Annotated in this window: 54 protein-coding genes, 1 tRNA gene, 2 other RNA genes and 1 pseudogene (1 of these 58 only partly in view); 32 read left to right on the top strand and 26 right to left on the bottom strand. The window is 71.7% G+C overall.

From position 1 onward, the window contains the following. The 8 genes from ftsL to HEQ75_RS19640 form a co-directional block, all read right to left on the bottom strand. Positions 1–383 carry part of the coding region annotated (gene ftsL, locus HEQ75_RS19675) for a cell division protein FtsL (protein WP_168033822.1) on the bottom strand (this coding region is incomplete at its 3' end). 214 nt of the annotated region lie to the left of the window's left edge, so 383 of the 597 annotated nt are shown. Next, a complete protein-coding gene (gene rsmH / locus HEQ75_RS19670; RefSeq protein ID WP_168033821.1) occupies positions 380–1,369 on the bottom strand; it encodes a 16S rRNA (cytosine(1402)-N(4))-methyltransferase RsmH in 990 nt (329 codons plus the stop codon). The genes rsmH and ftsL, both read right to left, overlap by 4 nt. After that, positions 1,366–1,902: a division/cell wall cluster transcriptional repressor MraZ gene (locus HEQ75_RS19665; protein WP_168033820.1), complete on the bottom strand. Its 537-nt coding sequence runs from the start codon at positions 1,900–1,902 to the stop codon at positions 1,366–1,368. Before HEQ75_RS19665 ends, rsmH begins: the two co-directional genes overlap by 4 nt. Positions 1,903–2,229: 327 nt before the next feature. After that, positions 2,230–2,646, bottom strand: an RNA gene (gene rnpB, locus HEQ75_RS19660) — RNase P RNA component class A. Positions 2,647–2,797: 151 nt separating this feature from the next. Beyond that, positions 2,798–3,325, bottom strand: coding sequence for a nucleotidyltransferase family protein (locus HEQ75_RS19655; protein WP_168033819.1), 528 nt, complete (start codon positions 3,323–3,325; stop codon positions 2,798–2,800). Then, positions 3,318–3,998 (bottom strand): N-acetylmuramoyl-L-alanine amidase, encoded by a 681-nt coding sequence (locus HEQ75_RS19650; protein WP_209318658.1) that lies wholly within the window; start codon positions 3,996–3,998, stop codon positions 3,318–3,320. The genes HEQ75_RS19655 and HEQ75_RS19650 overlap by 8 nt, the downstream gene beginning before the upstream one ends. Next, positions 3,998–4,768 (bottom strand): TerB family tellurite resistance protein, encoded by a 771-nt coding sequence (locus HEQ75_RS19645; RefSeq protein WP_168033818.1) that lies wholly within the window; start codon positions 4,766–4,768, stop codon positions 3,998–4,000. The genes HEQ75_RS19650 and HEQ75_RS19645 overlap by 1 nt, the downstream gene beginning before the upstream one ends. A gap of 55 nt (positions 4,769–4,823) precedes the next feature. Continuing rightward, on the bottom strand, positions 4,824–5,342 hold the full coding sequence (locus HEQ75_RS19640) for a winged helix DNA-binding protein (RefSeq protein WP_209318657.1): 519 nt from the start codon (positions 5,340–5,342) through the stop codon (positions 4,824–4,826). Between the two features lie 124 nt (positions 5,343–5,466). Here HEQ75_RS19640 and HEQ75_RS19635 point away from each other — a divergent pair, with 124 nt between their 5' ends. From HEQ75_RS19635 to HEQ75_RS19625, 3 genes are all read left to right on the top strand, one after another. Beyond that, positions 5,467–9,138 carry a hydantoinase B/oxoprolinase family protein gene (locus HEQ75_RS19635; RefSeq protein ID WP_456237393.1) on the top strand — a complete coding sequence of 1,224 codons (3,672 nt, stop codon included), beginning with the start codon at positions 5,467–5,469 and terminating at the stop codon, positions 9,136–9,138. Then, the gene (locus HEQ75_RS19630) at positions 9,135–11,978 is read left to right on the top strand and encodes an AsmA family protein (protein WP_168033816.1); all 2,844 of its coding nucleotides are present in this window, start codon (positions 9,135–9,137) and stop codon (positions 11,976–11,978) included. The genes HEQ75_RS19635 and HEQ75_RS19630 overlap by 4 nt, the downstream gene beginning before the upstream one ends. Positions 11,979–12,089: 111 nt before the next feature. Further along, positions 12,090–12,365, top strand: a complete 276-nt coding sequence (locus HEQ75_RS19625; protein ID WP_235961977.1) for a hypothetical protein — start codon at positions 12,090–12,092, stop codon at positions 12,363–12,365. A 116-nt stretch (positions 12,366–12,481) separates the two neighbouring features. On the opposite strand, the gene HEQ75_RS19620 is transcribed toward HEQ75_RS19625, so the two are convergent. The 4 genes from HEQ75_RS19620 to HEQ75_RS19605 are packed head-to-tail and all read right to left on the bottom strand — an operon-like array spanning position 12,482 to position 15,008. Further along, positions 12,482–12,706 carry a ribbon-helix-helix domain-containing protein gene (locus HEQ75_RS19620; protein ID WP_168033814.1) on the bottom strand — a complete coding sequence of 75 codons (225 nt, stop codon included), beginning with the start codon at positions 12,704–12,706 and terminating at the stop codon, positions 12,482–12,484. A gap of 13 nt (positions 12,707–12,719) precedes the next feature. Further along, entirely contained in the window at positions 12,720–14,132 is a 1,413-nt protein-coding gene (locus HEQ75_RS19615) for a class II fumarate hydratase (RefSeq protein WP_209318656.1), read from the bottom strand. Positions 14,133–14,191: 59 nt separating this feature from the next. Next, positions 14,192–14,605, bottom strand: coding sequence for a VOC family protein (locus HEQ75_RS19610; RefSeq protein ID WP_168033813.1), 414 nt, complete (start codon positions 14,603–14,605; stop codon positions 14,192–14,194). Positions 14,606–14,609: 4 nt separating this feature from the next. Beyond that, positions 14,610–15,008, bottom strand: a complete 399-nt coding sequence (locus tag HEQ75_RS19605) for a RidA family protein (RefSeq protein WP_168033812.1) — start codon at positions 15,006–15,008, stop codon at positions 14,610–14,612. A 186-nt stretch (positions 15,009–15,194) separates the two neighbouring features. On the opposite strand from HEQ75_RS19605, the gene HEQ75_RS19600 reads away from it, so the two are divergent. Continuing rightward, on the top strand, positions 15,195–16,748 hold the full coding sequence (locus tag HEQ75_RS19600) for an ABC transporter substrate-binding protein (RefSeq protein WP_168033811.1): 1,554 nt from the start codon (positions 15,195–15,197) through the stop codon (positions 16,746–16,748). A 67-nt stretch (positions 16,749–16,815) separates the two neighbouring features. Here the strand turns inward: HEQ75_RS19600 and HEQ75_RS19595 are convergent, their stop codons facing one another. The 4 genes from HEQ75_RS19595 to ssrA all read right to left on the bottom strand — a co-directional run bounded on the left by HEQ75_RS19595 (position 16,816) and on the right by ssrA (position 19,714). After that, complete coding sequence (locus HEQ75_RS19595) at positions 16,816–17,061, bottom strand: DUF1272 domain-containing protein (RefSeq protein ID WP_168033810.1); 246 nt, start codon at positions 17,059–17,061, stop codon at positions 16,816–16,818. After that, positions 17,061–18,734, bottom strand: a complete 1,674-nt coding sequence (locus HEQ75_RS19590; protein ID WP_168033809.1) for a fumarate hydratase — start codon at positions 18,732–18,734, stop codon at positions 17,061–17,063. Before HEQ75_RS19590 ends, HEQ75_RS19595 begins: the two co-directional genes overlap by 1 nt. 94 nt (positions 18,735–18,828) lie before the next feature. Next, positions 18,829–19,332, bottom strand: coding sequence for an SspB family protein (locus HEQ75_RS19585; RefSeq protein WP_168033808.1), 504 nt, complete (start codon positions 19,330–19,332; stop codon positions 18,829–18,831). A gap of 71 nt (positions 19,333–19,403) precedes the next feature. Next, positions 19,404–19,714, bottom strand: a transfer-messenger RNA (tmRNA) gene (gene ssrA, locus HEQ75_RS19580). Between the two features lie 118 nt (positions 19,715–19,832). On the opposite strand from ssrA, the gene HEQ75_RS19575 reads away from it, so the two are divergent. From HEQ75_RS19575 to HEQ75_RS19560, 4 genes are read left to right on the top strand one after another with little or no spacing between them, the layout of a single operon-like run. Beyond that, a complete protein-coding gene (locus tag HEQ75_RS19575) occupies positions 19,833–20,891 on the top strand; it encodes a hypothetical protein (RefSeq protein ID WP_168033807.1) in 1,059 nt (352 codons plus the stop codon). Beyond that, a complete protein-coding gene (gene thyX, locus HEQ75_RS19570; RefSeq protein WP_168033806.1) occupies positions 20,888–21,832 on the top strand; it encodes an FAD-dependent thymidylate synthase in 945 nt (314 codons plus the stop codon). The genes HEQ75_RS19575 and thyX overlap by 4 nt, the downstream gene beginning before the upstream one ends. Positions 21,833–21,869: 37 nt before the next feature. Further along, positions 21,870–22,064 (top strand): hypothetical protein, encoded by a 195-nt coding sequence (locus tag HEQ75_RS19565; RefSeq protein ID WP_168033805.1) that lies wholly within the window; start codon positions 21,870–21,872, stop codon positions 22,062–22,064. After that, the gene (locus HEQ75_RS19560) at positions 22,061–22,951 is read left to right on the top strand and encodes a PfkB family carbohydrate kinase (RefSeq protein WP_168033804.1); all 891 of its coding nucleotides are present in this window, start codon (positions 22,061–22,063) and stop codon (positions 22,949–22,951) included. Before HEQ75_RS19565 ends, HEQ75_RS19560 begins: the two co-directional genes overlap by 4 nt. Here HEQ75_RS19560 and HEQ75_RS19555 read toward each other — a convergent pair. Continuing rightward, complete coding sequence (locus HEQ75_RS19555; RefSeq protein WP_168033803.1) at positions 22,941–24,071, bottom strand: Mrp/NBP35 family ATP-binding protein; 1,131 nt, start codon at positions 24,069–24,071, stop codon at positions 22,941–22,943. The genes HEQ75_RS19560 and HEQ75_RS19555 overlap by 11 nt on opposite strands. 392 nt (positions 24,072–24,463) lie before the next feature. On the opposite strand from HEQ75_RS19555, the gene hflK reads away from it, so the two are divergent. From hflK to HEQ75_RS19535, 4 genes are all read left to right on the top strand, one after another. Further along, a complete protein-coding gene (gene hflK / locus HEQ75_RS19550) occupies positions 24,464–25,492 on the top strand; it encodes an FtsH protease activity modulator HflK (protein ID WP_328734461.1) in 1,029 nt (342 codons plus the stop codon). After that, positions 25,489–26,529 carry a protease modulator HflC gene (hflC, locus tag HEQ75_RS19545; RefSeq protein WP_168033801.1) on the top strand — a complete coding sequence of 347 codons (1,041 nt, stop codon included), beginning with the start codon at positions 25,489–25,491 and terminating at the stop codon, positions 26,527–26,529. Before hflK ends, hflC begins: the two co-directional genes overlap by 4 nt. Positions 26,530–26,543: 14 nt before the next feature. Further along, positions 26,544–26,747, top strand: coding sequence for a DUF2065 domain-containing protein (locus HEQ75_RS19540; RefSeq protein ID WP_168033800.1), 204 nt, complete (start codon positions 26,544–26,546; stop codon positions 26,745–26,747). Between the two features lie 138 nt (positions 26,748–26,885). After that, positions 26,886–28,406, top strand: coding sequence for a DegQ family serine endoprotease (locus HEQ75_RS19535; RefSeq protein WP_235961975.1), 1,521 nt, complete (start codon positions 26,886–26,888; stop codon positions 28,404–28,406). Between the two features lie 42 nt (positions 28,407–28,448). Here the strand turns inward: HEQ75_RS19535 and serB are convergent, their stop codons facing one another. Further along, positions 28,449–29,339 carry a phosphoserine phosphatase SerB gene (gene serB, locus HEQ75_RS19530; RefSeq protein WP_168033799.1) on the bottom strand — a complete coding sequence of 297 codons (891 nt, stop codon included), beginning with the start codon at positions 29,337–29,339 and terminating at the stop codon, positions 28,449–28,451. Between the two features lie 23 nt (positions 29,340–29,362). Here serB and miaA point away from each other — a divergent pair, with 23 nt between their 5' ends. The 10 genes from miaA to HEQ75_RS19480 all read left to right on the top strand — a co-directional run bounded on the left by miaA (position 29,363) and on the right by HEQ75_RS19480 (position 37,989). After that, a complete protein-coding gene (gene miaA / locus HEQ75_RS19525; protein ID WP_168033798.1) occupies positions 29,363–30,361 on the top strand; it encodes a tRNA (adenosine(37)-N6)-dimethylallyltransferase MiaA in 999 nt (332 codons plus the stop codon). 64 nt (positions 30,362–30,425) lie between these two features. After that, the gene (locus HEQ75_RS19520; protein WP_168033797.1) at positions 30,426–32,228 is read left to right on the top strand and encodes an acetolactate synthase 3 large subunit; all 1,803 of its coding nucleotides are present in this window, start codon (positions 30,426–30,428) and stop codon (positions 32,226–32,228) included. A 51-nt stretch (positions 32,229–32,279) separates the two neighbouring features. Then, positions 32,280–32,801: an acetolactate synthase small subunit gene (gene ilvN, locus HEQ75_RS19515; RefSeq protein ID WP_168033796.1), complete on the top strand. Its 522-nt coding sequence runs from the start codon at positions 32,280–32,282 to the stop codon at positions 32,799–32,801. Positions 32,802–32,856: 55 nt separating this feature from the next. Beyond that, positions 32,857–33,888, top strand: a complete 1,032-nt coding sequence (locus tag HEQ75_RS19510; RefSeq protein ID WP_168033795.1) for a zinc-binding metallopeptidase family protein — start codon at positions 32,857–32,859, stop codon at positions 33,886–33,888. A 36-nt stretch (positions 33,889–33,924) separates the two neighbouring features. Then, a complete protein-coding gene (ilvC, locus tag HEQ75_RS19505; RefSeq protein ID WP_168033794.1) occupies positions 33,925–34,941 on the top strand; it encodes a ketol-acid reductoisomerase in 1,017 nt (338 codons plus the stop codon). After that, positions 34,941–35,435 carry a GNAT family N-acetyltransferase gene (locus tag HEQ75_RS19500; protein ID WP_168033793.1) on the top strand — a complete coding sequence of 165 codons (495 nt, stop codon included), beginning with the start codon at positions 34,941–34,943 and terminating at the stop codon, positions 35,433–35,435. Before ilvC ends, HEQ75_RS19500 begins: the two co-directional genes overlap by 1 nt. Further along, on the top strand, positions 35,432–36,028 hold the full coding sequence (locus HEQ75_RS19495; RefSeq protein WP_168033792.1) for an Asp/Glu racemase: 597 nt from the start codon (positions 35,432–35,434) through the stop codon (positions 36,026–36,028). Before HEQ75_RS19500 ends, HEQ75_RS19495 begins: the two co-directional genes overlap by 4 nt. 43 nt (positions 36,029–36,071) lie before the next feature. Then, positions 36,072–36,704, top strand: coding sequence for an SOUL family heme-binding protein (locus tag HEQ75_RS19490; RefSeq protein WP_168033791.1), 633 nt, complete (start codon positions 36,072–36,074; stop codon positions 36,702–36,704). A gap of 32 nt (positions 36,705–36,736) precedes the next feature. After that, positions 36,737–37,666, top strand: coding sequence for an allantoinase PuuE (gene puuE / locus HEQ75_RS19485; RefSeq protein WP_168033790.1), 930 nt, complete (start codon positions 36,737–36,739; stop codon positions 37,664–37,666). After that, positions 37,663–37,989 (top strand): hypothetical protein, encoded by a 327-nt coding sequence (locus tag HEQ75_RS19480; protein ID WP_168033789.1) that lies wholly within the window; start codon positions 37,663–37,665, stop codon positions 37,987–37,989. The genes puuE and HEQ75_RS19480 overlap by 4 nt, the downstream gene beginning before the upstream one ends. A gap of 3 nt (positions 37,990–37,992) precedes the next feature. Here HEQ75_RS19480 and HEQ75_RS19475 read toward each other — a convergent pair whose 3' ends face one another. Further along, positions 37,993–38,967, bottom strand: a complete 975-nt coding sequence (locus HEQ75_RS19475; RefSeq protein WP_168033788.1) for an NAD(P)-dependent oxidoreductase — start codon at positions 38,965–38,967, stop codon at positions 37,993–37,995. A gap of 298 nt (positions 38,968–39,265) precedes the next feature. Between HEQ75_RS19475 and HEQ75_RS19470 the strand changes: the two genes are divergently transcribed. After that, positions 39,266–40,870 (top strand): 2-isopropylmalate synthase, encoded by a 1,605-nt coding sequence (locus HEQ75_RS19470; protein ID WP_168033787.1) that lies wholly within the window; start codon positions 39,266–39,268, stop codon positions 40,868–40,870. Here the strand turns inward: HEQ75_RS19470 and HEQ75_RS19465 are convergent. From HEQ75_RS19465 to HEQ75_RS19450, 4 genes are all read right to left on the bottom strand, one after another. After that, positions 40,803–42,461, bottom strand: a complete 1,659-nt coding sequence (locus tag HEQ75_RS19465; RefSeq protein WP_168033786.1) for a sensor histidine kinase — start codon at positions 42,459–42,461, stop codon at positions 40,803–40,805. The two genes, HEQ75_RS19470 and HEQ75_RS19465, sit on opposite strands and share 68 nt — an antisense overlap. Positions 42,462–42,503: 42 nt before the next feature. Then, the gene (locus HEQ75_RS19460) at positions 42,504–42,701 is read right to left on the bottom strand and encodes a hypothetical protein (protein ID WP_168033824.1); all 198 of its coding nucleotides are present in this window, start codon (positions 42,699–42,701) and stop codon (positions 42,504–42,506) included. A gap of 63 nt (positions 42,702–42,764) precedes the next feature. After that, positions 42,765–43,406 (bottom strand): sigma-70 family RNA polymerase sigma factor, encoded by a 642-nt coding sequence (locus HEQ75_RS19455; RefSeq protein ID WP_168033785.1) that lies wholly within the window; start codon positions 43,404–43,406, stop codon positions 42,765–42,767. Between the two features lie 66 nt (positions 43,407–43,472). After that, positions 43,473–44,003: an RNA polymerase sigma factor gene (locus HEQ75_RS19450; RefSeq protein ID WP_328734451.1), complete on the bottom strand. Its 531-nt coding sequence runs from the start codon at positions 44,001–44,003 to the stop codon at positions 43,473–43,475. Between the two features lie 68 nt (positions 44,004–44,071). Here HEQ75_RS19450 and HEQ75_RS19445 point away from each other — a divergent pair, with 68 nt between their 5' ends. From HEQ75_RS19445 to HEQ75_RS19435, 3 genes are all read left to right on the top strand, one after another. Next, on the top strand, positions 44,072–44,830 hold the full coding sequence (locus tag HEQ75_RS19445) for a PhyR family response regulator anti-anti-sigma factor (protein ID WP_168033784.1): 759 nt from the start codon (positions 44,072–44,074) through the stop codon (positions 44,828–44,830). A gap of 82 nt (positions 44,831–44,912) precedes the next feature. Continuing rightward, complete coding sequence (locus HEQ75_RS19440; RefSeq protein WP_168033783.1) at positions 44,913–45,077, top strand: DUF1328 domain-containing protein; 165 nt, start codon at positions 44,913–44,915, stop codon at positions 45,075–45,077. Positions 45,078–45,279: 202 nt separating this feature from the next. Then, positions 45,280–47,121: an ABC transporter ATP-binding protein/permease gene (locus HEQ75_RS19435; protein ID WP_168033782.1), complete on the top strand. Its 1,842-nt coding sequence runs from the start codon at positions 45,280–45,282 to the stop codon at positions 47,119–47,121. 7 nt (positions 47,122–47,128) lie between these two features. On the opposite strand, the gene HEQ75_RS19430 is transcribed toward HEQ75_RS19435, so the two are convergent. Both HEQ75_RS19430 and HEQ75_RS19425 read right to left on the bottom strand, forming a co-directional pair. Next, positions 47,129–47,806, bottom strand: coding sequence for a hypothetical protein (locus HEQ75_RS19430; RefSeq protein WP_168033781.1), 678 nt, complete (start codon positions 47,804–47,806; stop codon positions 47,129–47,131). A 113-nt stretch (positions 47,807–47,919) separates the two neighbouring features. Next, positions 47,920–48,153: a YMGG-like glycine zipper-containing protein gene (locus HEQ75_RS19425; protein WP_168033780.1), complete on the bottom strand. Its 234-nt coding sequence runs from the start codon at positions 48,151–48,153 to the stop codon at positions 47,920–47,922. 289 nt (positions 48,154–48,442) lie between these two features. Between HEQ75_RS19425 and HEQ75_RS19420 the strand changes: the two genes are divergently transcribed. The 6 genes from HEQ75_RS19420 (at position 48,443) to HEQ75_RS19395 (ending at position 54,556) form a co-directional block, all read left to right on the top strand. Then, a complete protein-coding gene (locus HEQ75_RS19420; protein WP_168033779.1) occupies positions 48,443–49,486 on the top strand; it encodes a rod shape-determining protein in 1,044 nt (347 codons plus the stop codon). A gap of 136 nt (positions 49,487–49,622) precedes the next feature. Further along, entirely contained in the window at positions 49,623–50,486 is an 864-nt protein-coding gene (gene mreC / locus HEQ75_RS19415) for a rod shape-determining protein MreC (RefSeq protein ID WP_168033778.1), read from the top strand. Positions 50,487–50,503: 17 nt separating this feature from the next. Then, entirely contained in the window at positions 50,504–51,037 is a 534-nt protein-coding gene (locus tag HEQ75_RS19410; RefSeq protein ID WP_168033777.1) for a rod shape-determining protein MreD, read from the top strand. A gap of 295 nt (positions 51,038–51,332) precedes the next feature. After that, positions 51,333–53,222 carry a penicillin-binding protein 2 gene (gene mrdA, locus HEQ75_RS19405; protein WP_168033776.1) on the top strand — a complete coding sequence of 630 codons (1,890 nt, stop codon included), beginning with the start codon at positions 51,333–51,335 and terminating at the stop codon, positions 53,220–53,222. Beyond that, entirely contained in the window at positions 53,219–54,370 is a 1,152-nt protein-coding gene (gene rodA, locus HEQ75_RS19400) for a rod shape-determining protein RodA (protein WP_168033775.1), read from the top strand. The genes mrdA and rodA overlap by 4 nt, the downstream gene beginning before the upstream one ends. Positions 54,371–54,480: 110 nt before the next feature. Further along, positions 54,481–54,556, top strand: a tRNA-Lys gene (locus HEQ75_RS19395). 215 nt (positions 54,557–54,771) lie between these two features. Here HEQ75_RS19395 and HEQ75_RS19390 read toward each other — a convergent pair. Beyond that, positions 54,772–55,047 (bottom strand): annotated as a pseudogene (locus tag HEQ75_RS19390) (transposase); the annotation flags it as partial. Between the last annotated feature and the right edge of the window lie 102 nt (positions 55,048–55,149).

Raw genomic sequence — 55,149 nt, 5'->3', positions numbered from 1 at the left:
ACGGGGGCCGTCACCTGGGCGGCGGCCAGCATCACCTGGGCGGTGCCGGCACGGCCCTGGTCGGGCACGAACAGGTTGGGCGGGCCGGCGAAGGCGATGGCCTGCGGCAGGCGGCGCTCCATCTCCGGCAGGCGGGTGAATTGCTGCGGCTGCATCGGCGTCAGTGCCAGATGCCGCTGCGCCGCCTGGCGCAGCCGCTCCGGCTCGTTCAGCAGGGCCCATTCGGCGCGCAGGATGGCGGTGCGGTCGCGCGCCTGTTCGGTCTGCCGCCACAGGCTGCGCAGTTCGCGGTCCTGCGTCGCGACCTGGTGCTTCACCTGGTAGAGCCAGGCACCGGCGCCGGCGAAGGCGCAGAAGCAGAGGATCGTGAAGGGGCGGATCATGTCGGCAATCCCTGGCTCTGCGTCGTCGGGGTCTGCGTCGTCGGGGTCGCTTGCAACGTGCCGGGCCGGCGTTCCAGGGCGCGCAGCCGCGCCGAGCGCGCCCGCGGGTTGGCCGTCGTCTCGGCCGGCCCGGGGCGCTGGGCGCGCTGGGTCAGCAGGTCGAAATCCGGCGCCGCGGCCGGGCGGAGCGCCGCCGGATCGTGGCGGGAGGCCGTGCCGGCGCGGCCGGCGGCGGCCACCATGGCGCGCTTCACCAGCCGGTCCTCCAGCGAGTGGAAGGACACCACCACCAGCCGCCCGCCCGGCGCCAGCAGCGCCTGCGCCGCTTCCAGCCCGCGGCTGATCTCGCCGAGTTCGTCGTTGACCGCGATGCGCAGCGCCTGGAAGGAGCGCGTGGCGCCGTCGATGCCGGAGGGATCGCGCGGCACCGCGCCGCGGACGATCTCGGCCAGGCGCGCCGTGGTGGCGATCGGTGCCACCGCCCTTTCGCGCAGGATGGCGCGGGCGACGCGGCGGGCGTGCCGCTCCTCGCCGAATTCGGCGATGATGTCGGCCAGTTCGCGTTCCGGCAGCGTGTTGACGAGGTCTGCCGCCGTCGGCCCGTCGCGGTCCATGCGCATGTCGAGCGGCCCGTCGGCGCGGAAGGAGAAGCCGCGCTCCGCCTGGTCCAGCTGGAAGGAGGAGACGCCGAGGTCCATCACCACGCCATCCAGCCGTGCGATGCCCTGGGCGGCCAGGCTGTCAAGCATGTCGCCGAAGCGGGTCTGCAGCAGATGCAACCGCCCCGGATACCGCGCCGCCAGCGCGGCGCCGCGCGCGATCGCATCCGGGTCGCGGTCCAGCGCCCAGAGGGTGCAATCGGCCGCTGCCAGGATCGCGGCGGCATAGCCGCCACCGCCGAAGGTGGCGTCGAGATAGATGGCGCCGTCGCGCGGCCGCATAACCGCCAGGACTTCCTCCAGCATCACGGGGACATGGCCGCTCATGGCACGCTCCGCGGAGTCGTGTTGAGGGGCGATGCGCCGGCGCCTGATGCCGACACGGTCAGACGCAATTCGCGCACGCGCTTCTTGCTGTCCGCGATATGCGCGCGGGCGGCGGCTTCGTTCCAGATCTCGAACCTGTCGCCCTTGCCGAGGAAGGCGACCTGGTCGCCCAGCTCGCATTCGGCGATCATCTCCTCGGGCAACACCAGCCGACCTTCGCTGTCGAGCTTCAGCATCTCGCTGCCGGAGATCAGGGTCGCCTCCAGCAATTCGCGCTCCTCGGAAAAATGCGGCAGGTCCTGGATGCCATCGACGATCTTCTGGAAAACCGGGCGCGAACGTGCCTCGATGCAGGGATGCGTGTGGGAGGTACGGAAGACGAGCTGGTTCGTGGCGGCAGCCTCCAGCTCTGCGCGGAAGGGCGCGGGCACGGAAATGCGGCCCTTGCGGTCCAGCTTTCCAGTATGCGTGCCCACGAATTGGGTCATCGCGCGATGCTGCTGCCCCCCAAAGGGCGGCCGGGTGGCCGCCATCCCCTGATGCCACCCCGGTCAGCGGCCGGCGGGGGCCCCCCGACCCCCACCGGCTCGCCCGACCATCCTGTTCGAAGCCCTCAAATGCCCCCCCGAGCCGGGCCCCGATCGGGATAACCAGGGAATACCCGGGATTATCCGGGCCAGCAAGCGAAAAACAGGGTGCGGAGCTGGGATGCGAAAGCCAAAAACGCGCCTTAACAGTCTATTAGCGGCCGCTTCTGCTTGCGATCCACAGAAAACAGCGCGTGAGCGCGTGCCTTTCACTGTATTCGCTTTTTGTTCCTTGAGTGGGGCGGGATGAGGCCCGCAGACCCCCGGAAAGCTGGCGCCGGGTGGCCTGTAAGCCGGGTTCTGTCCCCATCCGAAGATGGTGGGCGACCATTCCTCTGGAGCCTGCGTCGCCGCAGGCTTCTCGCGGCCAACCCGGGCGATGGGGCGGGAATGCCCCTGCATCCGCCTGGCTTGCGCCAGGTTCTGCCGATCGCCCCTATTCGGCCTTGCTCCCGGTGGGGTTTGCCCTGCCGCCGCCGTTGCCGGAAGCGCGGTGCGCTCTTACCGCACCCTTTCACCCTTACCGCGAGGCCGGCCCTTGCGGGTCGGCGTCGTGGCGGTTTGCTCTCTGTGGCACTTTCCCTGGGGTTTGACCCCCGCCGGCCGTTGGCCGGCACCGTATCCCCGTGGAGCCCGGACTTTCCTCCAGCAGCGTGTCGCCACGCCGCCAGCGGTCGCCCAGCCACCCGGCGCCGTGCCTGACATCGCCCCTGGCGTCGCCGCGGTCAATCCGCGGCGCCGGGAATTGCCGCGGTCAATCCGCGGCGCCGGGAATTGCCGCGGTCAATCCGCGGCGCCGGGAATTGCCGCGGTCAATCCGCGGTGCCAGGATTTGCCGCGGTCAATCCGGGATGACGCGGATCCCGGGCCAGCGCCGCAGCCAGCCTTTTGTCGCGGCGCGCGCCCGCAGCGCCGCCGGGTCGCCGCCCGGCGGGCAGCGCAGCACGAAGCCCAGCAGATCCGCCACGCCGAAGGGGGCCAGGATCGCGACGCGCCCCGCGGCCAGCCGCGCGCCGATGGCGGTCGCGGTTTCCGGCCAGCGGCGCAGGGCGGATGCCAGATCGGGGTAGGGTGCGTGGCCATGCCGGGCCGCCATCCGGCCCTGATGCGACACCTGCCAGGGCAGCCCCCGCGCCGCGCGCAGCGCCGCCTGCCAAGCCGCATCCGGCGCGGCCCCGTCCAGGTGCACCACGTCCAGATCCGCCAGCCCCGCCACATCCGGCACGCGGCCGGCCAGTGCGTCCCACACCGCGTTGCGCACGAAGCCCGCCGCCAGCAGGCCGCCGCGCGGGCCGGCCAGGGCCAGGGCCTGCAGAGCGTCCCGGTGGCCGGGGCTGGCCGCCAGGATGGCGGCAACGCGCTCAGCCACAGGCGGCCGCCACCTCCGCCAGCCGCGCCAGCGTGGCGGCATCCGCCACGCCATCGATGCGCCGCGGCCACCAATGAAGCTGGAAGGCGCGCAGCAGCACCGGCAGGGGCAGGTCGGTGCGGTAGCCGATGCGGGCCAGCAGCGCCGGCGCCCCCGCCTGATCCGGCGCCGGCACTGGCGTCCCGGCGGGCCACAGGCCGACGCCGTTCGCCGCCAGCCCTTCCCAGTCGAACAACTCCCCAGGATCCTGCTTGCGGTCCGGCGCCACGTCCGAATGCGCCACCACATCCCGCGGCGCGATCCCGTGCCGGGCGATGATGCCCAGGCACAGCTCGCAGACGGCGGCCATCTGCAGCGCCGGGAAGGGGCGGTAGCCGAATTCATGCCCCGGATTGACGATCTCGATGCCCACCGACCGCCCGTTCAGCAACTCATGCCCCCGCCAGTGGGAAAGGCCGGCATGCCAGGCGCGGCGGTCCTCCGGCACCAGCCGGAACACCGCGCCATCCTCCTCCACGACATAATGGCTGGAGACGCGGGCGGCGGGGTCGCGCAGCCGGGCGATCGCTTCCGCCCCGCTGCGCATGCCGGTGTAGTGCAGCACCAGCATGTCCACCGGCAGCGGCCGGTCGTCCTGGTTCGGGCTGGGCAGGTCGCGGATGCGCAGGCCCATCACAGCCCGCGCTGGCGCTTGATCCGGTCCCAGGCGGCGTTGATCTCGGCCACCTTGCGGGTGGCGCGGTCGACGAACTCCGCCGGCACGCCGCGCGCGGCCAGCCCGTCCGGATGGTTTTCCCGCATCAGCTTGCGCCAGGCCAGCCGCACCTCCTCATCGGTCGCGGTGGTCGGCAGGCCGAGCACGGCATAGGCGTCGATTTCCTCCACGCGGCGTTGCGCCGCCCCCCCCTGGCCGGCCTGGCCGCCCTTGGCGCGATCCCAGGCGGGGGCATCCAGGCCGAAGCGCTGGTGCACGCCCTGCAGCAGCCGCAGCTCCCCCATCGTCAGCGGGCCATCGGCGCGGGCGATGTAGAACAGCGCCGCCAGCACATCCTCCAGCATGGCGCGGTTGTCGGCGAAGGCCTCCCCCAGCCGGTCGGCGAAGGGCTCCCACCCGCCGGTGTCGCGCCGCGCCTCGTCGAACATCTGCCCGACCTCGCGCAGATTCTGCGGCGGGATGCGGAACATCGCCTTGAAGGCGTCGATCTCCGCCCGCTGCACCGGCCCATCCGCCTTGGCCAGCTTGGCCGAGAGCACGATGACGGAGATCGCGAACAGGGTTTCCTTGTTGCCCAGCAGCGCGGCGAGGTCCGCCGCCCCCGGCCCGATGCGCGTGGCCGGCCCCTGGTCCGCCGCATGGCCCAGCGCGGCGCCCATCACCGCGCCCAGCGGCCCGCCGGTGACGAAGCCGGCGACGCCGCCCAGCAATTTGCCCCAAATGCTCAACTGCTGCCCCAGCCCGTCTTCCGGTCCCCCCTGGTAGCATGAAGCGGCACCCCGGCTACAGGGTCGCCGCCGCCCGTGCCGCCTGGTCGTAGAAGCCGGACAGGCCGCGCAGCAGCTCCGCCACCGCGGACAGCTGTGCCTCCCCGGGCCCGGCGGCGCGCAGCGGCCGGGCCAGCAGGCGCTCCCGCACCTCGGCATAGGCGGCGCAGAGCGCCGCGCCGGCCTCCGTCGCCGCCACCAGCTTCTCCTTCCCCGCGCGGCCGGTGACGACCAGCCCGGCCTCCTCCAGCTTGCGGATGGCATAGCTGGCGATGTGCGCATCCTCGATGTCCAGCACCAGAAGGATGTCCGCCAGCCGCTTCGGCCGGTCGCGGTGGCGGACGGTGTGCAGGATCAGGATCTCGGTCACCGACATGCCGGGCCGCCCTGCGGCGGCCATGCAGCGCACCATCCAGCGGTGGAAGCCGTGGCCGGCCAGGATCAGTCCGAACTCCACCTCCGACAGCGCGGGGGAGGCACCGGCCGCGAGATGGGCGGAGGAAACGACGGGTCCGGCGACGGTGCGGCCTGGCATGCGGCGATCCTTGGGCTGGTGCGGCATCATTGACGATTTGTCGATAAATCGTCAATGTTACGCTGTCATCCCGTCCGGCCTTGCGGCCCGGACGCGTGGATGGGATGGGCAGGATGGCAGGAGGATGGCGGGCATGGGCGGCTGGCAGTTCTGGATCGACCGCGGCGGCACCTTCACCGACATCGTCGCGCGCGACCCCGCGGGGCGGCTGACAACGCACAAGCTGCTGTCCGAGAATCCCGGCCGCTACCGCGATGCGGCGGTCGCCGGCATCCGCGCCTGCCTCGGCCTGGCTCCCGACGCACCGATCCCGCCCGGGACCATCGAGGCGGTGAAGATGGGCACCACGGTCGCCACCAACGCCCTGCTGGAACGCAAGGGGGAGCGGGTGCTGCTGCTGGTCAACCGCGGTTTCGCGGATATGACCCGCATCGGCAACCAGGCGCGGCCCCGCCTGTTCGACCTGCAGGTGAAGCTGCCCGAACTGCTGCAGGACCGGGTCGCCGAGATCGGCGGCCGCATGGCCGTGGACGGCACCGAGATCGAGCCCCTGGACGAAGCCGCCGCGCGCGTCGCGCTGGCCTCGGCGCATCAGGCCGGCATCCGCGCCGTCGCCATCGCCCTCATGCATGCCTGGGCCCATCCGGCGCATGAGATCCGCCTGGGCGACCTGGCGCGGCAGGCTGGCTTCACCCAGATCAGCCTGAGCCATGAGGCCAGCCCGCTGCCGCGCATCGTGCCGCGCGCGGATACCACCGTGGTGGACGCCTATCTCTCGCCGATCCTGCGCCGCTATGTGGAGCAGGTGGCCGGCGAGCTGCGTGCCGACCGGCCGGAGGCGGGCGAAGGCGACGTCCGTGAACCGGCCGGCCAGCCGCCCGTGAAACTCTACTTCATGCAATCCTCCGGCGGCCTGGCGGAAGCGCGCAGCTTCCAGGGCAAGGATGCCATCCTCTCCGGCCCTGCCGGCGGCATCGTCGGCGCCGCGCGCACCGCCGCCATGGCCGGCTTCGCGAAGATCATCGGCTTCGACATGGGCGGCACCAGCACCGATGTCGCGCTCTATGCCGGGGAATTCGAGCGTGCCTTCGAGACGCAGGTGGCCGGCGTGCGGATGCGCGCGCCGATGATGGCGATCAACACGGTGGCGGCCGGCGGTGGCTCCATCCTGAAATTCGATGGCGCGCGGTTCCGCGTCGGCCCGGAGAGCGCCGGCGCCGTGCCGGGCCCGGCCTGCTACCGCCGGGGCGGGCCGCTGACCGTGACCGATGCGAATGTCATGGTCGGCAAGATCCAGCCCGGCCAGTTCCCGGCCATCTTCGGCCCGGATGGAGATGCGCCGCTGGATGCCGACATCGTCCGGCACAAGTTCGCCGCGCTGGCAGCGGAGATCGAGGCCGCCACCGGCCAGCCCCAGGACCCGCAGGCGGTGGCGGAGGGTTTTCTCCGCGTTGCCGTTGCCAACATGGCCAATGCCATCAAGCAGGTCTCGATCCAGAAGGGCCACGACGTCACCCGCTACGCGCTGCAATGCTTCGGCGGCGCCGGCGGGCAGCATGCCTGCCTGGTGGCGGATGAGCTCGGCATGGAGACGGTCTTCCTGCACCCCTTCGCCGGCGTGCTCTCCGCCTATGGCATGGGGCTGGCCGACCAGAGCGCGATCCGCGAGGCAGCGGTGGAGGCGCCACTGACGGCGGAGGGCATGGACGACCTCGCCCGGCGCCTGGACGCCCTGGACCAGGCGGGGCGGGAGGAGCTGGTGCGCCAGGGCGCCGCCGCCACCGCGCTGCGCGCCGCGCACCGCCTGCATCTGCGCTACGCCGGCACCGACAGCTTCCTGCCCGTGCCCTTCGGCAGCCATGCCGCGGTGCTGGAAGCCTTCACCAATGCGCACCGCCAACGCTTCGGCTTCGCCACGCCGGAACGCCCGGTGGTGGTGGAGGCCTGCGTGGTGGAGGTGACGGCGCCGGGCGAGCAGGTGCAGGAGGCCGTGCTGCCCGCGCGCGCCGCCGGCGAAGCGCCCGAACCCCTCGCCACCGTCGAGATCTTTGCCGCCGGCGCGCGGCGCAAGGCGCCGGTGCTGGACCGCGAGGCCCTTCGCGCCGGCGACCGCATCGCCGGCCCCGCCCTGATCCGGGAGGCCATCGCCACCATCGTCATCGAGCCCGGCTGGACCGCGGAGCTGACCGCGCGCAACCACATGATCCTGCGCCGCACCGAACAGCGGGAAGCCGCGCGCGTCGCGGACGCCCATCGGGTCGATCCTGTGATGCTGGAGCTGTTCAACAACCTGTTCATGTCCATCGCCGAACAGACCGGTGCCGTGCTGCAGAACACCAGCCTGTCCGTGAACATCAAGGAAAGGCTCGATTTCTCCTGCGCCATCTTCGATGCGCAGGGACGGCTGGTGGCCAATGCGCCGCATGTGCCGGTGCATCTGGGCGCCATGGGCGAAAGCGTGCGCACCGTCATCCGCTCCCGCGCCGCCACGCTGCGGCCGGGCGACGTCGTGGCCCTGAACAACCCGTTCAACGGCGGCACCCACCTGCCGGACGTCACCGTCATCACCCCGGTCTTCGATGAAGCGGGGACGGAGATCCTGTTCTTCGTCGGCTCCCGCGGCCATCACGCCGATATCGGCGGCCTGACCCCCGGCTCCACCCCCCCCGGCTCCGCGACGCTGGAGGAGGAGGGTGTCGTCATCGACGATTTCCTGCTGGTCTCCGAAGGCCGGATGCGCGAAGCGGCATTCCGCGCCCTGCTGACCGGCGCCCGCTATCCGGCGCGCAGCCCGGACGTGAACGTCGCCGACATCACCGCCCAGGTCGCCGCCAATGAGAAGGGCGTGCAGGAGTTGCGCCGCGCCGTGGCGGAGTTCGGGCTGGAGACGGTGCGCGCCTATATGCGCCACGTGATGGACAACGCCGAGGCCGCGGTGCGCGGCGTGCTGGAGCGCCTGCAGGACGGCGCCTTCGAAACCGCCATCGATGACGGCACGCCGCTGAAGGTCGCGGTGCGGGTGAACCGGGAAACCCGCAGCGCCGTCATCGACTTTACCGGGACCGGGCCGCAGCGGCCGGACAATTTCAACGCCCCCGCCGCGGTCTGCCGCGCCGTGGTGCTGTACTGCTTCCGCTGCCTGGTGGGGGAGGAGATCCCGCTGAACGATGGCTGCCTGGTGCCGCTGGAGATCATCGTGCCGGAGGGCACCTTCCTCTCCCCCCGTCCCGGCGCGGCGGTGGTGGCCGGCAATACCGAGGTCAGCCAGATGACCTGCAACGCGCTGCTCGCGGCGCTGGGGGCCTGCGCCTCGGCCCAGGCCACCATGAACAACCTGCTTTTCGGGGACGCGCTTTACCAATACTACGAGACCGTCTGCGGCGGCACCGGCGCCGGGCCCGGCTTTGCGGGCACGGCCGCCGTGCAGACGCACATGACCAACACGCGCATGACGGACCCGGAAGTGCTGGAACTGCGCTACCCCGTGAGGCTCGAGGAATTCGCCATCCGCCGCGGCTCCGGCGGCGCCGGGCAATGGCCGGGCGGCGATGGCAGCCGCCGCCGCATCCGCTTCCTGCGGCCGATGGAGGCCGTCATCGTCGCCTCCCGCCGCCAGGTGCCGCCGCACGGCCTGCATGGCGGGGCCGCCGGCGCGCCGGGCCGGCAATGGGTGGAGCGCGCCGATGGCCGCGTCGAGCCCATGGCCGGCTGCGACCGTGCCATGCTTCAGCCGGGTGACGTGCTGGCGCTGGAGACCCCCGGCGGCGGCGGCTGGGGAAGTCCCCCCGCTTCATGAAGCGCCTGCTCACCGCGCTCCTGCTGCTGCTCGTCGTGATCGGCGCCGGCCTCTGGTTCGGCCCGCGCTTCGTTGATTGGGAACCCTGGCGCGGCCGGCTGGCGGAGCTGGCGAGCCTGCAGCTCGGCCGCCGGGTGACGCTGGACGGGCCGGTAGAGCTCGCCCTGCTGCCGCAGCCGGTGGTGCGCGCCGGCGGCGTGGCGGTGGGCGAGCCGGGTGAGGAATACAGCTTCACCGCCCGGCTGCTGCGCGTGCGGCTCGACCTGCCGGCGCTGCTCGGCGGCCGGCTCTCGCCGCGCGAGATCGCGCTGGTCGGCGCCGATCTGCGCCTGCCCTGGCCGCCCGGCGGGCTGCTGGCGCTGCGCCCGCCGGCCTGGATCACCCGGCTCGACGCCAATCTGGAAGACGGCACGGTGCGGATCGGGGAGGCGGCGCTGGAAGGCGTCTCCGCCCGGCTGTCCTCCGGCGGCCCGGCGCAATCGCTGGAAGTCGCCGGCAGCTTCACCTGGGCCGGCCGCGCCACGCAGTTCACCGCCTCGCTCGGCCGCCCGGGCTGGGACGGCATCGCCACCTTCGAGATGGCGGTGGTGCTGCCGGAGGTGCTGGGCAATGTCCGCGGCGTGCTGATCCCCGGCACCGGCTTCGAAGGCCAGATGGAGGCCAGCGGACCCGACCTCTCCGCCATGCTGCCCAGCCCGGCCGGCGCCTTTCGCGCCGCCGGCCGGCTTTCCGCCTCGGCCGAGCTGATCGCGGCGGATGAGCTGGCGATCGAGATCGCCGGCAGCCCGGCCCGCGGGGCCGTGGCGCTGCGCCTGGCGCCGGCGCCGCGGCTGGATATCGCGCTGGTGGCCAGCCGGCTGGACCTGGATGGCTGGGTGGCGGCGCTGCGCGGCGCCGGGCCGCGGCCCTGGCCGGTGTCCATCGACCTGTCGGCGGAAGCCGGCAGCTTCCGCGGCGTCACGCTCCGCCGTCTGCGCGGCGCCGCCTTCCTGGAGGAAGGCCGGCTGACGCTGTCCGATGTCTCCCTGCTGCTGCCGGGGGAGACGGAGCTGGAACTGGCCGGGGCGACGGCAGGCGCCCGGCTTGAGCTCGGCGCCCGCTTTGCCGGCCCCGACCTGCGCACCACCTTCGCCGCGCTCGGCCTGCCGGTGGCAGAGCTGGACCCCACGCTGCTGCGCCAGGGCGAGGGCCGGATGCGCCTGGTGCTGGAGGACGCCCAGGCGGCGATGCCGGAATTCGCCGCCAGCTTCGGCGCCCTGCAGATCTCCGGCGCCGGGGTGCTGCGGCATGGCCCGCGCCCGGCGCTGGGCCTGGGGTTGTCGGTGAACGAGCTGGACCTGGCGCGCTGGCTGCCGCAGGGCTTCGACCCGGTGCGCGCCGGCCGCGCCCTGGGCATCGTGGACCTCAACCTTCGGCTGGCGGCGGAACGCGTGCGGCTGGGGGAGGCGGTGCTGGAACGCGCCGCGCTGGATGGCGCGCTGGAAGCCGGACGGCTGACTCTGCGCCGTCTGTCCGGCCGGCTGGCCGGCATCGACCTCGCCGTCTCCGGCGTGCTGGGCGTGGCGCCGCAGCTGCGGCTGCAGGATCTGAACCTGGAGGCCACCGGATCCTCCGCCCGCGGCCTCGCGGCGCTGTTCCCCGGAATCTGGCCCGGCGGCACGGCGCTGGCGGACCAGGCGGTGGCGCTGCGCCTGGCCGGCGGCGGGATGATGGAGGCGCTGGCGTTGCGCGGCAGCGCCGAGCTGGGCGAGTTGCGGCTGGAAGCCAATGGCACGCTGGATGCGCCCCGCCGCACAGGCACGCTGGGGCTGACCCTGCGCCACCCTGGCGCCCCGCGCCTGATCTCCGAGGCCCTGCAGACGGAGGTCGGCACCTGGCTCGGGGAGGGCTCCTTGTCCCTGATCGCGACGCTGGCCCTGAGCCCCCGGCGCATCGCGGCGGAAAGCTTCGAGCTGGTGGCCGCCGCGCTGAGGGCGCGGGGTGCGCTGGCATTGAACCTGGAAGGCCGGCCGCGCCTGTCCGGACGCATCGCGGCGGAACACCTGCCGCTGCCCTTCCCCGGCTGGCGCAGCAGGGAACCGCTCGGGCTGCGGGCGCTGGCGGGGCTGGATGCGGAACTGGCGCTGGAAGCCGCCCGCGTGACCATCGGCGAGGTGACGCTGGAAGAAGCCGCCACCACGCTGCGGCTGAACGAGGCGCGGCTGCGGCTGGAGGCGCTGCACGCCCGGCTGGCCGGCGGCCAGTTGCAGGCGACCCTGACGGCCGAGGCCGATCCGGGCCTGCCGCCGCGCCTGGCCCTGGCCGGCAGGCTGACCGGCGCGACGCTGGGGGAGCCCGCCTTCGACCTGCCGGTGGACATCGCCGCCGCCCGCGGCGACCTGGCCTTCGCGCTGGAGGCAACGGGCTTTTCCCCCGCCGCCCTGCTGGCCTCGTTGGCCGGCCGGTTGCAGCTGGACCTGCGGGATGGCGTGCTGGCCGGCTTCGACCTGGCCGGCGCCGCCAGCGCCAGCACCGGGGCGGATGCGGTGGCCGCCGAGGCCGCAATCCGCGCCGCCCTGCTGTCCGGCGCCACGGCCTTCGAGCGGCTGGAGGTGGAGGCCGCCCTGCAATCTGGCCGGCTGCTTCTGGAGACGGCGCGCATGGCGGCGGAGGGCGACACCACCGCGACCCTGTCCGGCAGCATCGACCTGCCGCGCGCGACGCTGGACCTGCAGGTGCTGGCGCGGCCGGCGGTGCCGGATTCGCCCGATCTCGGCCTGCGCCTGACCGGCCCGGCGGAGGAACCGCGCCGCCTGCCGCAGACATCGCCCTGGGCGCGCTGGCGCGCCCGGCGTGGATAGCCTGCGCGCTGGCGCGCCCGGAAACGAGGAGCGATTCACGCGCCTGTGATGCATCCGATCCCGCCGCCTCCCCCGAACGCCAGGCGTGGCAATCGGAGCATGAGGGACAGGATGGATTTCAGCATCGAGACCGCGTCGGGGCCGAGGCCCACGCGCCGCCTGACCGACAAGATCCTGCTGGCCTTCCACCAGGCCTGCGACCAGGGGGAGCTGGAGGTGGCGCGGGCCCTGCTGGCCGCCTGCGAATTGGCGATCGCCCATTCCGCCGCCCAGATCCGCGACCGCCGCCGCCATGCGGAGACACTCTGCGCCGCGCATGAACGCCTGTGGTTCCTGCGCAACCCGCAGGCCGTGCTGGCGGAACGGCTGGGCCTGCCGGTGGTGTAGAGCATGTTCAAGCCTTGCGGCTTCGCAAGGCGATTCGGAAAATGCGTCGAAACAAGAAGCTGGAGCCGCTTCACCGTCTGCGCTCGCGGTGAGACGGCTCCAGCGCCGCGGTCCGCTCAGCCCGCCGCCCCACCCCGCGCCAGCAGCGCATGCACCCGCAGCGCGCTGGCCAGCGGCAGGGAAGGGTCGGTGCGCGCCGCGTCCAGCCGGGCGACCAGCGCCGCCAGGCTGCACGCCTCCTGCCGCGCCAGCGCCTCCAGCGCCGCCCAGAAGGCCGGTTCCAGCGCCACGGAGGTGCGGTGCCCGGCCAGGCGGAAGGAGCGCTTGTGCAGGTGCTTCATGCGGCCAGGCCGGTCAGCCGCCGCCTTCCAGCGTGCCGCCCGGCGCCAGCATGTCCTCCGGCCGCACCCAGCGGTCGAAATCCGCCTCGCTGACATGGCCGAGGCGCGTGGCCGCGGCCTTCAGGGTGATGTCCTCGGCAAGGGCCAGCTTGGCGATGGCCACGGCCTTGTCGTAGCCGATGCGCGGGTTCAGCGCGGTGACCAGCATCAGCGACTTGCCCAGGTTGTCCGCCAGCTTCGCCCGGTTCGGCTCCAGCTTGTCCACCATGTTGGCGGCGAAGCTTGCCGCCGCATCGGCCAGCAGCCCGGCGGATTGCAGGACGTTGTGGATGATCACGGGCTTGAACACGTTGAGTTCGAGATGCCCCTGCGCGCCGCCGATGGTCACCGTGACGTGGTTGCCCATCACCTGGGCGGCCACCATGGTCAGCGCCTCGGACTGCGTCGGGTTGGTCTTGCCGGGCATGATGCTGCTGGACAGGCCATCGGCCGGGATCACCAGTTCGGACAGGCCGGCGCGCGGCCCGCTGCCCAGCAGCCGCACGTCATTGCCGATCTTGTTCAGCGACACGGCGATGGTGTTCAGCACGCCCGAAAGCTCCACCAGCGCGTCATGCGCGCCCATGCCCTCGAAGGGATTCGGGTGGGCGGTGAAGGGCAGGCCGGTGAGGTCGGCCATGATGCCGGCGAAGGTTTCGGCGAAGCGGGGGTGGGTGTTCAGCCCGGTGCCGGCGGCCGTGCCGCCCTGGGCCAGCGGCATCAGCCGCGGCAGCGTATCCCGCAGCCGGGCGATGCCGAGTTCCACCTGGCGGGCCCAGGCGGCGGCTTCCTGCCCCAGCGTCACCGGCACCGCATCCATCATGTGGGTGCGGCCGATCTTGACCAGCCCGGCCCATTCGGCGGCGCGCCGCGCCAGGCTGGCGTGCAGCGTCTCCAGCGCCGGCACCAGCCGCCCGACCACCGCCTCCGCCGCCGCCACATGCATCACGGTGGGGAAGCTGTCGTTGGAGGACTGGCCGCGATTCACATGGTCGTTCGGATGGACCGGGCGGCGGGCGCCCAGCGGCTGGCCGAGCGCCCGGTTGGCGAGGTTGGCGATCACCTCGTTGGCGTTCATGTTGGTCTGGGTGCCGGAGCCGGTCTGCCAGACCGGCAGTGGGAATTCGGCGTCGTGCCGGCCGGCCGCGACCTCGGCCGCCGCCGCCGCGATGGGTTGCGCGATGGCGGTGGGCAATTCGCCCAGGCGCTCATTCGCCTGTGCCGCCGCCTGCTTCTGCAGGCCCACGGCGCGGATCAGCCCGGGCGGGAAGCGCTCCGCCCCGATGCGGAACAACTGCCGGGCGCGTTCCGTCTGCGGCCCCCACAGGCGGTCGGCGGGGATCTCGATGGTGCCGAGGCTGTCGGTCTCGGTGCGGGTCTGGGTCATGCATCTCTCCTCGGAGGGCGAGATGGGGTGGGCGGCGCCGCGCCGCCCATCACGGGTGCTTATTCGGGAAATCGGTCGCCATAGGTGGCGATCTCGATCAGATTGCCGTCGGGGTCGCGGCAATAGACCGAGGTGATCGGCCCCAGCGCGCCGGCCTTGGCCACCGGCCCCAGCTCCACCGTCACGCCGCAGCCGCGCAGATGCTCGGCGATATCCTCCGCCGCCACGGTGACGACGAAGCACAGATCCTGCGTCCCGGGCTCCGCCACCACGGAGGAGAACCATTCCGCCTGGGTCGCGCCGCGTGGCCGCAGGTTGATCTTCTGGCCGCCGAACTTCACCGCGGTGCGGCGCTGCTGGTCCCCGAAGGTCTCGCGTTCCATGCCGAGCACGCGCTGGTACCAGTTGGCGCTGGTCTCCACATCGGTGCAGGTGATGACCAGGTGGTCCAGGCGGTCGACGGCGAAGCGCATCTGGCTACTTGTCCCCTTCGCGGCGGCGAAGCCGCGCCGTGACCTCGATCTCGATCCGCATCTCCGGCGTCTGCAGGCCGGCGATGAACATCGTCGACGCCGGCCGCCCGCGGCCCAGCCACTTCTTCACCACCGGCCAGCAGGGCGGCCAATCGGCGCGGTCCGGCAGGATGAAGGTGGCCCGCACCACATCCTCCAGCCGCGCCCCGGCTTGGCGCAGCGCCGTGTCGATGTTGCGGAAGGCCTGGTCGCATTGCTCGACCACGCCAGGCTGGATCTGCATGGTCGCGTAGTCGTAGCCGGTGGTGCCGGAGACGAAGATCCAGTCGCCATCGACCACGGCGCGGGAATAGCCGATCTCGTCTTCGAAGCGGCTGCCGGAGGATATGCGGCTTCGGGCCATGCAGGTCTCGCGTCCCGTCAGGTGGCTGGAGATGGGGAAGCCATATCCCAGCAGGCGCGCGGCAGGAAGGGCCGCGCGCCGCCCCCGCCCGCCGCGCCGGCGAAAACCCCGGTGCGCGGCGGGGCGGAGGGTGTCACTCTGCCGGCATCGCCCCCGCCGGGGGGCCGGCCGGAAGGATCGCACCGCATGGGTTTCGTCACGCGTCTTGCCCTGGGTCTCTCGCTGCTCGCCGCGCCGGCGGGGCTTGCCGCCGGCCAGGCGGAGGCCCAGACGCTCCGCATCGGCATCCAGTCCCCGCCCAGCACGCTGGACCCGCACTGGCTGCTGAACCTGGCGAATACCGGCGCGCTGCGGAACATCTTCGACACGCTGGTGACGCGCGACGCCGCCATGGCGCTGCGGCCGGGCCTGGCGGAATCCTGGCGCGTGGTTGACGACACCACCTGGGAATTCAAGCTGCGCCCCGGCGTGCGCTTCCATGACGGCACGCCCCTGACCTCGGCCGATGTCGCGGCTTCCTTCGCCCGGGTGCCGAACGTGCCGGGCAACCCCAACCCCTACACCATCTACCTGGCCGGGGTGACGGGGGTGGAGGTCGTGGACGACCTCACCTTCCGCATCCGCACCAGCGGGCCGACGCCGATCCTGCCGACCAATCTGACGCAGATCTTCATCGTGCCGCGTTCGGTGGCCTCCCTCGGCAACCCGCCCTTCAATGCCGGCCAGGCGGTGATCGGCACCGGTCCCTTCAAGCTGGAAAGCTGGCGCGCCAACGACCCGCTGGTGCTGCGCCGCAACGCGGATTGGTGGGGCGGCGCCGTGCCGTGGGACACGGTCAGCTTCACCCCCATCCCCAATGATGCCGCCCGCGTCGGCGCCCTGCTGGCGGGCGATGTGGATTTCATCAACAACGTGCCGCTGCAGGATGCCGGGCGGATCGCCGGCGATTCCCGCGTCGCGCTGTTCGCCGGCCCCTCGATCTATGCGGTGAACATCTATCCGGATGTGGAGCGCGACGACGCGCCGGGCATCGAGGCCGGCGGCCGCAACCCGATGAAGGATGTGCGGGTGCGCCGCGCCATGTCGCTCGCCCTGAACCGGGAAGGCATTTCCCGAACGATCCTGGAGGGATTCGCCGATCCGACGGACCAGCCGGTGCCGCCCTTCATCTTCGGCGCCATCGCCGACCGTCCCGTGCCGGCGGCGGACCTGGCCGCGGCCCGTGCCCTGCTGGCGGAAGCCGGCTGGGGCCAGGGATTCGGGCTGAACCTGTTCTGCTCGCCGAACCGGACACCGCGCATCTGCCAGGCGATCGCGGCCGCCTGGACGCGGATCGGCATCCGCACCACGGTGGAGGTGGTGCCGCAGGCCACCTTCCTGCCGCGCCGCAACCGGCGCGACTACGGTGTCTTCGTGACGGTCTTCGGGTCCCTGACCGGCGAGACCTCCTACCTCATCGGCTCCCAGCTGCATCGCCGCGGGGTGGTGACGGGGCTCGGCGCGCTGAACTTCACCGGCGCCGGGACGGCGGCGATGGATGGGCTGATCCAGCGCGCGCGGGCGACGCTGGACGATGCCGACCGCGCCCGGCAATTGGCAGCCCTGGTGCGCCAGGCCTCGGACGAGGCGCTGATCATCGGCGTCGGCGTGCTGCGCTCGGTCAATGCCGGCAAGGCCGGGCTGCACTTCCAGGCGCGGGCGGATGAGGAGGTGCGGGCGGTGGAAATCCGGCCGCGCTGACCTTGAATCCTCTCCCCCCGACGGGGGGAGAGGGCAGGGTGAGGGGGCGCTGACGCCGTGCCCCGTCTCAGCTGCAGGCGGGCAGGGCGCTGCGCTTGCGGGTGGTCGAGGCGGGAAAGCGCTCCAGCTTGCCCGCCGGGCGGATCGGACGTGGCACCAGGTTCCCGCCGCAATTCGGGCAGAGGCCGCCGGGCAGGCGGTTGGCCGCACAGTCGCGGCACCAGGTGCATTCGAAGGAGCAGATCAGCGCCTCGGCCGAATCCGGCGGCAGGTCGCGTCCGCAGCATTCGCAATTCGGCCGAAGCTCCAGCATCACTCCAGCCCTTCGTAGAAGTCGTTCCCCTTGTCATCGACGACGATGAACGCCGGAAAATCCTCCACTTCGATCCGCCAGACGGCCTCCATGCCGAGCTCCGGGTATTCCAGCACCTCGACCTTGCGGATGCAGTCCTGCGCCAGCCGCGCGGCGGGGCCTCCGACGGAACCCAGGTAGAAGCCGCCATGGGACTGGCAGGCCTTCAGCACCGCCTTGCTGCGGTTGCCCTTGGCCAGCATCACCAGGCTGCCGCCCGCCTTCTGGAAGGCCTCCACATAGCTGTCCATGCGCCCGGCGGTGGTCGGGCCGAAGCTGCCGGTGGCGTAGCCCTCTGGCGTCTTGGCCGGGCCGGCGTAGTAGACCGGGTGGTTCTTCAGGTAGTCGGGCAGGCCCTCGCCGCGATCCAGCCGTTCCTGCAGCTTTGCGTGGGCGATGTCGCGGGCGACGACCACGGTGCCGGTGAGGGACACGCGCGTCTTCACCGGGTGCTTCGACAGCTCGGCCCGGATCGCGTCCATCGGCTGGTTCAGGTCGATCTTCACCACCTCGCCGCCGAGGATCTCGTCCGTCGCTTCCGGCAGGTATCGGGCGGGTTCATGCTCCAGCTGTTCCAGGAACACGCCCTCCGGCGTGATCTTCGCCTTGATCTGCCGGTCCGCGGAGCAGGACACGCCGATGCCGATCGGCAGCGAGGCCCCATGCCGTGGCAGGCGAACCACCCGCACGTCATGACAAAAATACTTGCCGCCGAACTGCGCGCCGATGCCGAGGTTCTGCGTCAGCTTGTGCACCTCCGCCTCGAAGGCCAGGTCGCGGAAGGCGTGGCCAGCCCTGCTGCCCTCGGTCGGCAGGGTGTCGAGCCATTTGGTGGAGGCGAGCTTCACCGTCTTGAGGTTGGCCTCCGCGCTGGTGCCGCCGATGACGATGGCCAGATGGTAGGGCGGGCAGGCGCTGGTCCCCAGCGTCTTGATCTTGTCTTCCAGGAAGGCCAGCAGCTTGGGCTTGTTCAGCACCGCGCGGGTCTGCTGGTAGAGAAAGGTCTTGTTCGCCGATCCGCCGCCCTTGAGCACGAACATCAGGTGCATCTCGTCGGCATGGTGCTCGCCGGGCTGCGCCAGGATGGTGAATTCCACCGGCAGGTTGTTGCCGGTGTTCACTTCGTCCCACATGGTCAGCGGCGCCATCTGCGAATAGCGCAGGTTGGTCTCGGTATAGGTGCGGTGGACGCCGTAGCTCAGCGCCTCCTCCTCATCGCCCTCGACCCAGACGCGCTGGCCCTTCTTGCCGAAGACGATGGCGGTGCCGGTGTCCTGGCACATGGGCAGCACGCCGCCGGCGGCGATATTGGCGTTCTTCAGCAGGTCCAGCGCCACGAAGCGGTCGTTCGGGCTGGCCTCCGGGTCCTGCAGGATCTTTGCCAGCTGGGCCAGGTGCGCGGGGCGCAGCAGGTGGGAGACGTCCTTGCAGGCGGCGAAGGCGAGTTCCTCCAGCGCCTGCGGCCGGACCTTGAGCACGGTGCGCCCGTCGCAGGTCGCGGTGCTGACGCCGGCAATGTCCAGCTTGCGGTAGGGCGTCGGGTCCGGCCCCAGCGGATACATCGGGCTGTAGCGGAAACTCTCCGGCCGCTGTGGCGCGATGACGGGCGAATCGATGTCGAGCGGTGCGGTCATTGCCATTCTCCGCGGCGGCCGGGGCGTTGGTCGGTGCGCCCCGGGTGGTAGCGCAGCCGGCGCCCCGCGCCAACGGCGGGCCGGTCCCGCGCCGTCAGTCCCTTGCCGGGCGGCGCCGGAAGGCGTCCAGGCTGACGACCTGGGCCGGGGCCTCCGGCGGCGCGACCTCGGCGGCGGGCGGCGGGGCTTCTTCCGCCACCGGCGGCGCCACCGCCTCCATCAGCGGCTGGAAGCGCAGGCCGTAGCGCACGGCGGGATCGGCGAAGCCGGTCAGCGCGGCGAAGGGCACCACGAGCGTGGAGGGCACGCCGCCGAAATGCAGGCGGACCGAAAAGCAGCCCGCCGAGCGGTCCACCACCAGCGCCTCGTACTGGTGCTGCAGCACCACCGTCATCTCCTGCGGGTAGCGGGCCTTCAGGTGGCCCGGCACGCGGGTGGCGGGGTGGTCGGTGCGGAAGGTGATGTAGAAATGATGTTCGCCCGGCAGGCCGGTGGTCGCCGCCAGTTCCAGCGACCGGGCGACAACCTCGCGCAGCGCGTCGTCGGTCCATCGCTCATATGGAATCAGGCTTTCGGCCGGGCGGGCGTCGTCGCTCATGCATGCAATCCCTTTGACCCGGGACCATAAGCCGCCCAGGCAGCGCAAGGAAGAGGCAGGTGCAAGCGGAAAGTGGGGGGCTTCTGTTGCCCGGTGCCCCCCGAACCGCGCTTACCTTATTCAGGCAGCGAGTGCGTAAGCCTCGCGGCTATTGTCGTTCGCACTTAGAGATTAGCCCGATAACGGCGGTACAATGCCGGGCAAAAACGACCTCTTTACCACGCGCGTCGAAGCTGTTTCGCCCCCATGGTTCCCGAAGGAAATGGTGGAGGCGCCGGGCACTGCCCCCGGGTCCGCAACGATTATTCCAGGTCGCGTTTATCACCATAGTCGCCGAGGCGACGCAGCCTATGTAGGCGCCTTGGCGCGCGAAATCCAGGGGCTGCCGCAATGCCGCCACTTGCGGGGCGCGCCGCCTTCCGGCGAAAGGGAGCGTTCGGGAAGACCGGCGGCCGAGCCCCCGCCCGGGCGGGGTGTCGCGGGACAGGGGAGTGGGTCGGTTGCGCACGCTGTTTCTGCATGTGGGCATGCACAAGACGGGCACGAGCGCGATCCAGGCCACGCTGCACGCCCAGCGGCAACGCCTGCCGCGTTTCGGGTTCGCCTACTTCCCCTTAACGGCCAACCATTCCCGCGCCATCAGGTCCATGGTCAGCGACAACCCGCACCTGGACCTGGGCAATCGCCTGGCGGGCCTGCACGACCCCGAGGACGCCCGAGCCTATGGCGAGGCGTGCCGCCAGGCCCTGCTGGCCTTCATCGCCGAAGCCCCGGCGCCGGGCCTCCTCGTCAGCGGGGAGGATATCGGCATGCTGGAGGACGAGGAGGTTGACCGCCTGCTGGCGCTGCTGCGGCCGCTGGTGGACCGGATCGTGGTGCTGGGCATGGTCCGCGATCCCCGCTCCTACATCGTCAGTGCGACCCAGCAGGTGATCAAGGCCGGCCGCACCCTGGCGGAGCTGGCCGGCCCGGCCATGCGGCGCCCCGCCTATCGCCGGCGCTTCGCCCGCTTCGAGGCGCACCCCGCGGTGGACGAGGTGCGGCTTCAGCGCTACCACCCCGGCCACCTGGTGCGTGGATGCAGTGTGGCGACTTTCCTGAGCATGTGCGGAGCGCCGCCCGGCCTTTATGACGCGCTGAACGTCAGGCGGCACAACGTCGCCGTGTCCGACACCGCCCTGCGGATGCTGTTGGCCGCCAACGAGGCGGTTCCCGTCCTGCGCCCGGATGGCCGCGCCAATCCGGGGCGGGCCCGGACCCTGCAGCAGCTTCTCGGATCGCTGCCGGGGCCGGCCTTCGCCCCGCCGGAAGCCCTGGTGGACCTGGCCATGGCGGCGGCGGCCGAGGATATCGCCTGGATGGAGCAGCGTCTCGGCATCCGCTTCGAGGCGGCCGCGGCACCGGCCACCGGCGAAGCGGGCGCCACGACGCTGCGGCGCTTCGAGTGGGAGGACGCGATGGCCCTGATCGCCCTGCTCAACGACCGCCTCGTTGCGATGGAGACCCAAGGCCCCGGCGCGGCCCGCCGCCAGCCGAGCATGGAGAAGCCGGACCGGTGACCCTGACCGCAGAACAGACCCAGGAAATCGAGGCCGCCCGCGGCGTCCGGCACGAAACACGCCGGCCCACCGTGCCGGCACTGGAAGACATGCTGTTCACCGCCACCCCGGTGCTGGACCATGGCTTCGTCCGCGTCGTGGATTACATGGGCGACGATGCGGCCATCGTGCAGGCCGCCCGTGTCTCCTACGGCCGCGGCACCCGCGCGGTCAGCGAGGATCGCGGGCTGATCCGCTACCTGATGCGGCACCGCCACTCGACCCCCTTCGAGATGTGCGAGATCAAGTATCACGTGAAGCTGCCGATCTTCGTCGCCCGGCAGTGGATCCGCCACCGCACCGCAAACGTGAACGAATACTCCGCCCGCTACTCGATCCTGGACCGCGAATTCTACATCCCCTCGCCGGACCAGCTCTCGGCGCAATCCGCCGTCAACCGCCAGGGCCGCGGCGCGGTGCTGGAGGGCGCCGAGGCCGCGCGGGTGCTGGACCTGCTGCGGGAGGATGCGACCCGCAACTACGACCATTACGTCGAGATGCTGAACGAGGATGAACAGGGCCAGAAGCTGGACCCGGGCCGCCAGGGCCTGGCCCGCGAGCTCGGCCGCATGAACCTGACGCTGAACGCCTATACCCAGTGGTACTGGAAGACCGACCTCCACAACCTGTTCCACTTCCTGTCGCTGCGCGCCGATGCCCACGCCCAGTACGAGATCCGCGTCTATGCGGAGGCGATGATGGCGAGCGTGGAGGCCTGGGTGCCGATCGCCGCCGGCGCCTTCCGCGACTACCGGCTGGGCGCGGTCACGCTCTCGGCGCAGATGCTCGGCCTGGTGCAGCGGATGCTGGCCGGGGAGGCGGTGGGCCAGGCCGAGTCCGGCCTCTCGAAGCGCGAATGGCGCGAATTGATGCAGGTGCTGGGCCGTGGCGACGACGCCTAGCCAGGCGGCAAAGCGGCCCGCCCGCCCGCGCGCGCCCGTGAAGGGGCGCCCGGGCAAGCCAGGTGCGGGCGCGCCGGCCTGGGTCGGCCGCTGGTGGAAGGTGGCGCTGCTCGTGGTGCTGGTGACCCTCGGCCTGCCGCTGGCGCATGCCCTGTTCGGCGAGGTGGTGGCGCTGCTCGGCGGCGCCGTGCTGTTCGGCTTCCTGCTCGGCCGCTGGACTGCCGGGCTGTGAGCATCCTGGTCTTCGGCTCGGTGAATGCGGACCTCGTCTTCTCCGTCCCGCGCCTGCCGGCACCGGGCGAGACGGTGCTGGGGAAGGGCTTCGCGCAATTCCCCGGCGGCAAGGGGGCCAACCAGGCGGTGGCCGCGGCGCGGGACGGCGCGGCCGTGGCCTTCGCCGGCTGTGTCGGGCGGGACGGCCTGGCCGGGGCCGCGACCGCGGCCCTGCGGGAGGCCGGGGTCGACCTGGCGCGGCTGGCGGAGGTGGCGGCACCCACCGGCTGCGCCAGCATCTGCGTCGATGCCGAGGGCCGCAACCAGATCGCCGTCGCCCCCGGCGCCAACGCCCTGGCCCGGGCGGCGCAGGTGGAGGATGCGGCGCTGACGCCGGCCACCATCCTGCTGCTGCAGATGGAGGTCCCGGCGGCGGAGATCGCCCTGCTGGTGCAGCGTGCCGCCGCCCGCTTCACCCGGTGCATCCTGAACCTGGCCCCGCCCGGCGACCTGCCGGCCGACCTGCTGCGGGCCCTGCACCTGCTGGTGCTGAACGAGCACGAGGCCGTGGTGCTTGCCCGGCGCCTGGGCTGCACGCCGGATGCGGCGGCGCTGCGCCTGGCGGCCGGCTGCGATGTGGCGGTGACGCGCGGCGCGGCAGGGGCCGAGGCCGCGACGGCCGCTGGCCTGGCGACGACCCCTGCCTTCCCGGTGCGGCCGATCGACACCACCGGCGCCGGTGACACCTGGTGCGGCGTGCTGGCGGCCGGCCTCGCGCGCGGGATGCCGATGGCCGATGCGATGCGCCGCGCGGCCGCCGCCGCCGCACTGGCCTGCACCCGCCCGGGCGCCGCCGCCGCCATGCCCTGGGCGGCGGAGACGGACGGGCTCCTCGCTACTCCATGACGATCCTCGGCCCGGCCGCCGCGCCTTCCGCCAGCTTCGCCCGCAGCCGGGTTGCGATCGCCTGGTAGGCGGCGGCTTCCTCGCTGTCCGGCCGCGCGGCGACGATCGGCGTGCCGGCATCGGCCAGTTCGCGGATCGCCAGCTTCAGTGGCAATTCGCCCAGGAATTCCACGCCCAGCCGCGCCGCTTCCGCCCGCGCGCCGCCATGGCCGAAGATATCGCTGCGGTGGCCGCAATTCGGGCAGCAGAAGAACGACATGTTCTCCACCAGCCCGAGCACCGGCACGCCCACCTTCTCGAACATCCGCACCCCGCGCCTGGCATCGATCAGCGCCACGTCCTGGGGGGTGGAGACGATGACGGCGCCGGCCAGCGGCACGCGCTGGCTCATCGTCAGCTGGGCGTCGCCGGTGCCGGGCGGCATGTCGACGATCATGATGTCGAGCGCCCCCCATTCCACCTGGCCCATCAGCTGTTCCAGCGCGCCCATCACCATCGGGCCGCGCCAGATCATCGGCGTCTCCTCCTCCACCAGGAAGCCGATGGACATCGCCTTCAGCCCCCAGCGGGACAGCGGGATGATGCGTTGGCCCTCGGTGCGCGGCCGCTCCCGCGTCCCCAGCATCTGCGGCAGGGAGGGGCCGAAGATGTCGGCGTCCAGCAGCCCCACCTTCAGCCCCTGCAGCGCCAGCGCCACCGCCAGGTTGACCGCGGTGGTGGACTTGCCGACGCCGCCCTTGCCGGAGGCGACGGCGACGATGGAAGCGACCTCCGGCAGCAGCATGGCGCCCTGGCCGGCCGGCGCCTTCCGCCCTGGCGCGGCGCCATGGCCGTGGGCGTGGGCGGGCGCCGCGGCCTTCACCGGCTCGCCGCGATGCGCCGTCAGCACGGCGGTGGCCGAGAGCACGCCGGGCACGGCGGCGGCGGCGCGTTCGGCGGCGGCACGCAGCGGCTCGCTGTCCCGCGCGCGTTCCCGCGGCACCTGGATGGCGAACTGCACCATGCCGCCCTTCACCGCCAGCCCGTCCAGCATGCCGGCGCTGACCACGTCCCGGCCGCTGACCGGGTCGCGCACCGCGCGCAGCGCGGCCCGAACCGCCTGCTCCAGCCCCTCGCTCATGCTTGAAAAACCCCCTGTTCCATACGATATCGCGGCGGCCGGCCGGGGTTCGTGGTGCACCATGACGCACGCGGAAACCTGCCCTGGACGGCCCGGCGAGAGCGTGCCGGGTCGTCCCAGCCCGGCGGGCCCTCATATGGACCGTCGCCGCGCCCGCTGCACCCCTCCCTTCGGGCGATCGGGCGTGGCAGGATTTTCGATCGTGTGTGGAGGAGGCCGAAAGCCCGATGGCGTGGAACAGCAGCGGCGGACCCAGCCCCTGGGGCAATCCCAGGCCCGGCGGGCCGTGGGGGCAGCCGCAGCCGCCTTCGGGCGGAGGCCAGGGTGGCGGCGGGGGCCGCGGACCCGACCTCGATGACGTCATCCGCCAGGCGCAGGACGCCGTGCGGCGGATGCTGCCGCGCGGCATGGGCGGGGCAGGCATCGGCCTGCTGGCGCTGCTGCTGGTCGGCGGCTGGCTGGCTTCCGGCATCTACCGCGTCCAGCCGGACGAACAGGGCATCGTGCTGCGCTTCGGCGCCTATACGGCGACGACCCAGCCCGGCCTGAACTACCACCTGCCCTGGCCGGTGGAGAGCGTGACCACGCCGCGCGTCACCCGCATCAACCGGGTGGATGTCGGCTTCCGGGCCTCGGCCGATGCCGGCCCCACCGCCCGGCCCATCCCCTCGCGCGACGTGCTCGAGGAAAGCCTGATGCTGACGGGCGACGAGAACATCATCGACATCGACTTCGCCGTCTTCTGGCGCATCCGCGATGCCGGCGACTTCCTGTTCAACACCCGCAATGCCGAGGCCACGGTGAAATCCGCGGCGGAAAGCGTGATGCGCGAGGTGATCGGCCGCACCGCCATCCAGCCCGCCCTGACCGAGGCGCGCGCGCAGATCGAACAGGCGGTGCGGACCGGCACCCAGGGGATCATGGACCAGTACCGGGCGGGGGTGGAGATCACCCAGGTGCAGCTGCAGAACGCGCAGCCGCCGGCCCGGGTGGTGGACGCCTTCATCGACGTGCAGCGCGCCGGCGCCGACCGGGAACGCGCCCGGAACGAGGCCGAGTCCTACCGCAACGCCATCATCCCCGCCGCCCGCGGCGAATCGCAGCGCCTGGTCCAGGAAGCCGAGGGTTTCCGTGAAAGCCAGATCTCCCGCGCCCGAGGCGAAGCCCAGCGCTTCCTGTCCGTGCTGTCCGCCTACCAGGCGGCGCGCGACGTGACGGTGCGCCGCATGTACCTGGAGACCATGGAGGAAGTGCTGCGCCGCAACCCCAAGCTGCTGATCGACGACCGGCTGCAGGGCCTGGTGCCGCTGCTCAACCTGGGTGACATGAACCGCGCCGCGGCGCCGCAGGGCCGGGCCCAGCAGGCCAACCCCAACCTGCCAACGGCACCGGGCCAGCGCCCGCAGGGGGCCGGCCGATGAACAAGCTCATTGCGCTGGCCGTCGCCGCCGGCATCGCGGTCATCGTCGCCGCGTCCACCCTGTTCACCGTGCACCAGACCCAGCAGGTGCTGATCACCCAGTTCGGCGAGCCGATCCGCGTGATCCGCGACCCGGGCCTGCACGCCAAGATCCCCTTCATCCAGTCGGTCATCGCCTTCGACCGCCGGCTGCTGGATTTCGACGCGCCGGCCGAGGAGATCATCCTGGGCGACCAGCGCCGGCTGAGCGTGGACAGCTTCACCCGCTATTCCATCACCAACCCGCTGCGCTTCTACCAGACGGTGGGGCCCTTCGAGGCCGGCATCCGGGCGCGCATCAACTCCGTCGTCACCTCCGCCGTGCGGCGGGTGCTGGGCAACGAGCCGCTGCTGTCCGTGCTGTCCAACGACCGCGCCCGGATCATGGGGGAGATCCGGCGCCTGGTGAACGAGGAGATGCAGGCCTTCGGCATCGAGGTGCTGGATGTGCGCATCCGCCGCGCCGACCTGCCGGAGCAGAACACGGATGCCATCCTGTCCCGGATGCAGTCCGAACGGCAGCGCGTGGCCGCCGAGGAACGCGCCCGGGGCCAGGAGGAAGCGACCCGCATCCGCGCCGGCGCCGACCGCGAGCGCACCGTGCTGCTGGCCGAGGCCCAGGCGCAGGCCGACATCCTGCGCGGTCAGGGCGAGCAGGACGCGATCCGCATCTTCGCCGACGCCTTCCAGCAGGATCCGGAGTTCTTCCAGTTCTACCGCTCCATGCAGGCCTACCGGGAAGCCTTCGGCGAAGGCGAGACGCGGCTGCTGCTGTCCCCGGACAGCGAGTTCTTCCGCTTCTTCCGCCAGAGCATGCCGACCTCCGGCGCGCAGGGTGGCCCGGCCGTCACCGGGACGGCTCCCGGCAGCGCCCCGCAGGCGGCGCCTGCGGCGCCGCCGATCCCGGCGCCGGCTGTCCAGCCGGCCGTGCCGCAGATGCCGGCACCGGCGGTCACCCCCGCGCCGTCCGCCGCGCCGGCCCCGGCCGCCGCACCGTGACGGCCTGAAGGGCCATGCAGCTCGGCCATGTCCTGGCTGGCATGGCCGTGGTGCTGGCGCTGGAGGGCCTGTGCTATGCTGGCTTCCCCGGCGCGATGCGGCAGGTGCTGGCGCGGCTGGCCGCCGCGCCGGACCAGGCGCTGCGGGTCGGCGGGATCGTCGCCGCGGCGATCGGGGTGGCGGCGGCCTGGGTCATCGTCGGCATCCTGGGGGAGTGACAGGCTCGTCATGCGGCGCGGACTTCCGCTTCACCCCCGGCATGCCAATCTGCTTCGCCATCACCCGCCGTTCCGGCGCATCATCGTCGCCGGTCCCGCGTCGCTGAAGCCCGTCCCATCCGAAGAAGGTTGCCGCAATTGCGCTTTGCTCCCCTGCTGATGGTCGCGGCGCTGGCCGCGCCGCTCGCCGCGCCGCTACCCGCCTCGGCGCAGATCCCGCCGCCCGGGGCGCCGATCACCTTCGCGCCGCTGGCGCAGCGCCTGCTGCCCGCCGTGGTCAACATCCAGACCAGCCAGGCGGCCGCCCAGGCCCGCGCCCAGCAGCGCCCCGGCGCGCCGGACGTGCCGCAGGCCCCGCCTGGCAGCCCCTTCGAGGAATTCTTCCGCGACTTCCTGGAGCGCAACCGCCCGCCCGGCGGCCAGGGCCAGCCGAACCGGCCGCAGCCGCCGACGCGGCGCGGCCAGTCGCTCGGCTCCGGCTTCATCATCGATGCCTCCGGCATCATCGTGACGAACAACCACGTCATCGAGGGCGCGGACGAGATCAACGTGGTGCTGTCGGACAACACCACCCTGCGGGCGGAGCTGGTGGGCGCCGACCCGCGCACCGACATCGCCGTGCTGCGCGTCACCCCGGAACGCCCGCTGCCGGCCGTCAGCTTCGGTGACAGCGACACGGCGCTGGTCGGCGACTGGGTGCTGGCCATCGGCAACCCCTTCGGCCTGGGCGGTTCGGTGACGGCCGGCATCGTCTCCGCTCGCGGGCGGGACATCCGCCAGGGGCTCTATGACGACTTCATCCAGACCGACGCCGCGATCAACCGCGGCAATTCGGGCGGGCCGCTGTTCAACCTGGCGGGCGAGGTCATCGGCATCAACACGGCCATCTACTCGCCCTCCGGCGGCTCCATCGGCATCGGCTTCTCCATCCCCGCCAACCTGGCCCGCAACATCGCCGCCCAGCTGCGCGATGTCGGCCGGGTTCGGCGCGGCTGGCTGGGCGTGAACATCCAGCAGGTGACGGACGAGATCGCGGAAAGCCTGTCCCTGCCCGGCGGCGCGCGCGGCGCGCTGGTGGCGCGAGCGCAGGAGGATGGGCCCGCGGCGGCCGCGGGCATCCAGGCCGGCGACGTCATCCTGCGCTTCAACGGGCAGGAGGTGCGGGAGATGCGCAACCTGCCGCGCATCGTGGCGGACACCCAGGTGGGGCGCGAGGCGCCGGTGGTGGTCTGGCGCGACGGGCGGGAGCAGACGCTGAACGTGACCGTGGCGGAACTGCCCTCGGAGCAGGCGCAGGCCGGCACCCCGACGCCGGCGCCGGATGCCCGGCCGCAGACGCTGGAACTCGCCGGCCTCGGCCTGAAGGTCGGCCCGATCACGGCGGAGGCGCGGGAACGCTTCAGCCTGCGGCCGGAAGCCCGGGGCGTGGTCATCACCGAGGTCTCCCCCGGCAGCCCGGCGGCGGAACGCGAATTGCGCCCCGGCGACGTGATCGTGGAAGTGCAGCAGGAACGGGTGACCGCCCCGGCCGAGGTGCGGGAACGCCTGGAAGCGCTGCGCCGCCAGGGCCGCGCCACGGCGCTGCTGCTGATCGAGGGGCCGCAGGGCCAGCGCTGGGTGCCGCTGCGCCTGGCCGCCCCGCGCGGCAACCCGGGCTGAGCAACGCCGCCCCTTCCCCCGGCGGGGGAAGGGGCCTGGTGCTCAGTCGCGGAATTCGGCCCGGCGGTATCCCTGGGCGAAAAGCAGCGCCAGCAGATCCGCATGGTCCACCCGGGCACGCGCCGCCGTCGCCACGATGGGCTTGGCGCGGAAGGCCACGCCGAGGCCCGCCGCGCCGATCATGTCGAGGTCGTTGGCGCCATCCCCCACCGCCAGGGTTGCCGCCATCGGCAGGGCGTTCTCGGTGGCCAGCCGCGTCAGGGTGGCGAGCTTGGCGTTGCGGTCGAAGACCGGCTCCGCCACCTTGCCGGTCAGCTTGCCGTCCTCGATCAGCAGGGTGTTGGAGACGTGGTGGTCGAAGCCGAGCCGTTGCGCCACCCGCCCGGTGAAGAAGGTGAAGCCGCCGGAGGCCAGGCAGCACACCGCGCCATGGGCGCGCATCGTCGCCACCAGCGTGGCCGCGCCGGGCATCATCGCCGTCGCCTGCCAGGTGGCTTCCAGCGCCGCCACGTCGAGCCCTGCCAGCATGCCGACGCGGGCGTGCAGCGCCTGGGCGAAATCCAGCTCTCCGTTCATGGACCGGCGGGTGATGGCCGCGATCTCGTCCTTCAGCCCGGCGAAGGCCGCGATTTCGTCCAGCGTCTCCGACGTCACGATGGTGCTGTCCATGTCGGCGACCAGCAGGCGCTTGCGGCGACCTTCGGCCGGTACCGCGATGGCGTCCACCGGCGCGCCGTCCAGCGCCGTGCGGGCTGCGGCGGCGGCCAGCTCCGCCGGCGCATCGGTGAAGGGCAGGTCCACCGCCTCGGCCTCCGCCAGCCAGTCCGGCGTGCCGGGTCGGGCGCCCAGCGCCTCCAGCGCCTGACGGCAGCGGGCGAGAAGGGCGGGGTCGAGGGCGCCGGCGGCGGCGACCAGGGTCAGGATATGGGGCATGGCACGCGCCCTGTGCCACCGGCATGAGGGCCGCGCAACCACCGGCGATCCTGGTCGCCGGCCCCACCGCCAGCGGCAAGAGCGCGCTGGCCCTGGCGCTGGCGGAACGGCTGGGCGGGGCCGTCATCAACGCCGATTCCATGCAGGTCTATGCCGGGCTGCGCGTGCTCACCGCCCGCCCGACGCCGGAGGAGGAAGCGCGCGTGCCGCACCTTCTCTATGGCTTGCGCCCGCCGGCGGCGGCGGGCACTGTTGCCTGGTGGCGTGGTGCGGCGCTGGCGGCGATGGAGGCGGTGCGGGCGGCCGGGCGCGTGCCGATCCTGTGCGGCGGCACCGGGCTGTACTTCCTCTCGCTCACCCAGGGCCTGTCCGCCATCCCGCCGGTGCCGGAGGCGGCGCGGGCGGAGGCACGGCGCCTGCTGGCCGAGGAAGGCCCGGCCGCGCTGCACCGCCGCCTGGCGGTGCTGGACCCGGAGACCGCCGCCAGCCTCCGCCCCAGCGACAGCCAGCGCATTGCCCGGGCCTGGGAGGTGGTGAGCGGCACCGGCCGCGGCCTGCGCGCCTGGCAGGCGGAAGCGGGCACCGGCCCCGCCCCCTGGCGCTTCGCCGCCCTGCTGCTGGACCCGCCGCGCGACGCGCTGCGCAGCGCCATCGTCACGCGCTGGCACGCCATGCTGGCCGCCGGGGCGCTGGAGGAGGTGCGGGCCCTGGCGGCGCAGCGCCTCGACCCCGCCTTGCCGGCGATGCGCGCGCATGGCGTGCCGGAACTGCTGGCGCATCTGCAGGGGCGGATGACGCTGGAGGCGGCTTCCACCCGCGCCATTCTCAACACCGGCCAGTACACCAAGCGCCAGGCCACCTGGTTCCGGCACCACGCCCTGGCACCCGAAGGGGCGCCTCACAGCCTTTCGCATAGCTTCCATGCGCGTGCTGATGGTCTCTCGCAACTTTCGGAAAGTGTTTTGGTGGATTTGATGATGTTTATTCATCAAGGCGTTGACGCGGCGCAGCACGGGGTCTAATTGGGGCTGCCCGCCGCCGCTTGGCTGCGGGCCAATGCCAGACCGCAGGAAAGCCCCAACCCCCATGTCCGCAACCAGCCCGCACGCCGCGACCCAGCCCCTGACGATGTCGGGCGCCGAGGTCGTACTCCGTGCGCTGAAGGACCAGGGGGTCGAGGTCATCTTCGGCTATCCCGGCGGCGCCGTGCTGCCGATCTACGACGCGATCTTCCAGCAGAACGCCATCCGCCATATCCTGGTGCGGCACGAGCAGGCCGCGGTGCATGCGGCGGAAGGCTATGCGCGCTCCACCGGCAAGGTGGGCTGCGTGCTGGTCACCTCCGGCCCCGGCGCCACCAATGCCGTCACCGGGCTGCTGGATGCGCTGATGGACAGCATCCCGCTGGTCTGCCTGACCGGCCAGGTGCCCACCCACCTGATCGGCAACGACGCCTTCCAGGAAGCCGACACCACCGGCATCACCCGGCCCGCCACCAAGCACAACTACCTGGTCAAGCGGTCCGAGGACGTGGCCCGCGTGGTGCACGAGGCCTTCCACGTCGCCCGCAGCGGCCGCCCCGGCCCGGTGGTGATCGACCTGCCGAAGGACATCCTGATCAACAAGGCCCCTTACGTGGAGGCGCCGCCGGCCACCCAGCCGCATCGCTCCTACCGCCCCGTGACGGCGCCCGACATGGCCCAGGTGCGCAAGGCGGTGGCGCTGCTGAAGCAGGCGGAGCGGCCGGTGATCTATGCCGGCGGCGGCGTGATCAATTCCGGGCCGGAAGCGTCGCGCCTGCTGGGCGAATTCGCGCACCTCACCGGCTTTCCGGTGACCAACACGCTGATGGGCCTGGGTGCCTTCCCGTCGCAGGATCCGCAATTCCTCGGCATGCTCGGCATGCACGGCACCTACGAGGCGAACCTCGTGATGCATGGCTGCGACGTCATGCTGAACATGGGCGCGCGCTTCGACGACCGGGTGACGGGCAAGCTTTCCCACTTCGCGCCGAATGCGAAGAAGATCCACGCCGATATCGACCCCTCCTCGATCAACAAGAACGTCAAGGTGGACGTGCCGATCGTCGGCGATGCCGGGCAGATCCTGGCGGCCATGATCCAGGTCTGGAAGGAAGACAGCCAGCCGCCGATGCGGGAGGCCCTGGCCGCCTGGTGGCGCCAGATCGACCTGTGGCGGGCCAAGGATTGCCTCCAATACGTCCAGCAGGGAAAAATCATCAAGCCGCAGCATGCGGTGAAGCGGCTGTACGAGATCACCCGCGAATCGGGGCGGGAGACCTACATCACGACCGAGGTCGGCCAGCACCAGATGTGGGCCGCCCAGTATTTCGGCTTCGAAAAGCCGAACCGCTGGATGACCTCGGGCGGCCTCGGCACCATGGGCTACGGCCTGCCGGCGGCGATGGGCGTGCAGATCGCCCACCCCGACGCGCTGGTGATCGACATCGCCGGCGAGGCCAGCATCCTGATGAACATCCAGGAAATGGCGACGCTGTGCCAGTACCGCCTGCCGGTGAAGGTGTTCATCCTGAACAACGAATACATGGGCATGGTGCGGCAGTGGCAGGAGCTGCTGCATGGCGGCCGCTACTCCGAAAGCTATTCCGCCGCGCTGCCGGATTTCGTGAAGCTGGCCGAGAGCTTCCACGGCGTCGGCCTGCGGGCGACGGAGGAAAGCCAGCTGGATGACGTGATCCGGGAAATGCTGGCCACGGACCGCCCGGTCATCGCCGATATCTGCGTGGCAAAGGACGAGAACTGCTTCCCGATGATCCCCTCGGGCGCTGCGCACAACGAGATGATCCTCGGCCCGGGGCAGGAAGGGGGCGTCGCGGGCGTCACGGATGAGGGCAAGGTCCTCGTCTGAACCGCCGGCCGCCGCCTGATCTTTTCCTCCTGCCCAAAGTGCTGAACAACCATGGCTGACGATCCGGGACAGTTTCGCTCCGCAACCATTGCGGTGCTGGTGGAGAACGAGGCCGGCGTGCTCGCGCGCGTCATCGGCCTGTTCTCTGGCCGCGGCTACAACATCGAGAGCCTGACGGTGGCCCCGGTCGATGCCGACCGCCGCCTGTCGCGCATCACCATCGTCACCTCGGGCACCGAGATGGTGATCGAGCAGATCAAGGCGCAGCTCGACCGGCTGGTGCCGGTGCACAAGGTCTCCGACCTCTCGCTCGCCGGGCCGCACCTCGTGCGCGAACTGGCGCTGATCAAGGTGGTGGGGCTGGGCGACCACCGGGTGGAGGCGCTGCGCCTTGCGGATGCCTTCCGCGCCCGGGTGGTGGATGCCACCACGGAAAGCTTCGTCTTCGAGATGACCGGCACGGCGGAGAAGATCGACGCCTTCTGCGACCTGATGCGGCCGATCGGCCTGGCCGAGGTCAGCCGGACGGGGGCGGTGGCGATCGTGCGGGGCAGGTCCGCGCTCACGGTCTGAAACCTTGCCGGCCCCACTACCGTTCGCTGGGCGAACCGTCGCCGGAGCCCGTGCCATGCGCCTTTTCGCCTGCCAGAAATGCGGCAACCTGCTGCACTTCGAAAACACCGTCTGTGAACGCTGCGGATCCTCGCTCGGCTTCCTGCCGGAAGCCGGGCGGCTTTCCGCCTTCACGCCGGATGGCTTGGCGATGCTGGACGGCAAGCCGAGGAAGGCCTGCCTCAACGTGGCGGAGGACGCCTGCAACTGGTTCCTGCCGGAGGCGGAGGCGGAAAATTTCTGCCCCGCCTGCCGCTTGAACGCCGTGGTGCCGGATCTCTCGGTGGCGGGGAACCTGCCGCTGTGGCGGCGGATGGAAGCGGCCAAGCGCCGGTTGATCTACACGCTGGACCGGCTGCGCCTGCCGCACCAGGCCAGCGCGCTGCGGTTTTCCTTCCTGGCCGACCTGGACGGCGAGCCGCCGACCATGACGGGGCATGAGGACGGCCACATCACCATCGCCCTGGCCGAAGCCGACGATGCGGAGCGCGAGGCGCGGCGCACCCGGCTGAACGAGCCCTTCCGCACCCTGCTTGGCCATATGCGGCACGAGGTGGGGCATTGGTACTTCATCGTGCTGGTGCAGGAGGCCGGCCGCACCGCGGAATTCCGTGCCCTGTTCGGCGACGAAAGCACGGACTACGCGGCGGCGCTCCAGGCGCATTATGCGAAGCCGCCGAATGACGACTGGCGTGGCAACCACATCTCGGCCTATGCCGCGGCGCATCCGCATGAGGATTGGGCGGAATGCTTCGCCCATTACCTGCACATGGTGGACAGCCTGGAGATGGCGGCCAGCTTCGGCCTCAGCATCAGCCCGGTGCTGGACCGCCATGGCGTGCTGGAGACGGAGCTGGATTTCAGCCCCTACCGCGCCGGCATGGAGGCGATCCTCCAGGCCTGGACTCCGCTGACCATTGCCATGAACGCGATGAACCGCTGCATGGGCACGCCGGACCTCTACCCCTTCGTGCTCAGCGCGCCGGTGGCGCGCAAGCTTGGTTTCATCCACGAAGTGGTGCATCACCGCCCCGATACGGGGCACTAACGCCCCCAACCGGGGCAACCGAAGGAAGCTGCGACGATGCGTGTGTATTATGACCGCGATGCGGATGTGAACCTGATCAAGGCGAAGAAGGTCGCGGTCATCGGCTTCGGCAGCCAGGGCCACGCCCATGCCCAGAACATGCGCGACAGCGGCGTGGCCGATGTGGTGATCGGCGCCCGCCAGGGCGGCTCCTGGAAGAAGGCGGAAGCCGCCGGCTTCAAGGTGATGACGCCTGCGGACGCGGCGAAGTGGGCCGATGTGGTCATGGTGCTGACCCCGGACGAGCTGCAGGGCGACCTGTACCGCGACCACCTGGACGCCAACATGAAGCCGGGCGCGGCGCTGGCCTTCGCGCATGGCCTGAACGTGCATTTCAACCTGCTCGACCCGCGCGCCGACATCGACGTGTTCATGATCGCGCCGAAGGGCCCCGGCCACACCGTGCGCGGCGAATACCAGAAGGGCGGCGGCGTGCCCTGCCTGGTGGCGGTGCACCAGAACCCCTCGGGCAATGCGCTGGAGATCGCGCTCTCCTATGCCTCTGCGATCGGCGGCGGCCGCTCGGGCGTGATCGAGACGACCTTCAAGGAGGAATGCGAGACAGACCTGTTCGGCGAGCAGGTGGTGCTCTGCGGCGGCCTTGTCGAGCTCATCAAGGCGGGCTTCGAGACGCTGTGCGAGGCCGGCTACGCCCCCGAGATGGCGTATTTCGAGTGCCTGCACGAGGTGAAGCTGATCGTCGACCTGATCTATGAGGGCGGCATCGCCAACATGAACTACTCGATCAGCAACACGGCCGAGTACGGCGAATACGTCACCGGCCCGCGCATCATCACCCCCGCCACGAAGGAGGAGATGAAGCGCGTGCTGAACGACATCCAGTCCGGCAGGTTCGCCCGCGACTGGATGCTGGAGAACAAGGTGAACCAGGCCTCCTTCAAGGCCACCCGCCGCCGCCTGGCCGAACACCCGATCGAGGAAGTGGGCGAGAAGCTGCGCGCCATGATGCCCTGGATCAAGACCAACCAGCTGGTCGACAAGGCGAAGAACTGATGCCCGCGGCCTCCTTCGCCATCAGGCCGGCGGAGGAGGCCGACCGGCCCGTGCTGCTGCAGAACGTGCTGGCGGCGAACCGCTTCGAGGATGCCATCGCCGGCAACCGCGCGACGGGTGCCGCCGATGCCGCCGCAACCCTGGACGAGGTTCTGGCGAGGGTCGCGGAAAGCGGCGGGCTGGCGCTGGTGACCACGGCGGGCGAGGCGGTGATCGGCCATCTCTTCCTGACCTACGAAACTGCGCCCGCCTATATCCGCGCCGATCGGCGCCGCCATGCCTATGTCGCCGACGCCTTCGTGCAGGAGGCCTGGCGCGGGCAGGGCGCCTTCCGGGCCATGCTCGCCATGGCCGAGGACCATGCCCGGCAGGCGGGCATCCGCGACCTGCTGATCGGCGTGCTCAGCGGCAATGACCGTGCCGAGCGCATCTACCGCCAGGCCGGCTTCCGACCCTATTCGATGGAGCTGATGCGGGAGATCCCGCCGAAATGACCCGCCGCATCGCCTGCCTGCACACCGCGGCCAGCAACATCGCCCTCTTCGACGCCGCCTGCCCGCCGGGTGTGGCGCTGACCCATGCCGTGCGGGCCGACCTGCTGGCCGAGGCGGAGGCCTTGGGCGGGCTGACCGATGCCATCGCCGTCCGTACCGCCGAAGCGGTCGAGGCGCTCGCCGCCCCCGGCATCGAGGCCGTCCTGCTCACCTGCTCCACCCTCGGCCCGGCCCTGGCCCAGGCCCGCGCCGCCATTCCCCTGCTGCGCGCCGATGCCGCCCTGGCCGAGGCGGCGCGGCGCGGCGGCGGCCGCGTGGTCGCGCTCTGCGCCGTCGAGACCACGCTGGCGCCCACCGCCGCGCTGTTCGGCGCCGCCTGCGAAACCCGCCTGGTGCCCGGCGCCTGGGCCGCCTTCCGGGCCGGCGATGCGGCCGGCTATGCCCGGATGGTGGCCGCCGCCGCCGACGCGGCCTTCGCCGAGGGCGCGGATTGCGTGGCCCTCGCCCAGGCCAGCATGGCCCCTGCCGCCGCGCTCTGCCGGCGCGGCCCGCCGCTGACCAGCCCGGCCGCCAGCCTCGCCGCGCTTGTGTGAGGCGCGCGTCGCGCCACATGCCGGGCGCAGCCCGGAGCATCCCATGCGCAACCGTCTTCTCGCCGGCGCCTCGGCGTTGCTTCTCGGCGCCTGTTCGGTGGTGGGCGTGAGGTCCGGCACCGAGGAGCCGCGCTTCGAACTGCTGGCACAGCCCAATGGCTTGGAGATCCGCCGATACGCGCCCCGACTGGCGGCGGAGACGGAGGTGGCGGCGGATGAGGCCGCCAGCCGCGAGCAGGGTTTTCGCCTCCTCGCCGGCTACATCTTTGGCGGCAATCGCGGCAGCGCGCGGATCGCCATGACGGCGCCGGTGGCGCAGGAGCCGGTGCGGATCGCGATGACCGCGCCCGTCGCGCAATCCGCCACCGCGGCTGGCCACCGCATCCGCTTCTTCCTGCCCGCCGCGCTGCGCGACCCGCCGGTGCCGAACGACCCGCAGGTGCGCGTGGTTGAAGTCCCGGCCGAGACCTATGCCGTGCTGCGCTTCACCGGCAGCACCAGCCCGCAATCGGTCGCCGATGCCCAGGCGCGGCTGCGCGCCGCGCTGGGCGATACCGCCTGGCTGGCCGCGGGCCCCGCCACCGCCTGGTTCTACGACCCGCCCTGGACCATCCCGGCGCTGCGCCGGAACGAGGTGGCGCTGCCCGTCACACGTCGTCGCACCACAACCCCTTGACCATGCTGCGCTGCACAGCCGACTTTACGCCCATGACCAAGCTCGCCGCCGACACCGACTACCCCCGCGACTTTGCCGGCTACGGCGCCAACCCGCCTGACCCGCGCTGGCCGGGCGGCGCCAAGCTCGCCCTGTCCTTCGTGCTGAACTACGAGGAGGGCGGCGAGAATACCGTGCTGAACGGCGATGCCGGCAGCGAGCTGTACCTGCACGAAGTCCCCGGCGGCTCGCCCATCCTCGGCGAGCGCAACCGCACGGTGGAAAGCCAGTTCGACTACGGCGCCCGGGCGGGCGTGTGGCGCGTGCTGCGGCTGTTCGCGGAACAGGGCCTGCCGCTGACCGTCTATGGCGTCGGCCGGGCGCTGGAGCTGAACCCGGACGTCGCGCGCGCCTTCGCCGCCGCGGGGCATGAGGTGGCCAGCCATGCCTGGCGCTGGATCGACTACCACAGGATGGACGAGGCGACGGAAGCCGCCGAGATCGCCCGCTGCGTCGAGACCATCACCCGCCTGACGGGCACGCCGCCGGTCGGCTGGTACACCGGGCGGATCAGCCCGCGCACCCGCACGCTGGTCGCCCGCCATGGCGGCTTCCTCTACGACAGCGACGCCTATGACGACGACCTGCCGCACTATGTGCAGGCGGCGGGCCGGCCGCACCTCGTCATCCCCTACACGCTCGACAACAACGACATGAAGTTCGCCGTGCCGCCGGGTTTTGCGGGGCCGGATGGCTTCGAGCGGCACCTGACCGATGCCTTCGACCTGCTGCTGGCCGAAGGCCGGGCGGGGCAGCCGAAGATGATGTCGGTGGGGCTGCATTGCCGGATCGTCGGCCGCCCCGGCCGCGCCGCCGCGCTGCGCCGCTTCCTGGCGCATGTGGCGAAGCACCGGGACGAGGTGTGGGTGACGCGCCGCGCCGATATCGCGCGGCATTGGTGGCAGGAACACAAGCCGGCATGAGAATCACCCTCCTGGCCTGCCTGCTGCTGGCCGCCGGCTGCGCCAACGACCCGCAGCCCGCGCCGCCCAGCGCGGACCGCGCCCTGCCGCCGCCCGCCCTGTCCGAAGGCCCCGCCGGCGCGCGCTGCGCCGACCATGCGGCCGCGCTGCCTGCCCTGATCGGCCGGCCGGAGGCAGCGGTCCGCGCGGCGCTCGCTGCCATGCCCGGCATCCGCAGCATCCGCCTGCTGGCCCCGGACCAGCCGGCCACCCGGGATTTCCGGGCCGACCGGGTGGGCGGCGTGGTGCGGGAGGGGGTGGTGGAGAGCCTCGCCTGCGGGTGACGCTCAGCCCGCCTGCAGGATCTCCGGGTTCACCATCATCGCGGGATCGGCCTTCCCGTCCAGCACATCCAGGATGTTCTGGGCGGAGATGCGGGCCATGCGGTTCATGCCTTCCTCGGTGCTCGCCGCCGAATGCGGGCTGATCACCACATTGGGCAGGGTCAGCAGCGGGTTGCCGGGGGTGGCGGGCTCCACCTCCAGCACATCGAGGCCGGCGCCCATCAGGTGGCCGGAGCGCAGCGCGGCGACCAGCGCCTCCTGGCTCACCACCGGGCCGCGGGCGGTGTTCACCAGGATGGCGCCGGGCTTCATCGCCGCGAAGGCGGCCGGGTTCATCAGGTGGTGCGTGGCGGGGGAGAGGGGGCAGTGCAGCGTCACCACATCCGCCTCGCCGAGCGCCGCATGCAGGTCGCGTGCAGGGCGAAAACCGTCGGCGGCGATGCGGTGCGGGGAGAAGCCGGGGTCCAGCACCGCCACATCCATGCGGAAGGCCTTCAGATACTGCGCGACGCGGGTGCCGATGCGGCCATAGCCCACCACCAGGGCCCGCTTGCCGGCCAGGTCCACCATCCGCAGCCCGCCCGGCGGCCACCAGCCGCCGCCGGCCACATGGTTGTGGATATCCACCGCCCGCCGCGCCACCGTCAGCAGCAGCATCATGGCGTGCTCGGCCACCGAGAGGTCGTTCGACCCGTTGGCCACCATCACCGCCACGCCGCGCTCCGAACAGGCCGGCACATCCACCGTGTCGTAGCCGACCCCGATGCGGGAGACGACGCGCAGCTGCTTCGCGGCGGCCAGCGCCGCGCGGTCCATCTTCTCCAGCCAGCACAGCGTGCCGTGCGCATCCGCAATCGCCGCGTGCCATTGGGCCGGGGCGGGATTGTCCAGCACCACCAGGTCCAGTTCCGGCCGCGCGGCGAACACCGCCATCCCGGCCTCCGGCAGCCTGCGGCCGAGCACCACCTTGAACGCCATCCTGCTTGTTTCCCCCTTGGAGGGCGCCATGCTGGCAAGCCCGCGCGCATTGCGCCAGCGCTTGCGCCCCGCGCCGCACCCGGCTAGCGTTGCCTCAGCCATGACGCCCCGCGCTGCCCGTATCGAGCTGACCGCCGCCCTCCGGGCCGGTCTGCTGCCGCGCGCGCTGCTTCTCCTTCGACTTAGCCACCCCTGGGCGTAAGCTCCGGCTGGTAACGGCTGGTATCGCTCAGGGGACCCTGGGGGCAGGTCTGCCCTCGCGCATGGCATGACGAATCAGAAAGCAAGGAACGCCCCCATGGCCATCACCCACCCCTCCTTCGGGGTCATGGACCCCGACCGCGTCATCGTCTTCGACACCACGCTGCGTGACGGCGAGCAATCCCCCGGCTTCTCCATGAATCTGGAGGAGAAGCTGCGCATGGCCGAGGCCCTGGCGGAGCTCGGCGCCGATGTGCTGGAAGCCGGCTTCCCCATCGCCAGCCCCGGCGACTTCGAAAGCGTGCAATCCATCGCCCGCCGCTTCGCCAAGGATGGCCCGGTGGTCTGCGGCCTGGCGCGCACGGCACCGGCGGATATCCAGAAGGCGGCGGAAGCCATCAAGGATGCCGCGCGCGGCCGCATCCACACTTTCGTCTCCACCAGCCCGCTGCACATGCGGGTGAAGCTGCGGATGGAGCCGGAGACGGTGCTGGACCTGGTCACCGCCTCCGTCACCATGGCGCGCAACGCCACCGACGACGTGGAATGGTCCGCCGAGGACGGCACGCGGACGGAGATGGATTTCCTCTGCCGCTGCGTCGAGGCCGCGATTAAGGCCGGCGCCACCACCATCAACATCCCCGACACGGTCGGCTACGCGGTGCCGGAGGACATGTTCCGCATTTTCTCGACCGTGCGCGAAAGGGTGCCAGGGGCGGATCGCGTGGTGCTGTCCACCCACAACCACAATGACCTGGGTCTGGCGGTAGCGAACACCATCGCCGCCATCCGCGCCGGCGCGCGCCAGGTGGAATGCACCATCAACGGCATCGGCGAGCGCGCCGGCAATGCGAGCCTGGAGGAGATCGCCATGGCGCTGCGCACGCGCCATGACGCGATCCCGGTCAGCAACGGCGTGCAGACGAAGCATATCCTGCGCACTTCCCGCCTGCTGGCCACCATCACCGGCTTCGACGTGCAGCCCAACAAGGCGATCGTCGGCCGCAATGCCTTCGCCCATGAATCCGGCATCCACCAGGACGGCATGCTGAAGGATTCCTCGACCTACGAGATCATGACCCCCGAGAGCGTCGGCTGGACGAAGTCCTCCCTCGTGCTGGGCAAGCACTCCGGCCGCGCCGCCTTCAAGGACAAGCTGAAGGCGCTGGGCTACGAGGTCGGCGACAACGCCATGAACGACGCCTTCAAGCGCTTCAAGGATTTGGCCGACCGCAAGAAGGTTGTCTACGACGAGGACATCGTGGCGCTGGTGGATGACGAGGTCGTCCGCGCCAATGACCGCATCAAGCTGGTTGGCCTGTCCGTCTCCACCGGCATGCACACCCGCCCCATCGCCTCCATCGCGCTGGAAGTGGATGGCGAGCAGCGCGAAGGGGTGGCCGGCGGCGATGGCGGCGTGGACGCCACCTTCGCGGCGCTGCGGGTCGCCTTCCCGCATGAGGTCAACCTGAAGCTCTATGCCGTGCAATCCGTCACCGGCGGCACCGACGCCCAGGCCCGCGTCACCGTGCGGCTGGAGGAGGAGGGCAAGCTGGTGGACGGGCAGGGGGCGGATACGGACACCATCGTCGCCTCCGCGCGGGCCTATGTGCACGCGCTGAACAAGCTGCTGGTCAAGCGGGCGCGGACGGCCCCGGCCGGGCTGGATCAGGGCGCGCTGGCCTCGACGACGGCGGCCTGACGGAAGGCGGCGGGCGGGGGGTGGGGGCGCGCAGCGGGAAATCCAGCGCCAGCCCCGCCTCCTCCCGCTTCAACTCGGCGCCGAGCTGCCGGGCCAGGCCGCGCAGCAGCAGGGCGCGCAGCTGGTCGTCCGGCCGCGGCACCACGCCGTCATCCTCGATCGCCAGGCTGGCACGGCGCTCATCCGCCGTGACGGTGATGCGGATGCGGCCGCCATGGCCGGGCGGGAAACCCTGTTTCAGCGCGGCGGCCACCGCTTCCGTGATGATCAGCGCCAGCGGCACCGCCTGGTCGGAGGAGATGCGCAGCGCCGGCGCGGCGACATCCAGCGCGATGCGCCGGCCGGGCTTGTCGCCGATGGCGGCGAAAAGCTGCACGCCCAGCTCCTCGATGAAGGCGCCGAGGTCGATCGCTTCCGGGTCGTGATGCGCATACATGTGGCGGTGCAGGGTGGCGAGCGCGCCGATGCGGTCGCGCGCCGCCTCGAACTCCGTCCGCGCCTGGCCATCCGTCACCCGCTGCGCCTGCAGGGCCAGCAGGCTGCTGACGATCTGCAGGTTGTTCTTCACCCGGTGGTGGACCTCCGCCGCCAGGATCTCGGACCGCTCGATCGCCGCCTGCAGGTCGCGCTCCCGCGCCGCGAGCGCGGTGGCGCCGGCGCGGAAGCTTTCGGCCAGTTCACGGATTTCGTCCGGCATGCCGTCGACTCCCGGCACCTCGAAGGTGCCGCCGCCGCCGCGCCAGGCGGCCACGGCGCGGCGAAGCTGCGACAGGGGGCGGGTCACGGCGTAGTTGGCGCCGAGCACCACGGCCAGGATGGAAAGGCCGAGCAGCGCGCCCACCTCGCCGAGCCGCTGGGTCGCGATCATCATCGCCGTGGCGCGCATGGGCGCGGCGGGCCGCGCCACCACCAGGAAGGCCTGGGCGGAAAGCCGGCCGCGCGCGGCCACCAGCGGCACCTCGCCCAGCGTGATGCGCGTGGCGCCGGTGGCGGCGATCTGCGGCGGGGCGGGGCCGTAGTCGGCGGTCTGCGGGCCGATCGGCCAGCTTCGCGCTTCGCCATCCACCAGCCAGGCCAGCAGCCCGGCGGGCAATGGCGGCGGCGCGACGCGGGCCACCAGCAGGCGGCCGGCGCCGGGGAGGGCGCGCAGCACGGCGATGGTGCCGGTGCCCTGCGTCAGGATCAGTGAAGGGCCGGCAGGGTCCAGCGCGGGCCGGACCATGGCCGCCGGCGTGCCGGCCAAGCCTTCCGCCGGTGCCGGGCACTCCACGTCCAGCACCACGCCCACGGGCGTCAACCCGCGCAGCCGGTCGCCGCAGCCGGTCCAGCCTTCCGGCCAGGTGGCCGCCACGCCGCGCAGGGCCCCATCCGCCGCGGCGATGCGCGTGGAGAGCGAGGCCACCACCAGATCGCGCTCCAGAACCAGGTCGCGTTCCGCCTGCCGAAGCGACCCGCGGTAGCCGGCATAGGCCCCGGCCAGCACCAGGACCACCACCGGGAAGGCGGCGATCAGCAGCAGGCAGATCAGCCGGCCACGCAGGCTGGCCTGGGGCCGGGGCAGTCTCCAGCGCCGCGTGGACCCGTCCTGCATCAAGGGGTCATGCCACGCGGCGAGACATCCGGGCGCTTGCTTTCACTTGCCTCGCCGGGTCCTGTCTTCCTCGATCAGGCGCATCAATTCGGGCGGAATCGGCTCGGCGGCGACATTGTCGTAGAGCTGGTGCAGCCCGCGCTGCAGCCACAGGTCGAAGGCGTCCTCGCCCGCGCGCCCGCCCTTGCGCTTCTGGGGCTTGCCGGGGGGCGCGGGCTTGCTGCTGTCGCTGCTGTCCATGTCCATCGCCGATGCGGGCGCCGTACTCGAACCATATCCGGCACGACACCCGGCCACTTCGACTTAAGGCAGCAGATGGTGTTCGCCAACCCCTGAGCGCAGCGTCCCGCGCCCCTCCGGCTTCGCACTGTTGCGCAGGGCGCCGCGGGCGCCCTGGCCACGACCCTGGCCGGCCCGCTGCTCCGGCGTCGTCGCCTCGCTCGATTCCTCGCCCGTCAGCCAGGTCTGCAGCTGACGGCGGGCGCGGAAGACCCGGCTTTTCGCGGTGCCCACGGCGCAGCCCGTCGCCTCCGCCACATCCTCGTAGGACATGCCCTGCAGCACCACCATGAACAGGGCTTCCCGCTGGTCGGCCGGCAGGCGGTTCACCGCCTGGCCCAGCTCCTTGAGTATCAGCCGGTCCTCATGCGTCGCGCCCACGGCAAAGGCGCCCGCCGGCACATCCTCGATATCCGTCGTCTCGCGCTGCTTGCGCAGGGTGCTGATGAAGCGGTTGCGCAGGATGCGATGCATCCAGGCGGCGAAATTGGTGCCCGGGGTGAAGCTGTTCTGCGCCGCCAGCGCATTGGCCACGGCATCCTGCACCAGGTCGTCGGCGGCGGCGCGGTTGCGGGTCAGCGCCAGAGCCTGCACCCGCAGCCGCGGCAGCAGGGCGATCACCTGGTCGTGGAAGGCCTTCGCGTCGCTCGTCGTCTGGTTCGGCATGTCACGCTCCGTCATCCTATGCCAACTGAATGAACGGCCCGCCGAGGAGGTTGCATCGCGCTTCCGTTACCCGTTCACAGGGGCGAGAGCCTGCGCCAGCGCCCGCCGGGCGCGGGACAGCCGGGCCTTCATGGTGCCCACCGGCACGCCGCAGATCGCGGCCGCCGCCTCATGGCTCAGCCCGCGCGCGGCGACCAGCATCAGCGCTTCCCGCATCGAGGGCGGCAGCCCGGCCACGGCGCGGGCCAGATCGCGCACCGCATGCGCGCTTTCCTGGTCGGAGACGAGGCTGGCCTCGGCCTCCGGCGGGTTCGCCTCGCGCTCGTCGCGTTCGCGGCGGGCGCGGCGCCAGCCCTCGCGGAAGGTGTTGCGCAGGATGGTCAGCGCCCAGGGGCGCAGCGCCGCCCGCGGGTCATGCGCCAGCTCCGGCGGCGGCACGAAGCCGGGAAGGCCGCGCAGCATGCGCAGCACGGTTTCCTGCACCAGGTCATCGGCTTCCGGTCGCGAGGGTGCCAGCAGGCGGGCGGCGGCGCGCAGATCCGGCAACAACTGCGCGATCAGGGCGCGCGAAGCGCCGAGGCTGTCTTGTTCGTCCACGCGCCCATGCATATCAAGATGCGGAGCCATGCGGCAGCGCGCGCCGGAATTTGGGAGATGACAAGCCGATGATCGAGATCGATCGCGCGGCGCTGATCGGGGCGCTGCCTTACGGGCGCCGCTTCGCCCGCGCGCTCACCGGCTCCCAGGCCGGCGGCGATGCGCTGGTGGGCCAGGCGCTGCGCGGCGAGATCGCCGTGCCCGCCGGCATCACGGACCCCGCGCTCGGCGGAAGGCTGGCGCTCTATGCGGCCATCTGTGGCATCGCCACCATCCAGGCGGAGGAGGATGCGGCGGTCAGCGGGCTGAACCGCACCCAGCGCATGCTGCTGCTGCTGACCTCGCTGGAGGAGCTGGAGATGGAACAGGCGGCGGCAGCGCTGGGCCTGCCCGCCGACCAGGCCGCCCGGCATGTGGAGGCGGCGCGCAGCCATCTGCGGGCCGGGGCGGTCGCCCGCGTGCTGATCATCGAGGATGAGCCGATCATCGCACTCGATCTGCAGCAACTGGTCGAGGCCGCGGGGCATGAGGTGGTGGGCATCGCCGCCTCGGAAGACGAGGCGGTCGCGATCGCGGGGGCGGAACGGCCTTCGCTGGTGCTGGCGGATGTGAATCTCGGCGCCGGGGGCGACGGAACCTCCGCCGTCGCGCGTATCCTGCAGCATCACAGCGCGCCGGTGATCTTCGTCACCGCCTATCCCGAGCGCCTGCTGACCGGGCGGGATCTGGAGCCCGCCTTCATCATCACCAAGCCCTTCGAGCCGACCACCCTGGCCATCGCCACCTACCAGGCGGTGACCCGCGGCGTGCACCTCGACCCGGTCTGAACGCCGCGGCGATCCGGCCGTGCCGGAACCGTAAAGGGCAGGCCTGCGTTCACCCCGGCGGAGACACTCGCCGGAGATTGCCATGCTCTACTGGACCCTGATCTTCCTCGTCATCGCCCTGGTGGCCGGGCTGTTCGGCTTCGGCGGGATCGCCTCGGCCTCCGCCGGCATCGCCCAGATCCTGTTCGGCATCTTCATCATTCTGTTCCTGCTGAGCCTGCTGGTCGGCGCCTTCCGGCGATCCTGAACGGCTCTGACGCGGCGCAGCCGAGGCCCGAGCCGCCGATGGTCCTTCCGCCGCGCATGGCGACGGCGGCAGCCGGCCGGCCGCGGATCGCTTGATGGACCGCTTCGACTGGCGGCCGGGCGGCGGTGCGGAGGCGCTGCGCCCTTTCGAGCCCCCCAACCCAGCGGCGGCGCCCGAGGCGCCCTGCCAACGCTGAGCCGCCATGCCCGACCCGAATCCTGCGGCCATCGACCTGCCGCCGCAGGAGGGCCTGATGCGGCGCTTCTGGCGCCTGGCCCGCGGCTACTATTCCTCGCCCGGCGACCGCCGGCAGGCCTGGCTGCTGACCGCGGCGGTGGTCGGCCTCACCCTGTTCCAGATCGGCGTCACGGTGCGCTTCAACCTGTGGAACCGGGACTTCTTCAACGCTCTGGAGAACCGCAACGCCCCGGCCTTCTACGGCCAGATGTGGATGTTCGGCCTGCTGCTGGTGCTGGCCATGGTGGCGGCGGTGGGGCAGCTCTGGGCGCGCCAGGCGCTGATGCTGGGCTGGCGGCGCTGGCTGGTGCACCGGCTGCAGCGGCGCTGGCTGGAAGGCGGGCGCCACTACCAGCTCAACTTCCTGCCCGGCGCGGCGGACAACCCGGACCAGCGGATCAGCGAGAACACCCGCTGGGCGACGGCGATGGCGGTGGACCTGGCGATCGGGCTGCTCGGCTCGATCCTGACCCTGGTCAGCTTCCTCGGCATCCTGTGGTCGCTCTCCGGCCCGCTGCACATGTCCTTCGGCGCCGATGAATTCGACATCCCGGGCTACATGGTCTGGGCCGCTCTGCTCTACGCCATGATCGGCTCCGGCCTGACCATGCTGATCGGCGGGCCGATGGTGGCGATCAACATCCGTCGCAACGAGGCCGAGAGCGACCACCGCTTCGCGCTGATCCGCATGCGCGAGAACAGCGAGGGCATCGCCCTGATCCGCGGCGAGCCGGACGAGGAGCGCGGCCTGCAGGCCGCCTTCGGCCGCGTGGTGTCCGTGATGAAGGCGCTGTACGGGCGGGAGCGGGCGCTGATGTGGCTGACCTCGGCCTATGGCATGGCGGCCAGCATCATCCCCATCCTGGTGGCGAGCCCGCGCTATTTCGCCGGCGCCATCACCCTCGGCGTGCTGATGCAGATCAGTTCCGCCTTCCTGGAGGTGACGCGGGCGCTGGCCTGGTTCGTGGACAATTTCCCCCGCCTCGCCGATTGGCGCAGCCATGTGGAGCGCGTGGTGGATCTGGAGGACACCTTCGACACCGCGGAAGCGATGGCCGGCGAGGCGCGCATCGACATCGTCGAGGCGCCACCGGGCGAGACGCCCGCCGTGCTGGCCTTCCGCGACCTGCAGGTGGCGCATTCCGACGGCAATGTGGTGATCCAGGGGGCCAATGCCGAAATCCGCGCCGCGGAGAAGGTGCTGATCGTCGGCGAGAGCGGCACCGGCAAATCCACCCTGTTCCGCGCCATCGCCGGGCTGTGGCCCTGGGGCGCCGGGCAGATCCGCATCCCGCCGCGCGACCAGATGCAGTTCATGCCGCAGCGGCCCTACATGCCGCTCGGCATGCTGCGCGCCGCGCTGACCTATCCCTCCGCCCCGCAGCACTTCACGGAGACGGAGCAGGTCGCCGCCCTGCAGCGCTGCGGCCTGCCCCATCTGGTGGCGCGGCTGGAGGAGGAGGAGCGTTGGGACCGCGTGTTGTCGCTGGGCGAACAGCAGCGCCTGGCCTTTGCGCGCCTGCTGTTGCACCGGCCACGCTGGGTGTTCCTGGACGAGGCGACGGCGGCGCTGGATGAGGAGAACCAGGACCAGATGATGCGCCTGTTCCGCGAGGAACTGGCCGGGAGCGCGTTGATTTCCATCGGCCATCGGCCGGGGCTCGACGTCTATCACGACCGCACGCTGCAATTGCTGCGGGCGCCGGATGGGGCGCGGTTGCAGGTGCGGCGCAAGCCGCGGCAGAAGGGTGAACCGCTGGTGGCCAGCAGCCGCGCGGCGCTGCGGCGGATGCTGCGGCGAAGCTGAAGGCGGGTCAGCTTCGGATGGTGGCCGGCGGCATGGGGGGAACCCCCGCGAGATGCCGCTGCACCAGCGCCAGGATCCCGCCCATGGCCCGCTGCGCCCTTTCATGCTCGCCGGCCGGCGTGCCGAAGGTGGCGCGCAGCTTCAGCAGGCTGCCCTCCAGGGCGGTGACGCAGGTGAAGTCGTGCACGGCGCTGTCGCCGCGGGGGTAGCTGTCCTGGCTGCACAGCACCACGGGCCATGGCGGGCGCGTCTGGATGCGCACCAGCCGGGAGCTCTCCCGCGGCCCGAACACCCCGGCGGCCTGGCTGCGCGCCGCCGAGCTGGCGCCCATCAACTCCGACAGCACGGGCAGGGAATCCGCCCCCGCCGGCACCGGCTCCGCGCTGCGCCGGAACAGGTAGATGGTGATGGCGAAGCCGCCACCGCGATAGACGGCGATGCCGCCGCTCAGCACATTCGGCGTGCGGTCCTCCTCCAGCGAGATGCGGGGGACCTGGCCCAGCGCCATGGGCAGGGAGTCGAGCCGGGCACGCTCGGGGCTGCTCGCGGCCCGCGCCGCGGCTTCAGTCGCGTCCTTCGCCAGGCCGCGATCGCCCGGCGCGGGCGCGATGTCGGCGGTCGGCCCCGCCGGCACGGCGCAGCCGGCGAGGCAAAGCAGGCCGGCCCACAGGATGGCGTGACGCACCGCGTTGCTCCGCTCCGGGGCGGGCAAGCTGCCCTGGCCGCCGCGGTGCCGTCAATCGACCGCCGCCGGCACGGTCCCCGGCGGGCCGGGGCCGTGCCGTCTGCGACGCGCGCTCAGCGCCAGGCGGGGCGGCCCAGATCCACCGTGCCGGGGTTGGTCAGCGCGCCACCGGCGGCACCCGCGGCGCCGCCGATCAGCGCGCCGGTGCCGGCACTGCCCGACAGCGAGCCGATCGCCGCGCCGGCGCCCGCACCCAGCAGGCCGCCGGAGACGGCACGATCGCCGGTGGTCTGGCCACAGGCGGCGAGGCCGCCGGCGAGGACGATCAGCAGGGACAGCTTGCGCATCCGAAATCTCCTTCTATGCAATCCACTGCACCCGTAACGCCCACGCAGCGTCCGGGTTCTGCCGCACCATTCCAGTTTCGAGAGTTTGTGCGCCGCCGGCCCCGCCGGCCGCATCGGGGCTTGAGCCGGAGCCGGGGGAGGGCTATCGGAGGCCCCTCGCGCCACCCCGCGGACCCGTGAGCACCGGGCGGGAGCCGATCCCCCGGGCAGCGCCCGGTGGCGGCCGCCCCCTGGCCGCAACGTGCCGCCGGCCTGGCGTTTCTTCGACCATCGGAAGGTCCCGCCTCGCATGTTCTCCCGCCTGTTCGGCTTCCTCTCGGCCGACATGGCCATCGACCTCGGCACCGCGAACACGCTGGTCTATGTGAAGGGGCGGGGCATCGTGCTGAACGAGCCCTCCGTCGTCGCCATTTCCGACCATCGCGGCAAGAAGCAGGTCCTGGCGGTGGGGGAGGAGGCGAAGCTGATGCTCGGCCGCACCCCCGGCAACATCGCCGCCATCCGCCCGCTGCGCGACGGCGTGATCGCGGATTTCGAGGTGGCGGAGGAGATGATCAAGCATTTCATCCGCAAGGTGCACAACCGGCGGTCCTTCGCCTCGCCCATGATCATCGTGTGTGTCCCCTCGGGGTCGACCGCCGTGGAACGCCGCGCCATCCAGGAATCCGCGGAATCCGCGGGCGCGCGGAAGGTGCTGCTGATCGAGGAGCCGATGGCCGCCGCGATCGGCGCCGGGCTGCCGGTGACGGAGCCTTCCGGCTCGATGGTGGTGGATATCGGCGGCGGCACCACGGAAGTGGCGGTGATCTCGCTGGGCGGCATCGTCTATGCGCGCTCCGTGCGCGTCGGCGGGGACAAGATGGACGAGGCCATCATCTCCTACATCCGGCGCAACCATAACCTGCTGATCGGCGAGAGCACGGCGGAGCGGATCAAGATGGAGATCGGCGCCGCCGCGCCGCCGTGGGAGGGCGAGGAAGGCCCGATGACGGAGGTGAAGGGCCGCGACCTGATGAACGGCGTGCCGCGGGAAGTGGTGGTCAGCCAGCGGCAGATCTCCGAAAGCCTGTATGAGCCGGTGATCGCGATCGTCGAGGCGGTGCGCGTGGCGCTGGAGAACACGCCGCCGGAACTGGCCGCGGACATCGTGGACAAGGGAATCGTCCTGACCGGCGGCGGCGCGCTGCTGCACCGGCTGGACGGCGTGCTGCGCGAAGCCACCGGCCTGCCCGTTGTGGTGGCAGAGGATGCCCTGTCCTGCGTCGCCCTCGGCACCGGGCGCGCCCTTGAGGAAATGAAGCGGCTTCGCCACGTGCTGACGTCGATGTATTGAGGGAAGCCCGCCCCGTCGTCGCCGCGCCTGATTCCGGGGTCGGCAGGCCGGGGCGCAGGCGGCGGCGGGAGAGGGGCCCGGCCGGCTGCCGGGGGTTCGTGCGCCGGTTCCGCCAAGACGAAGGGGACGTGCCAGCTTGATCCGTCTCAGCATTCCGCTTCGCCAGGCGCTGGCGCGGCTGTCCCTGCCGGTGCTCATCGCCGCCGCCTTCGGCACCATGCTGCTGGGCAAGGCGGATGCGCTGCTGGCGGAACGGGCGCGCATCGCCCTGGCCGATGCCCTGGCGCCCTTCTACGCCGCCTTCGCCCAGCCGGCCCGCGCCGTGCGCGACGGGCTGGAGGATCTGCAACAGATCCTGGTGATGCGCGAGGAGAATGCCCGGCTGCGGGAGGAGAATGAGCGTCTGCGCCGCTGGCAGGCCGCCGCCCTCTCGCTGGAGGCGGAGAATGCGATGCTGCGCCGGCAGTTGGAATTCGTGCCGGAACGGGCGCCGGCCTTCTACACCGCCCGCGTGGTGGCCGATGGCGGCGGCGTCTATGCCCGGGCCGTGCTGCTGTCCATCCCGCCGGAGATGCAGGTGCGCCGCGGCCAGATCGCGCTCGATGAGCGGGGCTTCGCCGGCAGGGTGACGGAGGTGGGCAGCCGGTCCGCCCGCGTCTTGCTGGCCACCGACATGAACAGCCGCATCCCGGTGACGCTGGAAGGCAGCCGGGTCCGAGCGATGCTGGTGGGCACCAACGGCGCCCGGCCACGGCTGCAGCATTGGTCCGAAGGCACGCGGCCGGCGGAAGGCGAACGGGTGGTCACCAGCGCCGAGGGCGTCGCCTTTCCCGCCGGCCTGCCCGTGGGCGTGGTACGCTGGACCGAGGGCGGGGTGGCGGAGGTGGAATTGTTCGCGCGGACGGAACGGCTGGACGTGGTGCGGCTGTTCGATTTCGGGCTGGGCGGAATCCTGCCGCCGGAGGCGGTGGCGCGGCCAGAGCCGCGCCCCCGCCGCTGAGAACCGGAACCGGCGCGATGGTCGGACGCAAGGAGCCCTCGCCCGGCCTGCTGCGCCGCCTGGACGACATGGCCCGCGCGGCCTTCCCGGCCACCGGGACGGTGCTGCTGATGGTGCTGGCGGCGGGGCCTTCCGGCGTGCCGGCGCTGGTGCCGGCGGTGACGCTGCCCTGCGTGATCTTCTGGTCCATCTTCCGCCCCGGCGCCATGCCGCCGCCGGCGGTATTCCTGCTGGGGCTGCTGCAGGACCTGCTGACGCTGGCGGCGCTGGGCACCGGGGTGGTGACGCTGCTGGTGGCGCATGGCGTGGCGGTGGCCTGGCGGCGCTTCCTGGTGCGGCAGAGCTTCATGTTCGTCTGGCTGGCCTTCTGCGCCTTCGCCGTCGGCACCGCGGCGCTGGGCTGGGTGCTGACCGCGCTGATGGCCTGGAACCCGCCCGGCATCGCCCCGGCGCTGCACCAGGCCGGCCTGACCGCCGGCCTCTACCCCGCCTTCGCCTTCGTCCTCAGCCGCATCCACGGCGTGATGCGGCGGGCGGAGGAGACGACGTGATGATGGATGGTACGGCCTTCATGGCGGGCGAGGGCGGTGGGGTCGGGTCGATTCTGGCGCGTCCCCCCCACCCACCGTTGGACGCATGCGTCCAACCCCGCATAAGCGGGGGAGAGGGCTTTCTGGCCGGCCCGCCGCCAAGGAATGGTGCGCCGACCTGCGGCCCGCGCTCGTCAGCGGGCCGAGGCCGCGAAGGCGGCCCGCGCCCAGACCGACAGTCCCGCCAGGCGCAGCAATGCACCGGCGCGAAGCCAAGCCGGCGGAGCCGGCGCCCGGCGCCTGAGGGCCGGAAAAGATGAGCCGCAAGCAGCGGGAGGAGGAGCGGGTCCGCGGCATCTTCAGCCGCCGCGCCCTGGTGCTGGGCGCCGGGCAGATGGGGCTGCTGGGCTTCCTCGCCCACCGCCTGCACACGCTGCAGGTGGATGAGGGCGAGCGCTATGCCACGCTGGCCGAGGAAAACCGCCTTTCGGCCCGCCTGCTGGCGCCGCCGCGCGGCCGGGTGCTGGACCGCAACGGCCAGGTCATCGCCGGCAACCAGCTCAACTGGCGCGCCCTGCTGACGGCGGAACAGACTACCGATGTCGGCGCCACGCTGGAGACCTTCAGCCGGATCGTGCCCCTGACGGATGCCGAGCGCGCGCGCATCGAGCGCGACGTGCGCCGCCGCCGCCGTTTCGTGCCGGTGACGGTGCGCGACTTCCTGACCTGGGAGGAGATGGCGCGCATCGAGCTGAACGCGCCGGACCTGCCGGGCATCAGCGTCGATGTCGGCACCACGCGCATCTACCCGGAAGCCGACCACCTGGCGCATATCGTCGGCTATGTGGCGCCGCCGGCGGAGCGTGACATGGATGGTGACCCGCTGCTGGAGTTGCCCGGCATCCGCGTCGGCCGCTCCGGCATCGAGCGGCATCACGACCTGGTGCTGCGCGGCCGCGCCGGCGCGGTGCAGATGGAGGTGAACGCCGTCGGCCGCATCATCCGCGAGTTGGACCGGCGGGAGGGCGTGCAGGGCCAGGACGTGCAGCTTTCGGTCGATGCCGCGCTGACCAAGTCGCTGCGCGGCAAGATCGAGGAAGGCACCTCCGTCGTCCTGATGGATGCGCGGAACGGGGAGGTACTGGCCATGGCCACCCAGCCTTCCTTCGACCCCAACCTGTTCAATTCCGGCGTTTCCACCGCCCAGTGGCGGGAGTGGACGCGCAACCGGGCGACGCCGCTGATCAACAAGGCCACCAACGGCCTCTATGCCCCCGGCTCCACCTTCAAGATGGTGGTGGCGCTGGCGGCGCTGGAGGCGAAGGTGGTGGCGCCGGGGGAGCGCGTCTTCTGCCCCGGCCACATGGATCTGGGCGAATCCCGCTTCCATTGCTGGAACCGCGGCGGGCATGGCTCGCTGGACATGCGGACGGCCATCAAGCTGTCCTGCGACGTCTATTTCTACGAGATGGCGAAGCGGCTGGGCATCGACCGGATCGCGGCGATGGGCCGGCGCTTCGGGCTGGGCGTGCCGCTGGACATCGAGCTGCCGGGCATCCGCAACGGCCTGATGCCGACGCGCGAATGGCGCCAGGCGCAGGGCCGCGGATGGGCGCTGGGCGATACGGTGGTGCATGGCATCGGCCAGGGCTTCTACCAGCTGACCCCGCTGCAACTGGCCACCATGACGGCCCGCCTGGCCACCGGGCGGGCGGTGCAGCCGCATCTGACGCGCGGCATCGGCGGCCGGCCGGTGCGCGGCGTGCGGGCGGAGGATTGGCCGAGCCTCGGCATCCCCGAACGCGATCTGCGCCTGGTGCGGGAGGCGATGTGGGCGGTGGTGAACGAGCAAGGCGGCACCGCCCGTGTCGCCCGCCTGCCCGGGGAACTCGGCAGCATGGCCGGCAAGACCGGCACCACCCAGGTCCGCCGCGTGACGCGCGAGCAGCGGGAGCGCGGCTACCGGGTGGACCAGGTGCCGCGGGAATGGCGGCCGCATGCGCTGTTCGTCGCCTTCGCACCGATGGAGAATCCGGTTTTCGCGGTCTCGGTCATCGTCGAGCACGGCTCCAGCGGCTCGGCCGCTGCGGCGCCGCTGGCGCGGGAGGTGATGATCGAGGCCTTCCAGCACTTGCGCCCGGGGCCGGGCGGCTTCGGGACCCGGGTGGCGGAAGCGCCGCGCCCGACCGGCGGCGCCCGGCCATGAGATTCGAGCGTCGCCTGCTGCTGCGCGAACGCGGCACCGGGGTGCTGGAGAAGCTGTGGCAGATCCCCTGGGTCTTCGTGCTGCTGCTCTGTGCGGTGGGCGGCGTTGGCTATGTCGCGCTGTATTCCGCCGGCGGTGGCGCGCCCGAGCCCTATGCCGGGAAGCATGCCATCCGCTTCGGCTTCGGCCTGGTGCTGATGCTGTCCATCGCGCTGGTGGACATCCGGCTGATCGCCCGCTTCGCCTGGGTGGGCTATGCCGGCGGCATCGGATTGCTGCTGCTGGTCGCGTTCCACGGCCAGATCGGCAAGGGCGCGCAGCGCTGGATCGAGGTTGGGGGGCTGCAGCTGCAACCCTCGGAACTGATGAAGATCCTGCTGGTGGTGGCGCTGGCCTCCTGGTTCCACAAGGCGTCCTGGGAGCGGATCGGCAACCCGATCTTCCTGATTCCGCCCATCCTGGCCGTCATGCTGCCGGCGGCGCTGATCCTGAAGCAGCCCAACCTGGGCACGGCGCTGATCACCATGATGGTGGGCGGCGCGGTGTTCTTCGCGGCCGGGGTGCGGCTTTGGAAATTCGCCCTGGTGCTCGGCGCCGTCGGCCTGGCGGCGCCGATCGCCTATGAGCATCTGCACGACTACCAGCGGGCGCGTATCACCACCTTCCTGGATCCGGAAAGCGACCCGCTAGGGGCGGGCTACAACATCATCCAGTCGAAGATCGCGCTGGGGTCGGGCGGGTTGTGGGGCAAGGGCTTCCTGCAGGGCACGCAGGGCCACCTGAACTTCCTGCCGGAGAAGCAGACCGACTTCATCTTCACCATGCTGGCCGAGGAATTCGGCCTGGTGGGGGCGCTGAGCGTGCTGGGCCTGCTGGCGACGGTGATCGCCTTCGGCTTTCTGGTGGCGCTGCGCAGCCGGCACCAGTTCGGCCGGCTGCTGGCGGTGGGGCTGGCGACGAACTTCTTCATGTATGTCTTCGTGAACATCGCCATGGTGACGGGCGCCATCCCGGTGGGCGGCGTGCCGCTGCCCCTGATCAGCCATGGCGGGTCGGCGATGCTGACGGCGATGGTGGGCTTCGGGCTGCTGATGTCGGCGCATGTGCACCGCGATACGGAGCTGGTGGCACCGCGCGACCAGAGTTGAGGCGCCAGGTCTGACCCTTCGGCATGGCCGGGATGCAGGGTTTCGCCCTGTGCGGGCTGGACAAACCCGCCGCCACCCCGTAAATCGCCCGCCTCACCGCAGCGCGGTGCGGGCGCTTAGCTCAGTTGGTAGAGCAGCTGACTCTTAATCAGCGGGTCGTAGGTTCGAGCCCTACAGCGCCCACCATTGAAATACCTCAACAATTTGGCGCTCTGACAGGCCCTCCGCTGCGGTGAGAAACGTGCGGGGCTTCAATGGGGCTTCAGGTCGGGCCTGACAGGCGCCGGGGGCGCTGCGGCGACCCAATGGACGGCATGTTCCTCGCCCTTAGCAGGCAGGCCCCGCGGCGTGCCGAAGGGCTAGACTGCCGGCAGTGACGCCCGGGCCTTATACCAAGCGCACTATGTATTGACCGGTTGTGCCCACTCGAAATCGGCGAGAGATTGGATGCGGCCGGTCTCGGCGATGAGGTTGTTCCAGGCGTTGCAGCAGGCGTCCACGATCGCCCGCGTGCCGGAGAACAGCCGCCCCGACAGGTAGCGGTCGCGCAAGTATTGCCAGACCTTCTCGATGGCGTTCAGCTCGGGCGAGTAGGGCGGCAGGTGCACGAGGGTGATGTTGGGTGGCACCCTCAGGTCGTTCGCGGTGTGCCATCCGGCGTTATCGATCAGCATCGCCGTGGCCTGCTGCCGGTTCGATGGACACCGAGTTTAGCCTGAACCGGCCAAGCGCTCGAATGCCACGGGGCTGAGATAGCCGATGGCCGAGTGGCGTCGCGT

It is taken from the genome of Falsiroseomonas selenitidurans (genome assembly GCF_012103215.1).
GTDB lineage: Bacteria > Pseudomonadota > Alphaproteobacteria > Acetobacterales > Acetobacteraceae > Falsiroseomonas > Falsiroseomonas selenitidurans.
The sequence above is the reverse complement of the archived record's forward strand: the minus strand, read 5'-3'. Positions and strand labels throughout refer to the sequence as shown.

Bases quoted from the DNA above. Each gene is read 5' to 3' on its own strand.
- rsmH (WP_168033821.1), bottom strand. From the start codon at position 1,369: ATGAGCGGCCATGTCCCCGTGATGCTGGAGGAAGTCCTGGCGGTTATG.
- HEQ75_RS19665 (WP_168033820.1), bottom strand. From the start codon at position 1,902: ATGGCGGCCACCCGGCCGCCCTTTGGGGGGCAGCAGCATCGCGCGATG.
- HEQ75_RS19650 (WP_209318658.1), bottom strand. From the start codon at position 3,998: ATGGGCCTGCGCATCCGCGACCTGCCCAGCCCGAACCAGGACGACCGG.
- HEQ75_RS19640 (WP_209318657.1), bottom strand. From the start codon at position 5,342: ATGCCAGGCCGCACCGTCGCCGGACCCGTCGTTTCCTCCGCCCATCTC.
- HEQ75_RS19635 (WP_456237393.1), top strand. From the start codon at position 5,467: ATGGCGGGCATGGGCGGCTGGCAGTTCTGGATCGACCGCGGCGGCACC.
- HEQ75_RS19630 (WP_168033816.1), top strand. From the start codon at position 9,135: ATGAAGCGCCTGCTCACCGCGCTCCTGCTGCTGCTCGTCGTGATCGGC.
- HEQ75_RS19625 (WP_235961977.1), top strand. From the start codon at position 12,090: ATGGATTTCAGCATCGAGACCGCGTCGGGGCCGAGGCCCACGCGCCGC.
- HEQ75_RS19620 (WP_168033814.1), bottom strand. From the start codon at position 12,706: ATGAAGCACCTGCACAAGCGCTCCTTCCGCCTGGCCGGGCACCGCACC.
- HEQ75_RS19615 (WP_209318656.1), bottom strand. From the start codon at position 14,132: ATGACCCAGACCCGCACCGAGACCGACAGCCTCGGCACCATCGAGATC.
- HEQ75_RS19610 (WP_168033813.1), bottom strand. From the start codon at position 14,605: ATGCGCTTCGCCGTCGACCGCCTGGACCACCTGGTCATCACCTGCACC.
- HEQ75_RS19605 (WP_168033812.1), bottom strand. From the start codon at position 15,008: ATGGCCCGAAGCCGCATATCCTCCGGCAGCCGCTTCGAAGACGAGATC.
- HEQ75_RS19600 (WP_168033811.1), top strand. From the start codon at position 15,195: ATGGGTTTCGTCACGCGTCTTGCCCTGGGTCTCTCGCTGCTCGCCGCG.
- HEQ75_RS19595 (WP_168033810.1), bottom strand. From the start codon at position 17,061: ATGCTGGAGCTTCGGCCGAATTGCGAATGCTGCGGACGCGACCTGCCG.
- HEQ75_RS19590 (WP_168033809.1), bottom strand. From the start codon at position 18,734: ATGACCGCACCGCTCGACATCGATTCGCCCGTCATCGCGCCACAGCGG.
- HEQ75_RS19585 (WP_168033808.1), bottom strand. From the start codon at position 19,332: ATGAGCGACGACGCCCGCCCGGCCGAAAGCCTGATTCCATATGAGCGA.
- HEQ75_RS19555 (WP_168033803.1), bottom strand. From the start codon at position 24,071: ATGAGCGAGGGGCTGGAGCAGGCGGTTCGGGCCGCGCTGCGCGCGGTG.
- hflK (WP_328734461.1), top strand. From the start codon at position 24,464: ATGCTGCCGCGCGGCATGGGCGGGGCAGGCATCGGCCTGCTGGCGCTG.
- hflC (WP_168033801.1), top strand. From the start codon at position 25,489: ATGAACAAGCTCATTGCGCTGGCCGTCGCCGCCGGCATCGCGGTCATC.
- HEQ75_RS19540 (WP_168033800.1), top strand. From the start codon at position 26,544: ATGCAGCTCGGCCATGTCCTGGCTGGCATGGCCGTGGTGCTGGCGCTG.
- serB (WP_168033799.1), bottom strand. From the start codon at position 29,339: ATGCCCCATATCCTGACCCTGGTCGCCGCCGCCGGCGCCCTCGACCCC.
- miaA (WP_168033798.1), top strand. From the start codon at position 29,363: ATGAGGGCCGCGCAACCACCGGCGATCCTGGTCGCCGGCCCCACCGCC.
- HEQ75_RS19520 (WP_168033797.1), top strand. From the start codon at position 30,426: ATGTCCGCAACCAGCCCGCACGCCGCGACCCAGCCCCTGACGATGTCG.
- ilvN (WP_168033796.1), top strand. From the start codon at position 32,280: ATGGCTGACGATCCGGGACAGTTTCGCTCCGCAACCATTGCGGTGCTG.
- HEQ75_RS19510 (WP_168033795.1), top strand. From the start codon at position 32,857: ATGCGCCTTTTCGCCTGCCAGAAATGCGGCAACCTGCTGCACTTCGAA.
- ilvC (WP_168033794.1), top strand. From the start codon at position 33,925: ATGCGTGTGTATTATGACCGCGATGCGGATGTGAACCTGATCAAGGCG.
- HEQ75_RS19500 (WP_168033793.1), top strand. From the start codon at position 34,941: ATGCCCGCGGCCTCCTTCGCCATCAGGCCGGCGGAGGAGGCCGACCGG.
- HEQ75_RS19495 (WP_168033792.1), top strand. From the start codon at position 35,432: ATGACCCGCCGCATCGCCTGCCTGCACACCGCGGCCAGCAACATCGCC.
- HEQ75_RS19490 (WP_168033791.1), top strand. From the start codon at position 36,072: ATGCGCAACCGTCTTCTCGCCGGCGCCTCGGCGTTGCTTCTCGGCGCC.
- puuE (WP_168033790.1), top strand. From the start codon at position 36,737: ATGACCAAGCTCGCCGCCGACACCGACTACCCCCGCGACTTTGCCGGC.
- HEQ75_RS19480 (WP_168033789.1), top strand. From the start codon at position 37,663: ATGAGAATCACCCTCCTGGCCTGCCTGCTGCTGGCCGCCGGCTGCGCC.
- HEQ75_RS19475 (WP_168033788.1), bottom strand. From the start codon at position 38,967: ATGGCGTTCAAGGTGGTGCTCGGCCGCAGGCTGCCGGAGGCCGGGATG.
- HEQ75_RS19470 (WP_168033787.1), top strand. From the start codon at position 39,266: ATGGCCATCACCCACCCCTCCTTCGGGGTCATGGACCCCGACCGCGTC.
- HEQ75_RS19465 (WP_168033786.1), bottom strand. From the start codon at position 42,461: ATGCAGGACGGGTCCACGCGGCGCTGGAGACTGCCCCGGCCCCAGGCC.
- HEQ75_RS19460 (WP_168033824.1), bottom strand. From the start codon at position 42,701: ATGGACAGCAGCGACAGCAGCAAGCCCGCGCCCCCCGGCAAGCCCCAG.
- HEQ75_RS19455 (WP_168033785.1), bottom strand. From the start codon at position 43,406: ATGCCGAACCAGACGACGAGCGACGCGAAGGCCTTCCACGACCAGGTG.
- HEQ75_RS19445 (WP_168033784.1), top strand. From the start codon at position 44,072: ATGATCGAGATCGATCGCGCGGCGCTGATCGGGGCGCTGCCTTACGGG.
- HEQ75_RS19440 (WP_168033783.1), top strand. From the start codon at position 44,913: ATGCTCTACTGGACCCTGATCTTCCTCGTCATCGCCCTGGTGGCCGGG.
- HEQ75_RS19435 (WP_168033782.1), top strand. From the start codon at position 45,280: ATGCCCGACCCGAATCCTGCGGCCATCGACCTGCCGCCGCAGGAGGGC.
- HEQ75_RS19425 (WP_168033780.1), bottom strand. From the start codon at position 48,153: ATGCGCAAGCTGTCCCTGCTGATCGTCCTCGCCGGCGGCCTCGCCGCC.
- HEQ75_RS19420 (WP_168033779.1), top strand. From the start codon at position 48,443: ATGTTCTCCCGCCTGTTCGGCTTCCTCTCGGCCGACATGGCCATCGAC.
- HEQ75_RS19410 (WP_168033777.1), top strand. From the start codon at position 50,504: ATGGTCGGACGCAAGGAGCCCTCGCCCGGCCTGCTGCGCCGCCTGGAC.
- mrdA (WP_168033776.1), top strand. From the start codon at position 51,333: ATGAGCCGCAAGCAGCGGGAGGAGGAGCGGGTCCGCGGCATCTTCAGC.
- rodA (WP_168033775.1), top strand. From the start codon at position 53,219: ATGAGATTCGAGCGTCGCCTGCTGCTGCGCGAACGCGGCACCGGGGTG.